Raw genomic sequence first — 57,671 nt, 5'->3', positions numbered from 1 at the left:
CGCTCTTTTTGCATGCGGACTAATAGTTCCTGGATGGGAATCGTCTCAATAGTACGAATAACAGGGTTGATGAAGTCATCTAATTCAAGTGTTTCATCTGTGATTTTGTCGATTAAACCATGAGCGAATAATTCTTTGGCATTAATAAAGCCTAAAATGTTGTCGCGATCTCCATCATATATCGGGTAACGCGTATATTTTTCTGAAGCAATATAGTGAATCATATTTGTGAATGTTTCATTTTTTTCAATACCGATAATTTCTGTACGTGGTACCATAATTTCACGTGCAATACGTTCATCAAATTCAAAGACGTTGTTTACGTATTTTAACTCAGTCTTATTGATTTCACCGCTTTTAAAGCTTTCAGAAAGCAGTAAACGTAATTCTTCTTCAGTATGTGATAGTTCATGCTCAGAAGCAGGTTTCATGCCGAAAAGACCAACTAGTACTCGAGCTGAGCCATTTAAGAACCAAATGAATGGATACATTAATTTATAGAACCACATAATTGGTTTTGCAAATAATAAAGTTATTGTTTCAGCCTTCTGAATAGCTGCCGTTTTTGGAGCTAATTCACCAACTACAACATGTAGGAACGTCGCAATCGCAAATGCGAAACCAATCGTGAAAATACTCATATATTTGTCTGAAACCCCAATCGTTTCAAATAGGGGATGCAGCATAAATTCAAATGTTTTTTCTCCGACCATCCCGATACCTAACGCGGTTACCGTAATACCTAGTTGGCAGGCAGACAAGTATTCATCTAAGTGGTCAACTACATGTTTTGCAGTGATTGCTTTCTTATTGCCCTCTGCAATAAGTTGGTCAAGTCGTGATGAACGTACTTTGACTATGGCAAATTCCGTCGCAACGAAAAAGCCAGTAAAAGCTAATAATATAATAAAGATTGATAAATTGAGTATGGTCAAATAGTCGTTCTGTTTTTACAAAAAAACAGAACGTCACCTCCTAATTAATAAGTAGTAGTAAAGATTGCATAAGCGCAATACTTTCTGTTGAAACATTTTTTTTAATCGATTGAATATTATGTTGATCTTGTTTGTCTAATTGAGCGAGTAGGGAAGCCACATCCTGCTCTAAGTTTTGCATTTTTAACCGAATCGTTTGCACATCGATTTCCTCATAAGTAGTGATTTTTAATTCATCTTGTATTTCTTCGAGTGATAAACCGTCTTTTTTCCGTTGTTCAATATATTGGAGACGCTCAATCATTGTAGGTTCGTAATAACGATAGTTGGATGCGGAACGTTCGGCTTCTAGCAAGCCGATATTCGTGTAATAATCAATGGTTCTTTTCGTAATGCCAGTTGTTTCTGCAAGTTCACCAATTTTTAATTTCTCTGTCCCAATATAAACACCTCCAAACCATCACGTGATACTTTGATTATAACGTGGTGGTTTTCTACAATACAAATAAAAAGTAGTGATATTTCAAATTTGTAAGATTGCACAAAAAATACACTATGCAATCAATACATAGTGTACGCTACATATTATGTTTCAATTGTGGTCACAGTATTACTGCTTTCGGCTCGTAGATGTGTTTTGAAATGTCCGATGAGCATAATTAGAAGGGCAGCAAAGACCATTACACCTGCAAATAGTAAAGCAGCCTTATAACTATCAAAATGTGCCGCTAGTTTGCCAGCGATGATTGGACCGATGATTTGTCCAAGCGCATAAAACGTTGTCAAAATAGATACGACGGCGTTGCTTTGAGTCGGGAAGAGCTGCCTTGCATAAGACGTTGTTAATGTCACGATTCCAACAAATGTTAACCCAAATAAAAATGACGAAAGTAAGACACTTGTTACGGTTTGGGAAAAGACAGGTAGTAAAATCCCGAAAACCTGCATGACATAGGCAACCGTTAAAATACGGACTGGAGAGAATTTTGATAACAATACGATCCATACCGGTGCAGATGGTACAGCAGCAAGTCCAACGACTACCCAACTGTATGATGAATATGCTTCAAGAGAAGGAATATTATGAATAATATCGACTAAAAAAGTCCCTGTTATGATATAACCAAGCCCCTCCAACCCATAAGAAGCGATAAGCCACGGCATAAAACCTGCTGTCATTTTTCCGCTAGATGTCTTAACTTGCTTGACACCGTCTTGAATCGTTAAATTGCGCCAAGTGACAAGTGTGACGCAAAAGAAGGCCAGTGAAAGCAATCCAAGACCAAGCCATGCCCCTTTCCATGTGTAAGCCAATTCTAAGTAGGGTACAAATAGACCTGAAATGGCAATGCCAAGCCCAATTCCGCTAAATAAATAGCCTGACCACTTCGTGAGCACTTCTTTTGCTAAATAATCCATAATGATACTTGAAGTTAACACGAAAATAAATCCACTCGTAATGCCAGCGATAAGTCGTAACAACAGCCAAAGCATGAACATTTCAGTTAAGCCCATCCAAATTACGGATGCAACGTTTAGTAATACATTAATAAGTAAAATCATTTTTTTGCGTCGGAACAAAAATCCCGCCCATAATGCCCCAATAAAATAGCCAACATAATTGCTTGACGCCAAATAACCTGCAGTTTCAAGTGAGAAACCCGCATCTTTTCGCATAAACGGTAAAATGGGTGTAAATGCGAAACGACTAATTCCCATTGCAAGGACTATTAATAGGATTCCCCCTAATAAAACCCCCGCGTGCTTTTTATTCATAGCAAGACCCCTTTGTGACAAAAATGTGAAGCTGTTATTCTAGTATATAATAGTTTGACTAGTAAAAATATTAAAAATATTTTTAATGCATAAAAATAGCTTTTCTAAACGGAAAACTCGTTAGAAAAGCTATCAGAATTATTTCTGTATATATGTTACGTATAAATGGTAAAGTGCATCTTCGCCCGTCATTTGTAAAATAACCTCACCATTGAAGGTGAGGTTTACTTCTGAACGTTCACTATTAATTTTGTCATCTTGAATAAAAATTGTTACTGTTACTTCTCCAGTCTCTGCTAATTGTTTTTTATAAGCGTCATCCCATTGTTGCTCTGCGAATAATGGGTCCATCCATGTACCATTCACAAGAAGCCTTGCTTCGTCTGTGTCATATTCCCAACGCGAGTCACGTAATATGGTTTTAAATAAGTCATTTATCGTGAAGGTTTCTTCGTTATACGTTACTGTCATAGCCCGTACAGAATGAACATCGCGGCTTAACGCACTCGCTGCAGAGTCTGCTGCTGCGTTAATGCCTGATGCAGCATCCTTAATTTCTGTGAGTCGATCACCACAGCCCGTCAAGAGTAAACTAAGGCAGATGATAAAAGCTACTTTTTTTATCGATTTCACAAATATCCCTCCTGTTGAACAAGTTGTTATTCTAATCTTAACGAAAAGATATACATGAAAAAAGGGTATGTGGATAGGAGATTGTGACGTTTTGGCAACGTCAAGGTTCATCCTTAAGAGACAAGTGTTGCTTTTACTTCATCTTTAGATGTGATTTCATTTTGAAAATCCATTATAAAGGAGTTGGCTTTATAAAGATTAATGACGAGGTTCTTGATAAATTAGGCGTGTATTTTGTGTATCATAAAGTATATGACAATTACGGAATTACGTTCGAAACCTTTGTAGATCGTTGGGTGAGAGGAATCATAGAAGTATAATAAAAAAAACTATCTATATCTAAAAAGTGACAATAGAAAGAGCCGTGTCCAATTGATTGAACACGGCTCTTTTTATTTGAAATAATTTGTAATATATTGATTTGCTTCTTGCCAGTTATAAACACGTATAACGTTATCCGGCACAGTTAGTCGGTTATAAGGTGTATCGAATAATACAACTGGTATTTTTAATTCTTCAGCGAGCATGACGGCATTATCATGCTTATCTTCAAAGAAAGCTTGAACACCATGTTTTTTAGCAACTGCTAGTTTGTCGTGGCTACCAATCAGCTCGATATGATCGTAATGAATTTCTTGCGACTTGAACCAATTCACGGTGATATCCGACACGTTTTCATTACGAGCAGAAATATAATAAAGTTCATAGTTGTTTTGCCAAGCATTTAAAATGGATTTGGCATCCCGTGCTACCTCTGATACTTCATACATAAATGATTCATTTTCCTTAAACCATGTTTGAAAAGCTGCGCGATCCACTGGATGTGGGAATGCGGATAAAAAATCATATTCACATACATCATCAAGTGTGATGTTGACATTATACTGTTTGTTAATATGCGGAATGAGTGTGGCTGGGCACGTTACTGTTCCGTCAATATCAATACCAAAACGAGGCTTTGTCATGCTTGCACCTCCTTAGGATTTTGTGTTTGCTGCTTCTTCTGCCTCACGTTTTTCTAACATTTCTGCAGCTAATTTGTCGATTTCTTTTTTCAATTCTTCTACCATTGTTGCTTCAGGTACTTTTCGGACTGTTTTTCCTTTCATGAATAACAGACCTTCGCCTCGCGCACCAGCAATCCCGATATCCGCTTCACGTGCTTCACCAGGACCATTTACTGCGCAACCAAGAACAGCTACTTTTAAAGGTACACTAAGTTTAGAAATATATTCTTCTACTTCATTTGCAATGGAGATTAAGTCAATTTCAATACGACCGCAAGTAGGGCAAGAGATAAGCGTTGCCATATTAGAAGCAAGGCCGAATGATTTTAACAATTCGCGAGCGACTTTGATTTCTTCAACTGGGTCAGCTGATAATGAAATACGTAGTGTATTACCGATCCCTTTGGATAAAATTGCACCAAGACCAGCAGCTGATTTTACAGTACCTGCAAATAGGGTACCTGATTCAGTAATCCCTAAGTGAAGAGGGTAGTCAAATGCTTTAGATGCTTTTTCATAGGCCTCAATGGCAAGGTTTACGTCAGAAGCTTTCATCGATACGATAATATCGTGGAAATCTAAATCTTCTAGAATTTTAATATGATGCAGTGCAGATTCTACCATGCCGTCAGCAGTAGGATAACCGTATTTTTCTAAAATGTGGCGCTCTAATGAACCAGCATTTACTCCAATACGGATTGGAATCCCTTTTGCTTTTGCAGCATTGACAACTGCTTCTACTTTTTCTTTACGCCCAATGTTACCTGGGTTAATACGTACTTTATCAATACCATTTTCAATTGCTTTTAAAGCTAATTTATAGTCAAAATGAATATCAGCTACTAATGGAATATGAATTTGTTTTTTTATGTCGGCAATTGCATCTGCTGCTCGCTCATCTGGTACTGCAACACGAACAAGCTGACAACCTGCTTCCTCTAAGCGAAGAATTTCGGCTACTGTTGCTTCGACATCATGTGTTTTGGTTGTACACATACTTTGAATGAATAATTCATTACTACCACCAATTGTTAAATTACCGACACGTACCGGACGTGTTTTTGTACGGTGACAAATTTCACTCATTAACTTTCTCTCCTTTTCGGGCCGCTATTTTTGGCCGTCACTGTCATTTATTTTAGCAGTGTAGGAAAATAAGAACAAGGAAGAAACGTTAACTTTTCATTTATGAAAAGAAAAAATGCCTTTTATATGGGTCCAGGCATTTGCGCCGCACGCTTACGATTGCATTAAAATCACAGATGAAAGTGGTGCGGCGTTTACTTTCATCTGAGACTTCTCTAGCGCTTGAGGCCAACACGATGGGGGAGATTTCGCAAGGATGGGACTCATGTGCAAAAGGGCAAATTCCTTTTCTTATTTACATGTATTTTCAAGCTCAAATGCTAGGGGAAGTTTAATATTTTCACCTGCAACAAGTTCCTGTAATTGTAAATGTGGATTTAATCGGTAAAAAAGCTGTAATCGTTCAGGAAAGGTCATTGGTACTTTTGCGGGCTGCATGGCAAATAAGCTATGAATGGTGTCACCTTGAATGACTTGAATATTAATGTAGGTAGGTTCACGCAGATCTTCACAAAGTTCTTCTGTTTCCTTTGGATAAAAGGCTGCAAGTGGCAATGTGCCCTCTGTTAAATCTATTTTCACAACCAAGGCAACAAGTACAATAATTAGCGTTACTAGAAATGCTCGCAAAAAATCCCCTCCTTTTCTACACTATATTGAGAAGAGAGGGGAATCATGCACATTATTTAGTTGTTGGTTGTTTTGGATATTTAGTAAAGGCGACGATTAATAGAGTTAGTGTTAAAAGTAATGAAAAAATAGAAGTTATTGTGCCACTTATTGGTAGATATGCTGCTAGAACACTTAGGATTGTTGCCCATGTCATAGCGAAGGTCGTCGTACGCCAAACATTGCGGTATTCTCCGCGGCGCTTCATGACCTTCAAAAAGAATAGACCTGCCAGTGCATAGAGTGCAATTTGTGCGAAAATAAGCATAGTCGTAAAGATAAAAAGCATTAGCAATGTCACGGGATATAGCAACCATTTAATTTCTTCTATGTATGTTGTTAGGCCACTCATGTCAAACGTATCAACATTAACACCAGCTGTAAATTGACCAAATGAAAAGACTGTGACCAGCGAAACTAATAAAAAAGTATATTGAATGACTTTACCGATTGGTAATAATCGATAGGCTGCTAACTTTTTGGGATGAATTAGGCTATCGATAAATAATTGTGAGTGTTTCATAATAAAGTATCTCCTCCAATCGTTATTCTATCATGTTCATGTGTGACATAAAAGAATGAGTATATAGTTGGAGGTGCTTGTATAAGATTGTTAATTCTATGTAAAGAAGTTTAATTTCTTCTTTACTTTTTGTAGTTTTTCTATTAATCATTAATGATAGATTAGTAGAAATATGGGAATTGGAGCGAATATAATTGGTGATAGATTGGCAAAGTATGCTATTTCAGTTTATTGGTGGATTGGGCGTGTTTTTATTTTCCATTAAATTAATGGGAGAAGGATTACAAAAATCTGCAGATGATAGATTAAGAGAATGGTTAAATCGTTTTACGACGAATCCACTAATGGGCGTGTTGGTTGGTATTGTGGTAACGATATTTATTCAGTCAAGCTCAGCAACGACAGTGATTACTGTTGGACTTGTTAGCGCTGGCTTTTTAACATTACGGCAAGCGATTGGTGTCATTATGGGGGCGAATATTGGCACAACCATCACAGCATTTATTATTGGTATTAATATTGGTGTGTATTTTTATCCATTATTAGCGATTGGTGCTGCACTTATCTTCTTTTTTAAAAAGCAAAGTTATCATCATTTCGGGCAAATTATTTTTGGTTTTGGGGGCCTATTTTTAGGACTTGAACTAATGGGGACAAGTATGCGATTCCTTCATGACTTACCGAGCTTTGCGGAGTTAACCTTACAAATAAGTGACCAACCAATTTTGGGAGTACTAGTCGGAACTGTTTTTACATTAATTGTGCAAAGCTCAACAGCAACTGTAGGCGTGTTACAAGGCTTATATGCAGAGCATTTAATGGAACTAGAAGGTGCACTACCGGTATTGTTTGGTGAAAACATAGGTACTACAATTACTGCCGTATTAGCCTCGTTGGGTGCTTCAATTTACGCAAAACGAGCTGCGGCTGCGCATGTATTATTTAATGTTATTGGCACAGTTATTTTTATAATCTTCTTAACGCCATTTATACACTATATTGGTTGGGTGAGCAAGATATTTCATTTGGAACCACGCATGCAAATTGCAGTCGCTCACGGTTCATTTAATATACTCAATACAATGATTCAATTGCCATTTATTGCAGTACTAGCGGCAATAGTGACAAAAATGATTCCTGGGACATCAGGAGATATTGACGTTACAGCAAAGCATTTAGACCCTTCATTTATTGATTCATCACCTGCTATTGCGCTTGGTCAGGCAAAAGAAGAAGTACTTCGGATGGGAGATTATGCACTGCGAGGTTTAGAGGAAACGTTCCAATATATGAAAACAGGTGAAGGGGAATATATTCCGACTGTCCTGCAATTCGAGGCTGTGTTGAATAATCTAGATAATCAAATAACAAACTACTTAGTAATGATATCTAATCAACCGTTATCAAGAGCAGATTCTGTACGCCACCATATGTTGCTAACAAATGTTCGCGATATTGAACGTATCGGTGATCATTTTGAAAATATTTTAGAGCTCTTGCAATACAAAGATCATCATGAGGTACATTTAAGTAAATCAGCAAGGCAGGATTTAATTGGTATGTTTAGTTTAGCAATTGAAGCGGTGCGTAAGAGTATCGCAGCACTTGATACTGCAAGTCTTAGCCTTGCGCAGGAAGTAACAGAGCTTGAAAGCTTGATTGATGATATGGAAGGGAAGCTGCGTCAAAAGCATATTGCACGCTTAAATACCAATGAATGTAATGGGGCAGCGGGGATTGTGTTTACGGATATTGTAAGTAATTTAGAGCGAATTGGTGATCATGCGGTGAATATTGCAGATTCTATTTTAGGCATTCGCCATTGATCGTGTTGAAACTTTCTCCGGTTTGGTACGTATAGTAGGCACTGTGTGTTAAAAGGAGAGAATATTTTATGGAAATAATCGGTTGGGTTTTAGTGATTGCTTGTTTCGTCGTGTCATTTGTAGGGTTAATCTATCCGATAATTCCAGGCGTGATTTTTTTAATTGGAGGATTTTTACTATACGGAGCGTTTTTCTCGTTTGCGGAGCTTAGCTGGTGGTTTTGGATCATTCAAATTTTATTTGTAGTGCTATTATTTGGCGCAGATACTGTCGCGAATGCATTCGGCATTAAAAAATTTGGTGGTTCAAATGCTGGCATGTGGGGAAGTACAATCGGTTTGTTAATTGGTCCTTTTGTGATTCCGTTTGCGGGGATACTCGTTGGTCCGTTTTTAGGTGCAGTTATCGCAGAGCTTGTAGTGGAACGTCGTAAGTTAGGAGAAGCTGTGAAAAGTGGGGTCGGTTCACTGGTCGGATTTTTAACGTCTACCGTGACAAAAGCGATTTTACAAATTGCTATGATTATTATTTTCTTTATTGCAATCTAAATAAAAGGTTTAGGTTTATTGATTAGGGGAATAATGGGTTAGGAATTACTTGTAAATTAGTTGTTTTTTACGCAATACTAACGTTTGTTACTATATTTATAGTTGATTGTAGTGGAGGCTGGACGCCCCCCAGAAAGCGCCCAGTCGGAACAGAAATCAACCTCAAGTTTTGATGATGAAACATCTAATTATTAATTTAGGTACTTAGTATTCTGATTGGTTTTTCAGTCAAAAGGCTGAAATCGAGGATTTGAGGTATTTTTCATTGAATGGTTTGACCAATTTTGATAATCTAAGGATGTATTAATATTTCTTTAATTTAGGGAGGAACACAATCATGGCTTACGAATTACCACAATTAACTTACGCTTATGACGCATTAGAACCACATATCGATGCAAAAACAATGGAGATTCACCACACTAAACACCACAATACTTATGTTGCTGGCTTAAACGCAGCAGTAGAAGGTACTGAATTTGCTGGCAAAGATCTTAACGAATTAATCGCTAACATCGATGCACTACCAGCTGACAAACAAACACCTGTACGTAATCACGGTGGCGGTCACTCAAACCACTCATTATTCTGGGAAGTAATCGCTCCAGGCGGTTCAAATACTCCAGTTGGCGAAGTAGCAAAAGCAATCGATGCTAAATTCGGTTCTTTTGATGCTTTCAAAGAAGAGTTTACAAAAGCTGCAACAACTCGTTTCGGTTCAGGTTGGGCTTGGTTAATCGTTGATGGCGACTCAGTTGCTGTAACTTCTACACCAAACCAAGACTCTCCAATCATGGAAGGTAAAACACCAATCCTAGGCTTAGACGTTTGGGAACATGCTTACTACCTAAACTACCAAAACCGCCGTCCAGACTACATTGGTGCATTCTGGAACGTAGTAAACTGGGATGTAGTAGAAGCTAAATTCCAAGCTGCTAAATAATTAATTTTAAAAGAAAATAAAATCATTTCTGTGTCACAAAACATAGAGGTGAAATTAAAAAGGGTGTCTCGATAATTTTCGAGACACCCTTTTTCTATGGTGACAAAGCTGCTGTAATTAAGGCTCTACACCAAAATCTATACTTTCTAACATAACGTGGAGTTGATTTCCGTTCCGGCTGGGCGCTTTCCAGGGGGCGTCCAGCCTCCACTCATATCAACCGGCAATCTAAAATTACTACACAATGAAATGATCCGTAATTAATCTATCATTTAATTGTTTCTTGTAATCTTACATAATCTCCAGAAATGTAGACGGCTTTGTCATGTAATTTATCTGAGGCGATTTTAAACCATCCATTTTCCTCGCCATATATTAATATAGGCAGGTCGAAGCGTTTATAGCTGTATAGTGGATTATTTTTAGTAGAAGGATCTAGGCGAACATTGAGATATGGATAATTGCCTGGATCGATTGTAAAGCCAATCTTGTAATTTTGTTTAGCGTCCTTAAAGAGTAACTTTTTATCAAGTGCATAGTAGTGACCTGCAGCTTTAGCACCCCAATTTGCATCTGCGGCATATTTAACATTCATGCCAACTGCTTTTGATCCGAGCACCGCGCCATATCCGTAAGTCTCAGTATCACCACTTGGTGCGATATATTTCGTGTTTACAATTTCAGCAAATGCAAAAAGACCTTCTTCAACAGTAGTATACACATTACCGACTACATCACCGGAGGTTTTACCGAGACCGAAGAAATTATTGTTTTTTTGCGCATCGTTGCTCATGCCATAGTTACTCTCGTTCATCGCAACGGCTAGTATTAAAATAGCATTGATTTGATATTGCTGCTCAAGTTTTTTTAAAGTATCACCTGTATTAAGAAGTTTGCTTTTTTTAGTAGCATCTACATAACTACTTGAGCCTTTTGCTTCACGAGTTTTCAACTCCTGTGCAATATATACATCAATTTCTTTTGCTGTGTAAGAAGTTTTTGTTCGCATCGGCAAAAATTGATAGTAATTATAAGCGTCACCTACATGCTTACCGTCTCCTGTAGTAAAGGTAATGCCATCTGTGCTGTAATATTTAGTACCTGCTTTCATAAATGCCGGGGCAACACCAATCACATTAACGCCCTCATCAAGATTATTATTATGAGAGTATATCTTAAACAGCAGTTCACCGTTCACTACTTCATAATAAGATCTCTTTATTTCTGTCTGTGCGGGTATTAGGGTAATATCATCTATTGATAATATGCCTGGGCGACCGCCAATTGAAACTGATACCTTGCTTCCGTCACTTTTAACATATTCAAGCTCTGTATTTTTAGCAAGAGGCATCTTATCTGTACGGGTAATTTCATAAGAGATTGGTTTATTTAATACAGCAATTCCTGTTGCCATCGCAATGACTTTATCTTTCTCTAAAACGACACCGTTGGCAGGCATCGCTTGAATAGCTTCACTTGCATTATCGAATTTTTGTGCAGTTACATATTGACCATTTTTAATAGTAGCTGTTTTAAAGGGTTGTGTGTCAACAACTTGTGTTGCTACATAATTTTTAAGACGGTAAATAAATGTGGCTGATTGCGCAATCGTAGCGTTATCTTGTGGACCAAACGTGTTGTTTTCTAAACCTTTAATAATGGACAGTGCAACACCTGTTGCAACAGCATCACGATAATCTTTAGCGATTTTTGCCGTATCAGTAAACGTTAGTTGTGTAGTTTTTTTCGGCACTTTCAAATAATCTAAAGTACGATTAATCATGACTGCCATTTGTTGACGGCTAATCAATTCGTTTGGCTTAAATTCATTGGTTGTTGTATAACCAGTGACGATGCCTGCTGCTGATGCGCTTTGAATGCCGGAAATATAGCGGTTGCTTGTAGGAACGTCTTTAAAAGTAGCACCTTTAGCATCAGGTAAATCGAACGTCTTAGCTAAGAAAAATGCAAATTCAGAACGTGTGACTTTTCGGTAAGGATTATATTTACCATCACTATCAGGTAATAATGCATTTTTTTCGCTTAGAAGATTTAGACCTGGACCATGAGTTGGGTCATCAAATGTTTGGGCATTACTTTTAGGTATACTGAAGGAACTCAGTACTAAGATAAAGAGGATACAGCTAAGTACATATTTTTTCATAAAACCAACCTTCCTTGAACTAGTATTATAGGGAATTAAATCCTAAATAAATAGTAAGCTAGTTAAAGAACAATGTCGAACAATATATCACATTATGAAATATACTTTGATAAAACAAGCAAATTTATGAAACTTATCTTAAATGTAGTCCGTCTATTAAATGATTGCTTCTTCATGCTTTTTGTATGCCGTGGTAATTACGGATCTTGAAAGGGTGTTTATTGTGCCTTTTAGTAGTAGTCTATGAATATATCTGGGAGTATTAGATTCTAATGCTTGCTAGTAAAAGACCGTGCTTTTCTGTAATGGCTTCGGGTGGTATACTTATTATCGTGTATTTGAGCAAACATGTATAAAGGAGGGGGATCTATATGCGCAAAACGCCAGGAAAGAGTCGTGCAGCAAGTGTCAAGGCGAAGCATCATTCGAATTTAACATTTCGTATGAATGTCCTTTTCTTTTCTATATTTATCATATTTTCAATGTTAATTTTTAGACTTGGTTATATGCAAATTGTAAAAGGCGAAGATTATGTGCGTATTTTAGAACGTACAGAGGAAGTACCGGTGAACACAAGTGTGCCAAGGGGGCGCATGTATGACCGTTATGGACGTATACTAGTTGACAATCAACCAGAAAATGCGATTACGTATACAAAAATGCAAACGACTAAAACAGATGAAATGTTAGAAATCGCAGTGAAATTAGCTGCATTAATCGAACAGCCAACAAATCGTGTGACACTTCGTGATAAACAAGACTTTTGGATTTTGAAAAATCATGATGCTGCTTATGAAAAGGTAACAGATAAAGAAAAGAAAAAAATTGAAACTGATGAAGATCTTACGCAAAGTCAAGCGAACGCAGCGATAGATAAACTTGTCCGTGAACGTATTACAGACGAAGAGTTAGCACAACTAACAGAAGCAGATTTAGAAGTGCTAGCCATTTACCGTGAAATGGCATCAGGCTACAATTTATCACCGCAGATTATTAAAAGTGAAAATGTAACGGATGACGAATTTGCACGCGTATCTGAACGTTTAACAGAATTACCAGGTGTAAATACGACAACGGATTGGAAGCGTGTGAAACTGTCATCATTATCAGTTTTAGGTCGTACAACACTGCCTGTTAAAGGGATTCCGAGGGAAAAGCTGGATTATTATTTAGCACGTGATTATTCACGAAATGACCGAGTAGGCGAAAGTTATATTGAAGCGCAATACGAAGAGCTATTGCAAGGTCAAAAATCAGTCGTTAAAAATATTACCAATAAAAAAGGGCAAGTTGTCGATACGATTACAACGTATGAGGGTGAGCCAGGTAAGGATTTAGTGCTAACGTTTGATAGTGAACTACTTGCAGAAACAGAGAAGATTGTCGAAGAAGAGTTACTCGCTTTAAAATCATTGGGTGGCTCGTACTTATTAGATCGTGCATTTTTAGTAATGATGGATCCAAATACTGGAGATATCTTGTCGATGGTAGGGAAGAAGATTGAGAAGGATCCTGATACTGGGAAAAATGTGATATTAGATTATGCTTATGGCACATTTACAACAGCCTATGAGGCGGGGTCTACGGTTAAAGCAGCAACTGTATTAACGGGTTATAACCAAGGGGTTATTTCGATGAATACTACTCTAGGAGATCAACCAATTAAATTAGCCGGTACGAATCCAAAGAGTTCGATTTTCAACAGAAATGGCTATATTTCAATGAATGATTTAATGGCGCTTGAACGTTCTTCCAATTCTTATATGTTTCAAATTGCGATGCTCATAAACGGTACGCCATATAGCTATAATATGCCATTGCGTTTAAAGGATAATACTTTCCCGACAATGCGTAATAATTATGCACAATTTGGCTTAGGGGTTAAAACAGGTATTGATTTACCAAATGAAGTTACTGGAGTGCTGGGTCCAACTGGTCCAACATATGGTGGTAAAACACTCGATTTAGCGATTGGGCAATACGATACGTATACACCATTGCAATTAGTGCAATATATTTCGACGGTAGCCAATGGTGGCTATCGAATCCAACCGCGTGTAGCCAAGGAAGTACGTGAACCATCAAAAGACGGAAAACAACTTGGTCCATTGGCAACAGAGATTGAACCAACTATTTTAAACCGAATTGATAACCCAACAGAAGAAATTGATCATGTAAAAAAAGGACTTCGTCGTGTATATATTGGTTCACAAGGATCTGCCGCGAGACAATTTAGGGATGCGCCGTACACAGCAGCTGGGAAAACCGGAACAGCTGAGGTAGTTTATTATGGACCGTTAAAAGAGAAGTGGAGAACGGAAGTATTAAACTTAACACATGCAGGCTTTGCACCATACGAAAATCCTGAAATTGCCTATGCTGTTGTTATTCCTTGGGCAACAACAAACTTTGTTACACCTTTACCTCATGCGAATAACATTGCTAGACGTTCACTCGATAAATATTTTGAGCTAAAGGCTAAATATGAAACGACAAACGTTTCTGAAAGTAATGTGGAACAGCCAATTCTACCAGCTATAACAGAAGATAAAATTGGTGAAGATGAACAGAAATAAGAAAAAACACTGACGTTCTAGTGGCCTAGTTGTTTTTCTACCTAATTAATGAAGTAATAAAAAGCGACTTTCTCAATTACAGAGAAAGTCGCTTTTTTTATGCAGAGAGTTGCTGTATAGCTAGTTCGAATTGCTGCTTTGGCTTTACGCCATAAAGTTCTAAATTATGGTAGAAATAAGACTGTATCATAAAATCGATAGCTTCCTGTAAGGAGAAGTCTCGATGATCCATGACAAGTGTTAAATATGTTTTAAAGTAGTCAGCGTTTTGCGAATGTGCATGTTTCGTGATAATGACAAACACCTCTTTTTTTATTTTCCAACACAATTGCTTATTATAGCATCGTTAGCCTAGGAAGCAATTAATTCAATTGTAAACGCATATTTACAATCATTTACAAAGCATTACATTCCTTTACGTCTCTTTTACGAATAGTTTATACGACTTCAACAATCAGTCTTTATAGTAAAGGTTGTAAGGCAAACAACTATAAAAAAAGTTAGTGACGGAGGCAAATGAGATGAAAAAGTGGAAGTACTTAACGATGACAGCGGTAATGGGTTCAGCATTAATGCTAGGAGCATGCGGTGGCGATAACTCAGCTCAAAGTGGTAACAATGCAGAATCGAATTCACCATCAAGTTCAGGACAAGAAGCCGAAGACAAAAAACTACAAGGGACTGTAGCTGGGGACGGTTCATCTACAGTAGCGCCAATTATTGAAGCGGTTGTAGAAGAGTATGCGGGTGCACAGCCGGATGTCAAAGTATCGGTAGGTGTTTCAGGAACTGGTGGTGGCTTTGAAAAATTCATCGCAGGGGAAACAGACTTTTCAAATGCATCTCGTTATATAAAAGATGAAGAGAAAGCTAAACTTGATGAGGCGGGCATTGCTTATACAGAACTAGCACTAGCTTACGATGGTTTATCAGTTGTCGTAAATCCAGAAAATGACTGGGCTAAAGATTTAACAGTAGAACAGTTAAAACAAATTTGGACAGAAGATGGTAAAACGAAAAAATGGTCGGATTTAGATCCATCTTGGCCAGCTGAAGAAATTATCTTCTATTCACCAGGTACTGATTCGGGTACGTACGATTACTTCGATGAAGTCGTATTGGATGGTGCTGATCTAGTAAGCGCTGCGACATTATCAGAAGATGATAATATGCTAGTACAAGGCGTAGCTGGCGATAAAAACGCAATCGGATTCTTTGGTTTCGCGTATTACCTTGAAAATAAAGATAAGTTAAATATTGTAAAAATTAATGGTATAGAACCAACGCATGACACGATTGAAGCGGGAGACTATTCACCACTTTCACGTCCGCTATTCACATATGTGAAAAATGACGCTATTAAAAATAACGAAGCGTCATATGATTTCATGAAATTCACACTTGAAAATGCTGGAGATATGGCAGAGGCAGTAGGCTATGTTCGTCTACCAGATGAAAAGTATGCTGAAGGTTTAAAAACGTTAGAAGGTCTAAAATAAGTAGTTATGCTTGAAGGGGGAGAGACTACTCTTTCCCTTACTTGCTTGGAAGGAGCATTCCCATGGTTTCTCAGAAGGAAAAGTCATCATCTGTGCAGCAATTAATTGCGAATTCACGCAATCACAAAACAAAGAAAATAGTGGAAAAAGCAATGCCAGCTCTATTATTTTCTGCAGCGCTCATTTCTATTTTGACGACATTTGGCATTGTTTTCACCCTTATTTTTGAAACGTTTGAATTTTTCAAGCGTGTTTCGATTACGGATTTCCTATTTGGTACACAGTGGCTACCGTTTTCAGGAAAGGAACCGTTGTTTGGGATTTTACCACTTATTGCGGGAACATTGAAGGTAACATTTATTGCTGTTTTAGTAGCAGTTCCGTTTGGTATAGGCTCGGCAATTTATTTAAGTGAGTATGCGAGTGAGAAAACAAGACGTACGATTAAACCAATATTAGAAGTGTTAGCCGGCGTACCGACGATTGTTTATGGTTTCTTCGCCCTAACATTTGTCACACCGATTTTACAAGAATTAATTCCAGGTCTTAAAATCTTCAATGCACTGAGTCCAGGGATTGTTGTAGGGGTTATGATTTTACCGATGATCACGTCATTATCTGAAGATGCGATGTCAAGTGTGCCGAATAGCATGCGTGAAGGCGCTTTAGCACTTGGGGCAACGAAATTTGAAGTTGCGATAAAAGTCGTTTTACCTGCTGCGTTGTCTGGTATTATTGCTTCAGTTGTCCTAGCTATTTCCCGGGCAATAGGAGAAACGATGATTGTTTCTCTAGCAGGGGGATCAACACCGAAGTTTGATCTAAATGTGACGGATTCAATTCAAACAATGACTGCATATATCGTACAAGTATCAACGGGTGACGCAGGATATGGCACAACAATCTATTACTCGATCTATTCAGTAGGATTCACATTATTCATTTTCACATTAGTGATGAATTTACTCGCTCACTATATTTCGAAACGCTTCCGGGAGGTATACTAGCATGCGCTATATCGATGAAACTGCTGTCATGAAGCGGATGACTAAACGAATTACATTCAATAAAGTTTGGAAAGTATTATTTTTCCTAGCAACGACTTTTGCACTTGTGACACTTGCCATTTTGCTATACCGTATTGTGACGCAAGGTGTTGGCTATTTAAATATAGACTTCTTAACAAATTTTGCTTCTCGCTTCGCAGATAAAGCCGGCATTAAGGCGGCGCTAATTGGTTCGCTCTGGCTAATGGGTGTTGTGGCGCCAGTTTCTATTATCCTTGGTGTAGGGACTGCGATTTATTTAGAGGAGTACGCAAAGAAAAATAAAATCAATGATTTTATCCGAATGAATATTTCAAACTTGGCAGGTGTACCTTCCATTGTATTCGGTCTACTTGGGTTAACGATTTTTGTTCGTATGATGGAACTTGGGAAAAGTATTTTAGCTGCAGGTTTTACGATGAGTTTGCTTATTTTGCCGGTAATTATTGTAGCCGCACAGGAAGCTATTCGAGCAGTGCCAAGTGAACAGCGCGAAGCTTCGTACGGGATGGGCGCAACAAAATGGCAAACGATTCTACGTGTTGTGTTACCAGCTGCTATTCCTGGGATTTTAACAGGAAGTATTTTGGCTTTATCCCGGGCAATTGGTGAAACAGCTCCACTTGTTGTGCTAGGAATTCCAGTTATTCTTCAATTTTTACCAGACGGCTTACTGAGTCAGTTTACGGCGCTACCAATGCAAATTTATGACTGGGCAAAACGTCCACAAGAAGCATTCCAATACGTAGCTGCGGCTGGTATTTTAGTACTCATGGCGGTGCTATTACTGATGAACTCAATTGCTATCTTTATTCGAAATAAATTCCAAAAACGTTATTGATGAGGTGACCAAATGGTACTGAAGGTTCAAGAAGAAAAAACATTTGTCAAAAAGATTCATACGGGTGCAAAGCCAGAAATGGAAGTGGCACGTAATATTGTGTATGATACGAAAAATTTAAATTTATGGTACGGCGATCACCACGGTTTGAAGGATGTTAATTTAAGTATTTATGAAAATGAAGTAACAGCAATTATTGGCCCTTCAGGTTGCGGGAAGTCTACGTATTTAAAAACGCTAAATCGTATGGTAGAACTTGTGCCGATTGTACGTACATCGGGTGAGATTTTATATCGTGAGCGCAATATTTTAGATAAAGGTTATACTGTTGAGGAGCTGCGTACAAGAGTAGGGATGGTATTTCAAAAACCAAATCCATTTCCAAAATCGATTTATGATAACATTGCCTACGGACCTCGTATTCATGGCATTAAAAACAAAAAAATATTGGATGAAATTGTTGAAAAGTCATTACGTGGTGCAGCCATTTGGGATGAAGTGAAAGATCGCTTAAACCAAAATGCATATGGTCTTTCTGGTGGTCAGCAACAACGTATTTGTATCGCACGTTGTCTAGCTGTAGAACCAGATGTTATTTTAATGGATGAACCAACATCTGCACTTGATCCGATTTCGACGTTAAAAGTAGAAGAACTTGTACAGGAATTAAAACAAGACTATTCGATTGTCATTGTGACTCATAATATGCAACAAGCAGCACGTATTTCAGATCGCACAGCCTTTTTCTTAAGCGGCGAAGTGATTGAATACGATAAAACGGACGTCATCTTCCAAACGCCGGCAGATCAACGTACCGAAGATTACATTTCGGGACGCTTCGGCTAAGGAGGAAGAATAGATGATTGTACGTGAACGTTTTGAACAAGAAATGCAAGAGGTGCAAAAGCAATTTGTAGAGATTGCTACTAGTAGTATTCATGCATTGAAAACTGCATTTACTGCACTACTAGAACAAGATTTAGAGAAATCTTTGAAAATTTTAGAAGATGATTTGATCATCAATCGTTTAGAAGAAGAGATTAATGATCGAGTAATTTTAATTATTGCGAAACAACAGCCAGTGGCGACAGATTTGCGTCGTCTCATGGTGCTTGTAAAAGCGGCATCGGATATGGAAAGAGTCGGAGATTATGCCGTGAATATTGCCAAAGAGACGATTCGCATTGGCAAAGACCCAATTGTTTTCCCAATGAACAATTTGCAAACAATGTGCAATAAGACAGTTGAAATGCTGGAGAACATACTGACAGCATTTACACAAGAAGATACAGTAAGAGCAAAGGAAATTGCTGAACTAGATGATTATGTAGATGATTTGTATGGGGCAACGGTTACCTTACTAATTCGAGCAGGTGCAGAAAATCCGTCACATATTCATCAAATTACACATTTGACTTTTATTTGCCGGTATTTAGAGCGCTCGGCGGATCATGCTACGAATATTGCTGAACATTTATTTTACCTGATTAAAGGTAAACACTATGAATTGAATAACTAAGAGATAAGAGAAGGGCAGATTAGAAGCCGTTCTCTTTTTTTTGTGTTGAGTAATTAAATAAATATTCTTGTTCCAAATTCCCGCTTGAACCTCCAGTTACGTTAGGAATTATAATGAAAATATATTCTAGGGAGGTATGTATATGAAAGAGAATATCAAGTATTCCATTGGGGAGTTTTCAGCAAAGACAGGGGTATCCATTCGCACTTTACATTACTATGATGAAATTGGTCTTTTACAACCGGAAAAGAACTTAACATCGGGCCACCGTATTTACAATCACCGAGATATTTCAACTTTACAGAAAATCATTAGTCTAAAGTTTCTTGGGTACAGTCTAGATAAAATCGCTAATTTGTTACATGAATCTAGATTTAGCATTGACTTAAATGAAACGTTAACGCTTCATTTGCAAGCATTGGAAAAGGAGAAAGAAATAATCGAACAGTCCGTGTTTGCTATTCAGAGAGTCATTAAATTACTGGAAGAAGAAGGGGAAGTGGATGGCAATATATTATTCAACCTCATCCATGGTATGCAAGCGGAAAAAATACAAAAAGAATGGATGGAGCGGCATAACCTAACAGATATAATAGAAGATTTATCAAAGAAAACGGAAGAAGAGAAACTTACCTTAGATCAAACTAATATTCAGTTGGCTAATGAAGTGAAAATATTGTATGGTAAACCTGTAAAGGAACCAGAGGTACAAGAAATGATTAGCAGGTATTTAGAGGCGACTTTTGAATTTCTTGGTGAGGACATGATGCATAAGCTCGCTGATGTTGATGTCGAAGAATTAGATCTTCAACAACTTGAGGATATGATACCTTCGCCATTCACGGAGGACGAGCAGGAATGGAATAGAGTTCTAATTTAGTTAGAAAACTTTCTTTGCTTAGCTAACGAGTGCATATTCACAACGAAAGTTAAATATAGGTAAAACATTTCAAAGCTTAAAGAAAAATTGAAAAAGGGAGACTTGTAATTGCGGGTTCTGTTTTCGAGAACAAAATTTTAAAAAAATACTATAAAAAGGGTATCAAATCGAAATGGGAACTGACCCCCGTATATAAGACAGAGATCAAAAAAGCATTTATCCAACAAGTTGTCGGTATTGTACCGGCGACTGGTTGTTTAGTTTCGCTTGTATTCGGATATCGTTATAATAATTTATATAGTCTTTGACAGTTTGTTCTACGATTGCCGTCGTAGTACTCCTCAAATTGTCTAAGTAGAACGTTTCAGACTTTAACGTAGAATGAAACGATTCGATAGGGGCATTATCAGCGGGCGTACCTTTACGGGACATGCTCATGGTAATGCCTTTTCCTTTAACTGCTTGTTGATAGCGGTAAGATGTATACACTGAACCTTGGTCACTATGCAGCGTACACCCTTCGGGCAAATTATTTAGTTGGAATAAAGTATTCAACACGAAATCAGTATCTTGGCAATCACCAATCGAATAGGCAATAATTTCGCCATTATATAAATCTTGAATACTTGAAAGATACAATTGTTTCTGACCAAATGGCAAGTAAGTAATATCAGTAACGAGCTTTTGTAAAGGTGCAGTTGCCTCAAAATTACGATTCAGTAAATTAGTTGCGATATAGTAGGGTTGTCCAGTTTGTTTACGTTTTTTCACTTTCACTTGACATTGCCAACCATATTTTTGCATGATGCGTTGTACGACTTTATGATTCACGCAGATATCTTGACGTAAGAGTGCAGTAATTTTCCGGTAACCATATCGAAATTTATGTGCACGGCAAAGTTCACCAATACGTCGCTCAATTGCCTGACGAGACCCTGCATCAGTAGATGCCTGCTTCCAACGATAGTAGGTAGATCGTGCAATCCCTAAGTGTGTACATACATCCTTAACACTCATTATTTCTTTTAGTGTCTCTACTAACTGTACAGCTACTTCTCCAACCACTTCCTCTCCAACTCTGCGTACTTTTTTAAAACCTCAATCTGTTGTTTTAAATAACGGTTTTCCACTTCTAATTTTGTTTGTTCATTCTCATATTCAGGACCTTTATTAAAGGTATATTGTTTACCTACAGGTTGCTCAAATCGATGTATTTCACCATTTTTATACCAACGCATCCATGTTTCTATTTGCGTTTTATTCCGTATATTTAATTCGAGTAACACCTGTTTCGTTGGCACACCAGCTAATCGCATTTCAATGGCCTTCATTTTCACTTCATATGGATAACTCACTCTTGTTCCCATAGAAAAAACACCTCCTAATTAAATTTTGGGTAATTAAACCCGAATTCAATCGAAGATGCTTTTTTATTTGTCTATACTTTTGGGGTCAGTCCCATGATGTGGATGTCCTTTTTTTATTGATATAAAGCGGCTTTTTAATAATTAACATACGAATTAGTATATCAAATCGCATTAATAAAGTTATATTATAGAAAGTTCTATAACGATGCGAATACATAATCTTTTTTTCGTTCGAATTAGTTAACGTGTTAATTATAATGGCAAGGAACTATAATCAACAAACGGTGCAGGATAGTTGAGGAATTAGATTAGACCTTTGAACGATTCCTAAATTCTGAAAAATTGATACTATTGAAAATAATATAACAAAAGGGGTGTCGTCGTTGATAATAGGTTTATATGAAGCGCATTTGCCAGTAAGTAACCTGAAAAAATCTATTGAATTTTATACAGATCTTGGTTTAGAGTTTGACCACATTGTTGAAGATAAATTAGCTTTTTTATGGATTGAAAAAGATAAAAGTTGGTTGGGATTATGGGAAACCGATAGAGTAGAAATTGAATACCATCCTTCAATCAGACATATAGCTTTTCAAGTCTCGTTGGAAGGATTAAAAAATTCAGTTAGTTGGCTTAAACATAAGGGATATGAACCAAGAGAAGCATTTGGTTTTGAGCCACTTGAACCCTTTGTAATGGCGCATAATGGTTATGCTCACGTCAAAATACATTTTAATGATCCAGATGGAAATAGTTTAGAGTTTATTTGTAAACTTGAAAATCCTCAGAAAATTACAAAACGTATGTACTTAAGTGAGTGGGAGCAATTAGTTATGGATAGCTAGAACGAAATTTATTTAACTAACGTAATATCAAACCAAGTTGTACAAAAAAGGTACTGCGAAAAATTGCAGTACCTTTTAGTATGCTAATTAATTGTCTTTTTAACCTGCGATTTTGCTTTTTGTACTTCAAAACAGAACCAGTTAGACTTGTAAGCCTTTTTCTACTATAAAATCTGTATACCCTGGTGTAGCTATGAAGTGAAAAATAAGCATAGTGCGCAACGTTATACAACACAATGGCGTTACATACTGTAATGTGTTTTTTGTTGTCAAAAGATAAAAACGGATATACTATAGAAAATATTCAAAGTAGTGTATAGTGGGGGTGCTGTTTCGTGGAGCATTTTGTAGAAAAATATGTCGAAAAATTGGACTGGACTTTAACAGCGGAGCATCGTGAACTCCTTCTTTTTTTATTTAATAACTTACATGTGGACGAGTTAGGTGAAGAAGAACAATGTTTGTTCATTGACTATTTTTTAAAAAGTGAATCGTTACAGAATATGGCGGTATCGGCAGTCGCATTATTTGAAATTATTCATGAAATTGAAGAAAATGTACCAGCGATTGAACTGGGAGAGCGTTTAGCGAATGGCGAAGAGCAACGAAATTATTATGAGCGTAAATGGTATGGTGCGAAGATAAATGAACTCAAGCATCAAACACAAAAAGAGGGCAATGTTTTTCATGTTCCATTTGCTAAATATAATGCAGTGCCAGGGCCAATAATTATTTGCTTAGAGCAGTCTGAAGGAATGGTGATGTATTCTGAAGCTTGTAAAAGTATGATTTTGCCGTTATTCGTTACTGCCCATCGTGAGCAGCGTGATTTATATATTGTTCCGTATAATACTCACCTTCTGGCGCATTATTATTTTGAAAATGGACATATGAATTTATCCGATTTTACAAATTTTATTGAGTGTGAGGGGGACGGTGAAGGTGAAGCAACGATTATACCTGTTTTACAGTTTGCCAAAGGACTATTACAAGAACATTCGTCGTGTTCAAATGCAGAAATCATTATTTTTACAAGCGGTGAACCGACTGATGGCCACTGTGTAGCAGAGCCAAGTGTAAACACATTGATCCAAGAAATGATGGATCAATACCATGCAGAGATTTCAGTCATTGCGATGTGTGAGAAAAAGTTTAATGAGCACTATTTTCAGTTTGCTAATAAAGTATATTTTGTGGAAGATACAGTGCTTTAGGAATTTCTTGCCCTTTTCGTAAATGAATGGGCAAGTATTTGACGAAGTTACATAATGAAGGAGTTTGTAATGGATTTTTCGAAATGGGAATGGTTACTACCGAATATTCAGACGCCGACATGGATGGAGGTCCTGGTTGTTATTGGGATTTGTCTTATTGGTTGGTTGTTTCAGCATTATCTATTAAAAAGAATTATTTCACGTTGTGTAGAGTTTTTAAAGCAGCGTTCACAACAATTTTATGCGATTGTACTTGCGCAGTTTAGTAAAGCAATTCGTTATGAGTTTATGACCGTTGTGGTTGTTATTAGTTTGACACTATTATTCAAACAGAACTTCTTTACGCATAAATCGACGGAGAGTTTCGTATTATCATTAATGGTGTTTTTTGCTTTTAAAGGTGTGTACGATGTATTGCATTACTATACTAAGCAACCCGTGTTACTAAGTATCGATGAAGAGCAGAATGTTCTCATGCCATTTTTCTTACGAATAGGGAAAGTAATTGTGATGATGTTGGCGATGTTTACCATTGCATCTCTTTGGAAATTTAACTTAAATGGCTTTTTAACCGGGATTGGTTTAACGGGTGTAGCGATTGCATTTGGTATACGTGATACGTTGGCACATGTCTTTGGTGGGATGTCTGTTGCACTAGATAAACCGTTTCAAATTGGTGATTGGGTAGCAACTGAAGATCAAAAAATCGAAGGGACGGTTGAAGATATTAATCTTCGCAGTACACTTATTCAAACCGGTGACAAGGGGCTAGTTTACGTGCCTAACTCATATTTAGTCAATCGTCCGCTGTATAATCTGAGTAAGCGTGAAAAACGTAAATGCGAGCAGTATCTGTTTGTGTCAGCAGACAATGAAGAAGCAAATTTACGTAGTGCATTAAGTGAAATACATGAACAAATTTATTTGCATGCACAAACTGAAAAAGATATTATTCATGTATTTATAGATGAAATTCATCCAACCTCTTATCGTGTCCTTATCCGATTTTTTGTGGCAACGAATGACACAGGTGATACGCTTAGCGTAAGACAAGATATATTATTTGCAATTCGTCAAATTTTTGAAGAACGGTATATTGTTTTTGATGAGCAACTAGGAGACTATTTGTTACGTAAAGAAAAATAATTTGAATTGTGAGACTTTTTCTTTTACAATAGAAAGTAATAATCAGCGTTGATGAAGAGTAGTAGCTATTTGGTTTTGTTATAGAGAACTAGCGGTTGGTGGAAGCTAGTACAAAGCAAGTAGTGAATGGACTTCGGAGCTCTAACCTTGAACCTAATAATAATTACGATAACGGCGTTAGGTAATTAAAGAGTAGGGGTTAGCGGTAAGCCCACGTTATAGGGCACAGTTGAGTGGGTCTTTTATAGACCAATGAAGGTGGCACCACGGCTTTTCCGTCCTTTTGTGATGGAAAGGCCTTTTTGTATTCATTCAGTAGGTGTACAAATGCCAACTGTATAGTGGAACTCAGGCTAAGAACGCCGCGTCCTACAGCGACGCCTGAGTATCCAAAATCCTATTGGCCCAAAGCCTCCGGCGGATGTCACAGATTTTGAATGGAACTAAAAGGGATGATAACCTAAGTCCGTCGCGTCCATGCGACAACGGTTAACTGACCTGCGTCAAGCCCGATTCAAAATCTGGGCGCATTGTTTATCTGCGCGAAAGCAAAGTGATGACGAAGCGTCAACGGCATATTTTTTATACCGAAAGCGTATTGGTAGGTACAATTACGCCGAGGTGTTATTGAAATGTATTTTTTAGTGTAGCAGAGCAGAGTGAAGGAGAGAAAGAGTATGACAGTTGAGCTTAGAAAATTTGCCATGAAGGCATTGCAAGGGGATATGATGACGCCAATTTCAGTCTATCAATCACTTGTAGGAAAACATAAAATGCTATTTGAATCATCTGCGAAGCATGAGGAAAGTGGGCGTTATTCATTTATCGCTGTGAATCCGATTGCAGAACTAGTCGGGGATAAGGATGGCTATACATTCACTAAAGATGACGATGTGGAGAAATCGAATGGCGATGTGCTCGCAAAGTTAAAGCAAGTGATGCCATTTCACGAGGTGGATTATCCATTTGCTTTCTTCGGTGGAGCAATTGGCTTCTTTGGATACGAAACAGCGTTTTATGCAGAGAAAATCGGAGAATATTTGCAAGATGATTTAGTAATGCCAGATGTTCATGTGTTTTTCTATGATACGTTTATCGTATTCGATCATTTAATGCAGGAAATTACGTTAGCTGCGATTGATTTATTTAGTGAAGGACGTTCCCTTGAAGAAATGGATGCTGTAATTGCTGATATGGAGACGCAGTTACATGCAGGTACAACTTTTGGGACAATGTATTTGGGAGAATTAGATTTTCGTCCGATGATTCCAAAAGAGGAATTTGTAGCGATGGTAGAACGTGCGAAAGCGCATATTGTGAAAGGAGATATTTTTCAAATTGTCTTATCACAAAGATTTTCATCACCATTTTCGGGTAATCCATTTGCCTTGTACCGTCAACTAAGAACGTCGAATCCATCACCTTATATGTTTTATATGGATTACGGAGCATATACGATTTTAGGGACATCGCCGGAAAGTTTAGTGAAGGTAAAAGACCGCCAAGTGACGACTAATCCGATTGCTGGTACGAAGCCACGTGGGAAGACACCAGAGCTAGATAGAACAATCGCAGAAGACCTGCTTAATGATGAAAAGGAAATTGCAGAGCATCGTATGCTTGTAGATCTTGGTCGCAATGATATTGGTCGTATTTCTAAGGTAGGTACGGTAAAGCTATTAAAATATATGAATATCGAACGTTATAAGCATGTCATGCATATCGTATCGGAAGTTACTGGGGATTTGCGCGATAATGTGCATGTGTTAGATGTACTTAGTGCATGTTTACCAGCTGGTACTGTTTCTGGTGCTCCGAAAATTCGTGCCATGCAGCTTATCAATGAGATGGAACCTGTGAAACGTGGTGTTTATGCGGGAGCGGTTGGTTATATTTCTTCTACAGGTGATATGGATTTAGCACTTGCTATTCGTACAATGATCGTCAAAGATGGTCGTGCTCATGTCCAGGCAGGTGCAGGTGTTGTGTATGATTCTGTACCAGTATCTGAATACGAGGAAACATTAAATAAAGCCCGTGCGCTACTGGAGGTAAAATAATGATTTTATTAATTGATAATTATGATTCATTCACATATAACTTATATCAGCAAGTGTGTATGCTTGGTAAGGATGTAAAAGTCGTACGTAACGATGAATTGACGATTGCAGAGATTGAGGCATTGCAGCCAGAGGCAGTTATTTTATCACCAGGGCCGGGAAATCCAGATGAAGCGGGTATCACAGTAGAGGTTGTGAAAGAACTTTATACAAAGTTTCCGATTTTGGGCATTTGCCTTGGTCATCAGTCGATTGGGCAAGCATTTGGCGGCAATATTATTCAGGCAAGAAATATAATGCACGGTAAACTTTCAAAATTAAATTATGAACGTATAGGTCTGTTTGCGCGATTTGAAAATGAAGTAGAAGTAATGCGCTATCATTCGCTCATTATTGAACCGAGCACATTACATGAAGATTTTATCGTAACAGCTACTTCAAGTGATGACGGTGAAATAATGGCAATTCAACATAAACACTATCCAGTAGTTGGTCTTCAATTTCATCCTGAATCTATCGGTACAAAAGAGGGTAGTCAAATGGTGTTAGCGTTTATTGAACAATTTCAAACTGCCTAAACAAAATCCCCTAACTGTGAAAAGTTAGGGGATTAATTATATTATTTTTTTCCTGTAATAAGCTTTGCAATTTCTTCATTAGACATGGAAGAATTTACTTCATATGCGCCAATTTGAAGACTACGTGAGTATTTAGCGTTGGCAAGCAATAGTTCCATCTCCACACTATTTGAAATAATGCCACCGTCTTCAAGTTTTTGAGCTACGATATAAGGCGTGACACCACTATAAATTTGAAGTGTCATAGTTTTAGTATCTGCCGATTTAGCCGTTTCTTTTGTTTGTTCTTGAACGTCAGCTTTTTCGTCAATTGGTGCTTTATCAGCAGGTGCTGACTCTGGTACAGACTTTTCTAGTTTTAATGAAGCAATTTCCTGATTTGCAGCATCTAGCTTTTTTTGTAATTGCGTAATTTCTTTATCTGAAGATGACGCCACTGTTGATAAGCCGATGTTGAGTTCGAATCTGTCTGCCAGTGCAAGGATCGCACCTACTAAGAAAATTGCGATGCCAAATGCTCGAATAGAAGAGTTGTTCATCGTTAACGCCCTCCACTAGCAATGACTTCTCTAACTTGTTCTTCTGTTAAGTTAGAGCGTAAGCTAATATCAGAAATTGATAATCCTTGTTTATTTAGCTCAAGTACTTGACTAACGATAATTTGGTGAATCGGTTTGGCGTTATTTGTCGTTTTTACAGGTTTAATAGTTGATTGGCCTGTAGCTTGTTGAACTGCTTGCATGACTTGTTGAACTTTTTGATTTTGAACCTTTGGTGATTTTACTTGAAATTCTGGCTCTAGTAATAGCTCCTCTTCAACTACCTTTAGACGACGCTTTAAATTATTTGTTTCTTGGAAAATAGAGATGGATAGCTCTTCGACATCTTGCTCAATTTTTTTCGTTGTACTTTTCATAAAGAATGAAAAGAGTATTAGAATGATACCTAAGATCATAAGTATGATGGATAAATCCATTTTATTCACCTCATTAGAATATGTAATTACCCGTAATTTTAACACATGCAAACTTAATATGAAATGTAGGTAGCTTTTTTTTCGATTTATGTTATAATGGTTAAGTCGTATAAATCATGCTCAAATTTTTATTCTTGATATAGAGTGGGAGGGTTAATGATGCGCGTAAACATTACTTTAGCTTGCACAGATTGCGGCGAACGTAACTACATTTCTAAAAAGAACAAGCGTAACAATCCAGAGCGTCTTGAACTGAAAAAATATTGCTCTCGTGAGAAGAAATACACTACTCACCGTGAAACAAAGTAATCGCTCATTTAGCCAAAACCACGTGTGGTTTTGGCTTTTTACTTTCTAAATGGAGGCACGTCGTATGCAAAAAACAAATCTTCGTAACGAGGTGCGAGAGTCACTCGCTAACATGACAGCTACTATATACCGTGACCAATCTTTTGCAGTGGCAAAAAAAGTGTTGCAAGAAACTTCTATTAAAGAAGCGAAAATCATTGGACTGACGATTTCCAACCAACCAGAAGTAGATACGGTTCATTTAATTGAAGCATTATGGCAACTTGGAAAAACAGTTGCAGTACCGAAGTGTGATCCTAAGACACGTCAAATGGCGTTTTATGCAATTGACTCTTTTGCGCAGCTAGAAACGGTCTATATGCATTTGCGTGAGCCAATTATTAATAGTTGTGAATTTGTTGACGCAAGTGAGATAGATGTGATGCTCGTTCCAGGAGTTGTTTTTGACAAACGTGGTTACCGAATAGGATATGGCGGTGGATATTATGATCGCTATATATTAAAATATAGCGGTAAGCTTCTATCACTTATTTTTGATGAGCAATTACGCGAAGAAGTGCCTACAGAAGCGCATGATTGTCCGGTGGACGTCCTACTCACACCGACGAAGCGTATCGATTGCTTGGCGCAAAGAGGGGAGTATTTAATAAATGGATAAGATGATGGATATTTACGATTTATTGAAAACGTATGGAACATATATATATACTTTGGATCGTTTCGGTGATTTAGCTTTAATGGAAGATGAAATTCGTGAATTATATAAAGCGAATGTTCTTGATATTAAAGATTACCAAATGGCGCTATTAATTCTTCGACAAGAAGCGACAAGATTGCAAGTTGAACAGAATAAATAAATTGTCTCTTAACTATAAATAAAGAGTATATGTATGAAGTTAGCGTTATTTGAATATCATAAAAACAGTGGTTTCCCACTGTTTTTATATTTTTTATGAAACCTTTTTTTGAAAGAAACGTATATATTAAAGAAATGTACTAACAAGCATATTGGTAAATAATGAAACATAAAATATATCTATTGCGTATCTTTAAAAAATGATTTAAGATATATTTTGTTTCTATTAAGTAGTTTGTTGTTAGTGTGGAAATTTACTCAAAAGAAATAGGAGAGGATGTTAGGAATGAAGTCAATTAAGTGGCCTAAACATTCATTTATGATACTAGCAATTGTAGCGACTTGGATAAAAACGGTCATTGTATATCATACAAGTTTTGACATGAAATTAGAGAATGCTATGCAGCATTTTATTCTTTTTATAAACCCTCTAAGCTTCTTATTGTTTGTGTATGGTTTATCATTATTCTTTAAATCACCGAAAGTAAGAAATAGATATATAATTTCTATTAGTGTGATTTTGTCAATCGTTTTATATGGTAATGTTGCTTTCTATCGTTTCTATGACGACTTTATTACATTACCGGTATTATTCCAAACAAGTAACTTTGGTGATTTAGGATCATCAGCTGCATCAATTATTAACGTTTGGGATTTATTATATTTTGCTGATGTGGTTATTTTAGTAATCGCTAATAAATATTTACCAATCATGAAGCAAGCGATAAAAGTCAATGTACAATTCCGTCGTGCGTTCTTTGTATTAGCTGTAGCTGTTTCATTCTTAAACTTAGGTTTAGCAGAGACAGAACGACCACAATTATTAACTCGTAGTTTTGACCGTGAATTACTAGTAAAAAATATTGGTACGTATAACTACCATTTATATGATATTTATATTCAATCAAAATCTTCTGCACAACGCGCATTAGCCGATGGCAGTGAATTAGTAGAAGTGAATAACTATATTCGTTCGAACCAAGCTGCTGTGAACGAAGATTTATTTGGGAAGTATAAAGACCGCAACGTAATTGCTGTGTCTTTAGAGTCTTTACAAAACTTTGTCATTAACAATCAAATGGACGGACATGACATTACACCGTTCTTAAACTCATTAACAAAAGACCCAGATACGTATTACTTCAGTAATTTCTATCACCAAACAGGTCTTGGAAAAACATCTGACTCAGAGTTTATCGTAGAAAACTCATTATTCGGTCTTGGCCGAGGTGCAGTATTCTTCACACATGGTGGGAACACATACAACTCAATGGCTGAACGACTTGGTGAGAATGGTTACTTTACAAATGTCATGCACCCGAACAATAAATCGTTCTGGAACCGTGACGTAATGTATCAATCATTAAAAATTGATAAGTTTTATGATGTAGATTCTTATGAAATTGAAGAAGGGCAAGCTGTAAACTGGGGAATGAAAGATACTCCATTCTTTGAGCAATCAGCAGCGCACATGGCAAAAATGCCACAGCCATTCTATTCACGTTTAATTTCTTTAACGAACCATTATCCATTCACTTTAGATGAAGACGACAAAATGATTCCTGAATACACATCAAACTCAGGTACATTAAATCGTTATTTCCAAACAGTTCGTTATATGGATGAATCTGTGAAGAATTTCTTCCAAGCGTTAAAAGACCAAGGTGTCTATGAAAATTCTATTATCGTAATGTACGGTGACCACTATGGTATTTCTGAAAACCATAATAAAGCTATGGCGCAGTACTTAGGAAAAGAAGAGATTACACCTTATGATAATGCAATGTTACAAGAAGTACCTTTATTCATCCATATTCCTGGCTCTGGTGAAGGTAAAGAAATGACAGAAGTATCTGGTCAAGTGGATATTCGTCCAACAGTTTTACATTTACTAGGTATTGAAACATCAAAAGATATGCAATTAGGTGCAGATTTATTCTCTCCTGAGCATGAAGACTTCGTAATCTTCCGTGACGGACGCTTCGTTACTGATAAATATGTTTATGCTGGTGAAGCTTGCTACGATAAAGCAACTGGTGAACAAATTGATGGCGAGCCATGTAAGCAGTATGCAGACCGTGCAACAATGGAATTAGAAAACTCTGATGCCATCATTAATGGTGACTTACTGCGATTCTATGATGAGAAGACTGGTAACTTAAAGCAAGATGCAGTGAAATAATAAAAAAAGGGGTATCTCAAATTTATGAGGTACCCCTTTATTAATGTTATTTGGAGACAGAAAAAGAGCAATCTCATTACTGAGATTGCTCTTTTTCTGTCTAAATCTTAGTGAGTCACTGGGTATCCACTGTTAATAACTGTCATGATCGTGAACCAACCAAATACAGCAGCACTTAATAAGTTGAAAACAACGCTTAAAAGGTTCTTTTCTTTAATTGCTTGGAATGTACCAACGACAGCTAAGATCGCTACTAGACCAAAAATAACCATTAATAAGTTCATTAAAAAGACACTCCTTTCGACATCAGAAAATGAATGTCGTAAACAATATTCCTACTTTATTGTAAACGTTCTCCAACTGTTTGTCGAGGACAAAAATGGATGAAACTATGAACTTTTATCGTCAAATTGTGGCAATGAATGTATAATAGGTAATTGAGGTGATTAGATGATGAATGTACGAAGCTACTCACTTGGTCCAGTTCAAACGAATTGTTATATCGTATCGAATAAAGAGAAAGAATGTTTGATATTTGATCCAGGTGAAGAAGCAGGACGTATTATTAAGGCGGTAAGAAGTAATGGACTTAAGCCCTTAGCAATTTTTTTAACGCATGCACATTTCGACCATATTGGTGCGGTTGATGCTGTGAGAGAGGCGTTTGACATTCCAGTATGGATTCACGAAAAAGAAGTATCTTGGCTAGGAGATCCATCAAAGAATGGGTCTAGTAAATACGCAGCGCTACCAGATTATGTTGTAGCAAAACCAGCCGAAGAAAATATTATTAAAGCTGAGCAAGTATTTGAAATCAGTAATTTTGTTTTTAAGGCAATTTTCACACCAGGACATTCTCCTGGAAGTATTTCTTATATTTTTGAAGCAGATGGTTTCGCAATTGTCGGAGATACATTATTCGAGCAGGGAGTTGGGCGTACAGACTTACTTGGTGGCTCGACAAAAGTATTGTTAGCTTCGATTCACGATAAGTTGTTAACGCTACCTGAGGATACAATTGTTTACCCAGGTCACGGCAATTACACGACAATTGGCGCGGAGATGGAAACAAACCCATTTTTAAATGGATTTTAAAGCTCTTGGATACTATTGAAGTAAATTAATAAAAGAACTTTTTACTATGGAATTGGATTCTAGTATAGGGCTGTTGACGATTAAGGGCATAGCAAAGTTAAAATCAATGCATAGAAAAAAGCGTGTCTCAAATACTTTTGAGACACGCTTTAATTGTGTATTAATGACCTCCGCCAGGTACGTGAATGAATGTTGTATAGTACGTGAAGCCTGCGAAGAATACCGTTAAATACGCTCCGAAAATGTACATGTACATACGTTCTGAAAGGTTTAAGAAGCCTAATAATAAGAATAAACCTGTATTACCTACGAATAATAGCGATACCTCGTTCATACCACCAAGGTAGAACATAACTGCAAATATACCTGTCCAGAATGCCATAACTTTATACATATTATCCATGAAGATTTCCCCTCCTTCTGCCCACGACACAATAATCTCCTATTCATTATAAATGATATGAAAGGTATCTGTAAACTGGAACTTCTGCTTCTTTGTGACAAACAAATGGAAATTTGATTAACTTTCGTTTTCTGTCACGTTAATTTCATATTTACATAAATCACAATCATGGACCATGCTTGAAATTTGCACAAATTCATTATTCGAGAACAGTGCATCTAATTGTCCTTTTAGGTAGGACTCGTGTAAAGTACACACAATTTCAGAATGTGCGTTTAATTGCGCTTGGAAGGGACAGTTGAAAATTGAGAATATAACTTTCTTGCCCTGTGCAGTTTGATGCACTTGAGGAATATACCCTATTAAGGCTGCATTTTCAGTTAAGAGTTGAAGCTTTTGTTCAAAGCTAATTAAACTATTTAATTTTAATTCGGCAGTTAAATAACCTTTCATTTGTTGGTAGCCATCTTGGTAACTAATACCTTGGCATTTCACAATGGCAGTAGGGCCAAATTCTTGAATAAGTTGGATTGTCCATTTTAGTAAGCGGTCTTCATCGCGTCTTGGAAAGCTAAGTGATACACCTTTGTCTACGGCTTTATAAACACGACCTGGTCTACCACCTTTACCAGTTTTGGCAAAATCAGAAGAAATAATATTAATTTCTGTCAATTTCGTCAAATGTAAGCGTGCGACGTTTGGATGAATGCCAAATTCATCTGCTATATTTTGAACTGTCACAGTTTTTTTCTCTTTAAGAATGTATTCATAGATAGTGTAACGAGTTTCATCAGCTAATGTACTCGTAATTTTTAATGGATGGATCATACGCTTCACCTCAATCTCTTTTTTTAAAAACATCTAGGCTCTACTTCAAATAATACTTCTATAAACTATAAGTGCAGATTACGGTAAGAGCCCATATTTTAATGGAAAAATATAATGATAATTCTATTATATTGTATTATTGAACAAGTTACAGTTGTTTTCAACGAAAATGTTGCAATTTTTCTAGATAATGCTCATTTTTCAACATTGAATTTAGCAGATATCCACATTATAGCTTTAAAATCCATATTTGGTAGGTAAATTTTCTAGTAAATATTTATTTTGTGAAAAGGTCTTTTCTCATTTTAAGTTTCTCACTATACTATGGATAACGAATAGGGCGGTCATATTCGAACGAACCTGAAAAGAGGTGCATCAATGCAAAACTTTGAATCAGTTGTCGAGCAGAAATGCGAACAACTACTTTTAAAGGCCTATCATTTCGGTGCTTCTGATTTATTGTTAGTTCCTGAAGATGGGATGTATTTAATCTATTTTCGAAAGTACGACAAGTTACTACAAGCTGGTGAACTCCCCTATGATTTAGCAGAAAGGGTAATCTCTTATTATAAATTTTTATCTGCATTAGATATTAGTGAACGCAGAAAACCACAGAGCGGGTCTTTTCAAAAAACACTTGATCAAGAGCGATTCGCTTTCCGTGTTTCCACATTGCCTTCCGCATATTTAAAAGAAAGCTTAATTATTAGGCTTCTTCTACAAAATCATACTTTCCCACTTACTTCCTTAAGTTATTCAAAACAATCAGCAGAAAAACTACTAGAACTTGTTGAGCGAAAACAAGGTATTTTTCTATTTAGTGGTGCGACTGGCTCTGGTAAGACAACCTCTTTATATTCTCTTATTCATCATTGCTCTACAAATTTACATCGTCATGTTATTTCTTTAGAAGATCCAGTTGAAAATACGCAAGCACATGTACTTCAAATACAAGTTAATGAGCGAGCGGGTGTTACCTATTCCACGGGATTGAGGGCTATATTACGGCATTCGCCAGATGTCATCATGATCGGAGAAATCAGAGATAAAGAAACGGCGAAAATTGCGATTGAGGCTGCGTTAACGGGTCATTTGGTGTTATCAACCGTGCATGCAAAAGATTCAGTTAATGCTCTGTACCGTTTGGTGGATTTAGGTATATCGATTGAAGAACTTAGACAAACAGTAGTCGGAATTGCTGGTCAAGTGTTGATCCAAACCAATCAAGATGAGCGCCGTGCACTATATGAAATACTGAGTGATGATTATCTAAGCGATGCGATTGCGTCGGTTATGTGTAAAGAGCCTTATATATTACCTAAAAAGCTCACTATTATAGGACAAAAAGAACAAATAGAGGTACGGTCAGATGAACGTAAACTCGCTTACTGATAAATTAAAAAACTATTATATTAATAGCACAAAGCGAAAAGTTAAAGAAGAAGCGGAGTTTTTTAGCCGTCTGAGTACGCTTATGCATGAAGGCTATCTATTTGCTGATTCAATCTCAATATTATTACCGCATCATGTAGAAGCTTATGAAGATGTACAACGATTAGTCGATGACAAGCTTCGACAAGGGGCTGGTGTGACGGGCGTACTTGAAACATTGCAGTTATCAAGTCCTTATTTAGTAGCGATTACAATTGCAGAAAAGAATGGTCATATGATTGAAGCACTTCAAGGTGTAGCAAAGCAGATGGCTCAAGCAGAAATAACTAAAAAGAAATTGCAAAAATTACTTGTCTATCCAGTGGCACTTCTTGTATTTTTACTTTTGCTATTTTTATTATTTAGGACATTTTTCTTGCCGAATATTGAAGAGATGGTAATTAGCCGCGGCTCTGGAAGTGAGGAATCAAGTTTAGCGCTATCAAATGTACTATTACATGTTCCAGATGCACTTGTCATGACGGGAATCGTGACGGCCGGCATATTCGTTTTCTTTAATTTTTTTGTCAAAAAAAGGCATGTAGCAAAGCAATTAGCTATTTTCTTAAAAATACCGCTACTTCGTAGGTATATAAAATTATCAATGACCAAAGATTTTGCAAGGCATTTAGGAAGTCTATTACAAAGCGGTTTTTCATTACAAGCAAGCTTACAAATATTAGAGGAACAACAATTACAGCCGTTTGTGCAGTATTTTTCAACTCTCGTTAAGGAGAGGGTTATTTACGGAGACACTTTAGCGCAAGCGACAACATGGATGTCCGTTTGGCAAAAAGATTTCCCTATCTTTGTCGAACATGGTGAGAGAAGTGGCTATTTAGGTAAAGAGCTCATGTTGTACAGCGAGCTATTAGAAGAAAAACAAGAGCAATTTTTGCAAAAAATGATTGCACTTGTTCAACCAACGTTTTTTATCATAATTGCATTATGTATCGTAGCTGCGTACTTAAGTTTGCTTTTGCCGATTTATAACATGATTGATTTAGTATAAGGGAGCGGAAACATGAAGAGAATAAAACAAGAAAAGGGTTTTACATTAATTGAAATGTTAATAGTCTTACTTATTATTTCAATACTAATCTTAATTACGATTCCTAATATATCTAAACACTTTGCGACCATTGATAAGAAGGGGTGCGATGCTTATGTGTCTATGGTACAAGGCCAGGTAGAAGCGTATCGCGTAGACTTAATGACTTATCCAACGCTACAAGATTTAGTGGACAAAGGGTATCTAAAAGAAAATGAAACGACATGTCCGAACAAAGAAGAAATTGAGATTACAAACGAAGGAGAAGTAAAATTAGTGAATCCTCCTCAGCCAGTATCAGCGGCAAGGACAGGTGATCGTTACGGATGAAACGAATAAAAAATGAACAAGGCTTTACACTAATAGAAATGTTACTCGTGCTATTTATCGTTATGTGTTTAACGGGTATTGTAACGAAAATCTCAATGAAAGTCGCTGAGGCGAAAGAAATTGAGAGATTCTTTACACAACTACAATTAGATATTCAATATATACAGATGTATACGATGCAGCAGCGGGCATATGTCTCGATGAAATTTGAAGCACCAACTAATCGCTATATCGTAAAAAAAGACATGTATACGATAGATTATGAAAGACCTTTCCCTAAAAAAGTAGAATTTCTGTCTGGGAGAAGTACATTTGTCACAATTATGTACAATGAAAAAGGCAATGTGAGTAGGGCAGGGACACTTTACTTCGAAACTCCCGATGGTATAAAGAAAGTTATTATTACTTTAGGGGTAGGACGGGTGCGTGTAGAATGAATGAAAATGGATATTCCCTTGTTGAAACGATTTTAGCTGTCGTCATTATTATGTTGATCTGTGGCACTCTATTACCTATTAGCTATACGATGAAGACAAATTTATATCATAAAAAGCTTGAAGTATTTGCTGCAGAAACGGCATATGAGGGATTGAAAATGAGTAACTATCAAGGTATAAGTGAAGGTGCGAAAATGATTGAGGGGGTTTCTTTTAATTGGGTTTTTGATGGGCAACAAATTTGTGTCTCTTATCAAAATTCTAAGGAAAGTCGTACAACGTGTATTAATGCTACGGGTAAAGTACTATGAATGAGAAGGGCTATACGCTATTAGAGGCATTGTTTCAGTTAGTTGTTTTTGTGATATTTTCGCATATTTTCATCCTCATTATGCTATGGTTTACAGAGATGAAGTCTACGGTATTAGTTAACGAACATACGAAGTGGGAACTTTTCGTTTACGATATGAACATGTATTTTGTCGATGTCACATCATTTGAGGTCAATGAAACAAATTCGAAAATTACTTTTCGGACGCCAGAAGGTTTGTATTCAATGGAACAATACCAAAATATTATTAGAAAACAAGTAGCGAATCTTGGGCATGAGCCTTTGTTAATCGGGATAAAAAGTGGTCGATTTTACTATGAAAACGGAGAACTTAAAATTGCTGTCGAATTTTTGAATGGCATCTCAAAGGAGCGGACCTATTATGTTCCGATTATGGAAAAATGAATTAGGGGCTATTTTTCCGCTCGCAATTGCTTTATTATTTTTTGTAACTACTTTTGTCCTGACGTATTGTATGTCATATGACATACAGTTTCGAACTTATGATGCGCTTGAAACTGTCAATGTTCGTGCTACAGTAAATTTATTAGGACAAATTATGTCTGACAGTGTAGAATCGTAGTTATAAGAAGGTGATTCGAATGCGAAAAATATATTTAGTTGGTTTTATGGGATGTGGAAAAAGTGCTCTTGGGAGGCGCTTGAGCTACTTATTGAAGCTTCCTTACTATGATATGGATCATGAAATTGTAAGACAACAGGGAATGACAATTCCGGAGATTTTCGAAAAATACGGAGAAACGCGTTTTCGAGAAATTGAAACGGAGTTTTTAGAAAACTTTCGAGATGAAGCTTGTATTATCTCCACAGGTGGTGGAGTAGCAATTAAAGAAGAGAATCGGAAAATTATGAGACGTAGTGGACTTGTTTTCTTTTTAGATGCATCATTCGCTGATATTTACAAACGAATTCAACATGATCTTAATCGGCCGATTGTTCAAAGTTCGACAAAAGAAGAATTAGAAGAGCTGTATCATTACAGAAGAAAGTTTTATCGTGAGGCAGGACATATACAAGTACTGACAGAAGGTAGAACAATCCGACAAATTCTAGAGTATTTAGTATTCCAAGTAAAAAGACTTAAAGGCGAACAATGATATCTGTATATCTAAATAACGTTCGTGTATAGAGAAGGTTTAAAAAAAGATTGCCTTTTCATTATGTTCAATGTTAGGATATAGACTAATAAGGACGTTTCACTTTGAGTACATTGAATACTAAATAGAACCAAGATTTTTCTTGGGCGGATGATTGTGCGGGGAGAGCGCGTGTAGACGCCACCGAAGGAGCAAGTAGCGAAGGGCTATGAATCTCTCAGGTAAAAGGACTCGTACAAGACGCAACTCTGGAGAGTGCTGTGTTACAACAGCCACCAAAGGGGAAAGCCTGCTTATTGGCATATGGATTAACATGTGCGAGTGAGTGCGGTGTAACTTTCAGGTGCAAGGACAGAGAATCCTCAAAAGGGGTTCGTCTGTCTTTTTTTATGCCTAAATACAGACGAACCGCTAAAAGTTGAAATGAAATCCAAAAAATTTAGGGGGAAATAATGATGACGAATGAATTAAAACGTACACCTCTATTCAATGAATACGCAAAATACGGTGGCAAGACGATTGATTTCGGTGGTTGGGAATTACCTGTTCAATTCTCTTCGATTAAAGAAGAGCACGACGCGGTTCGTAACCGTGCTGGATTATTTGATGTATCACATATGGGTGAAATATTCGTAACAGGTCCTGAGGCACTTGAATTCCTTCAAAATTTACTGTCGAATGACATTTCGAAAATTGCCATAGGTCAAGCGCAATATAATGCGATGTGTTACGAAGATGGTGGCGTTGTGGATGATTTATTAACGTATAAATTAGCTGATAATCACTATCTACTATGTGTCAATGCAGCAAATATTGAGAAGGATTATGATTGGATGATGGAAAATCAAAATCAATTTGATGTGACAATTGATAACCAATCAGATGCATACGCTCAAATTGCATTGCAAGGTCCTCTTGCAGAAGAAGTTTTACAATCTTTAACAGCAACTGATTTAAGTGCTATTAAATATTTCCGCTTCCAAGAGGGTGTAGAAATTGCAGGATACAAAGCATTAGTATCTCGTAGTGGCTATACAGGTGAAGATGGTTTTGAACTTTACGGAGCACCTTCTGATATCAAAGCACTTTGGGGCGAAATTTTAGAAGCAGGTAAAGACAAAGGCGTTGTAGCAGCAGGTCTTGGTTGCCGCGATACACTTCGCTTTGAGGCGGGTCTGCCACTTTATGGTCAAGAGTTATCGGCAACAATCTCACCTCTTGAAGCCGGTATTGGTTTTGCAGTGAAGTTAAATAAAGATGATTTCTTAGGTCACGATGCACTTGTGGCTCAAAAAGAAAATGGACTATCTCGTAAGCTAATCGGTATTGAAATGATTGATAAAGGGATTCCACGACACGGTTATAAAGTGTTGAAAGATGGCCAGGTGATTGGTGAAGTCACAACAGGAACACAGTTACCTTCGACAAAACGTAACGTCGGTAATGCCTTAATTGACAGTCAATTCGCAACTGTTGGAACAGAACTAGAAATTGAGATTCGTGGAAAGCACTTAAAAGTAGTAACAGTAGCAACACCGTTTTATAAACGTTCAAAATAAAATTTGAAAAGAGGGACCTACACTTATGAAACATCGTTATTTACCAATGACGGAGCAAGATCAAAAAGAAATGTTAGACGTAGTTGGTGTATCGTCAGTCGATGAGTTATTTGAAGATATTCCAGAAAAAGTACGTTTCCAAGGCCTTTACAACATTAAAAAAGCAAAGTCTGAATCAGCGCTTTTAAAAGAATTAACAGCACTTGCAGCAAAAAATAAAGACACAAATGCAAACGTATCATTCCTTGGTGCAGGGGTTTACAACCACTACAAACCAGTTATTGTAGATCACGTTATTTCTCGTTCAGAGTTTTACACAGCGTATACACCCTACCAACCGGAAATCTCTCAAGGTGAATTACAAGCTATCTTTGAGTTCCAAACAATGATTGCAGAACTTACGGGAATGGATCTTGCAAACTCATCTATGTACGATGGTGGTACAGCTTTAGCAGAAGCAGGTATGCTTGCTGCTGGTCATACACGCCGCAAAAAAATTCTTGTATCAGAAACGGTTCACCCAGAGTACCGTGATGTTGTTACTACATACGCTTACGGTCAATCAATTGAAATCGTAACTATTCCACATAAAGACGGTGTAACAGATGTTGAAGCCCTAAAAGATTTAATCGATGATAATACAGCAGCTGTCATTGCACAATATCCAAACTTCTTTGGTCAAGTTGAAGACTTACAAGTGATTGGTGATATCGCACACGAAGCGAAAAGCTTATTTGTAGTATCTTCAAACCCACTTGCATTAGGGATTTTAACACCTCCTGGAAAATTAGGTGCTGATATTTGTGTTGGGGATGCACAAGTCTTCGGTATCGCTGAAGCATTCGGTGGTCCACACTGTGGATTCTTCGCAGTAACAACTAAATTAATGCGTAAAGTTCCTGGTCGTCTTGTTGGGGAAACTGTAGATGGTGAAGGTCGTCGTGGCTATGTACTAACATTACAAGCGCGCGAACAACATATCCGTCGTGATAAAGCGACTTCGAATATTTGTTCAAACCAAGCACTACTTGCACTAGCAGCTTCAGTTGCGATGACTGCTCTTGGAAAGCAAGGTGTTCGTGAAATGGCAACACAAAATATCGCGAAAACACGCTATGCAAAAAATGCTTTTGAAGCAGCTGGCTTCACAGTAGCATTCCAAGGCGCACACTTTAACGAAATCGTTGTAAAAACAGATAAATGTGTGAAAGAAATTAACAAAGGGTTAATCGAGAAGGGCATTATTGGTGGTTATCCATTAGGCCAAACTTATGAATCACTAAAAAATCACGTGTTAATCGCAGTAACTGAATTACGCACGAAGGAAGAAATTGATGCACTTGTTGCGGAAATGGGGGCTCTCAATGCATAACGAAAATCAATCACTCATTTTTGAAATTACAAAAGAAGGTCGCGTAGGCTACAACTTAGAAGCAATTGATGTGCCAGAGGTAGATCTTGCTGAATTACTTCCTACTAATTTAATCCGTGAAGAAGCGGCAGAACTACCTGAAGTGTCTGAACTTGATATTATGCGTCACTATACAGCACTTTCACGTCGCAACCACGGTGTAGACTCAGGCTTCTACCCACTAGGTTCTTGTACGATGAAGTACAATCCAAAAATAAATGAATCTGTTGCTCGTTTTTCTGGCTTTGCCAATGTTCACCCATTACAAGATGAGTCAACTGCACAAGGCGCAATGGAACTTCTTTATAACCTACAAACTTCTTTAGTAGAAATTACTGGGATGGATGAAGTGACATTACAACCGGCAGCAGGTGCTCACGGTGAATGGACTGCATTAATGATGATTCGTGCTTTCCACGAGGCAAACGGTGAAGGGCATCGTAACAAAGTAATCGTACCTGACTCAGCGCATGGTACAAACCCAGCTTCTGCAACGGTAGCAGGCTTTGAAACAATCACGGTAAAATCTGATGAGAATGGTCTTGTAGACTTAGAAGATTTACGTCGTGTTGTTGGTGAAGACACAGCTGCGCTTATGCTAACAAATCCAAATACACTTGGTTTATTTGAAGAAAACATTCTTGAAATGGCTGAAATGATCCATGCTGTTGGTGGTAAAGTTTACTATGATGGCGCAAACTTAAATGCCGTAATGAGTAAAGCACGTCCTGGCGACATGGGCTTTGACTGCGTTCACTTAAACTTACACAAAACATTTACAGGTCCACACGGTGGCGGTGGTCCAGGTTCAGGTCCAGTTGGGGTTAAAGCTGACTTAATTCCGTTCTTACCAAAACCAGTACTTGTGAAAACAGAAGAGGGTACATTCCACTTCGATTACAACCGCCCACAATCGATTGGTCGTGTAAAACCTTTCTACGGTAACTTTGGTATTAACGTACGTGCATACACATACATCCGTACAATGGGTCCAGACGGCTTAAAAGCAGTTACAGAATACGCTGTATTAAACGCAAACTACATGATGCGTCGCTTAGAGCCATTCTTCGATCTACCATATAACCGTCATTGTAAGCACGAATTCGTATTATCAGGTCGTCGCCAAAAGAAATTGGGCGTGCGTACTTTAGATATCGCCAAACGCCTGTTAGACTTTGGCTACCATCCACCAACAACGTACTTCCCATTAAACGTGGAAGAAGCGTTAATGATTGAGCCAACTGAAACGGAATCAAAAGAAACGTTAGATGCTTTCTGCGACATCATGATCCAAATCGCGAAAGAAACAGAAGAAAATCCATCTATCGTACAAGAAGCGCCGCATACAACAGTCGTAACTCGTTTAGACGAAACACGCGCTGCACGTACTCCTGTGCTTCGTTATCAAAAAGCATAATCAACAAATAAAAAACCGTCTGATGAGTATGAGAATACTTGTCAGGCGGTTTTTGATCAATTCAGAAAAATAAAGTAGTAATTTTTAGTAGAAGATAACTATTTAATTTAAAATTGATACACACTTTAATTAGATGTTATCCCCGACCTTTGTATTACTTGTTGATTGTAGTGAAGGGTGGACGAGTGAAATGGGCTCACCAGTCTCCTAGAAAGTGCCCAGATGGAACGAAAATCAACCTCTAGTTATGGTGATGAGCCAAAATAATTACATTAGTGTTATAAACTTTTTGTACGCAAAGAAGATGGTCTTCTCTAAAAGTAATAGGATTTATGGTCTATATTGAAAGTATAATCAACTCAATAAAGAACTATTTTAGAAAAAATAATCATTATTAACCATTTTTATTGAAATTTGATACTATTTCATCATTTTAAAATTGGGTTTTATGGAATATCAAATATCTTAAGACCTAATGGAATAAACTCTGTGTTCCACTTTTTTATTAATAAACAATCATTGTAATTGTATTTCTCTCTAAAGAATCAAAAAAGTATAATTGTGTTGAATTTATCTATTCTATATAAAAGCGAAATGTAAATATTGACAATAAGATGGGATATTGTATAGTTACGTTGTGAGACATAATGTTATCAATATAGTAAGATATTTTCTTGAGATTTTTAGGATGATTTTAGTTTCGTACATATGTATGTAGCTTTATTACATATTAGATTCAATGAAATAAAAGATCTTTGTGATTTTGCACCCATAACTTCCATTTTGTTACTGATTAGTTTGTAAGTGGTTTTTGTGATGCTGGATTTAGTTATTTATTTTACTATTTACAAATGATTATGCTTGTTTAAATTTCTTTATCAAGGAGACTTGAAGGTGAACTATTTTATATTATCTCAGGATGAGCTGGAGATGACTGATCGCCAATTTCCAGTATTACATAAGTATGAAAATGACTATAACGATTTTATCGAAAAGTCAATTCGGCTACTATCTGATTCGTTTACAAAATTAGTCGGAATATTTGAGCTACGCTTACCGTTTAAATCGGTTGTGCTAATAGATTTACCCAAATTAAGTAGATTGCTATATTGGCCCACTATTCCACCAAAAGCAGCTGGCCTTTCAGCTCAAACCGAATATCATCTGGACGGTGCGCTGAAAAACCTTGTAATTAATAAAGCATTGGCTGCTCCTTATAGCATTTTTAAAATTGACGGTATAAAAGAGGATTATGACATTGTAAATATTGAATACGCAGAAAGTATAATGCGTCGTGCATTTCGAGTTATTCGATTGTTGAAAGTTCAAAACGAAGGAGAAATATGGAAGTTTATCGTTGGTAGACATAGTAAAAAAGGCTCGTTTCCATAACTTGGAGTTGATTTTCGTTCCGATTGGACGTTTTTAGGGGCGTCCGATGACCTGCTCCATTCCAATCTATAATCAAATGTCATCCCCGACTTTTGGTGATGAGCTTAAAAAATCAAAGGGAGAGAAATAAATATGAAGAAAAGATGGATATCGGTAATGTTCGCAGCATTAGTACTTGCAGGCTGTGGGTCAGAGAAAGCCGAAGAAAATGAGAAAAAAGAGAACAAAGCTGGACAGGAATTAAACCAAAAACAATCGACTTTAAAAGAAAATGAGCTTAACCAGTCAGTTGTAAACATTGACGGTGAAGATATTCCAGTAATTGACCAAAGTGTAATGGAGGGGAAAATTACTTTAAGAATGCCAAAGTTATTTTCTATCATGTCACCTGAATTAGCAGCTATTAAGTATCCTTCAGAACAAAGACCGACTGTTATCTATACAGATGAATCGACAACCATCAATCTGGCTTTCAACTTGACAACCAATGCTCTATCAGACAAAGAAGTCGCAGAGTTTCAAAAAGCCATGATCGCTTCTCTTGAGCAGGCTCAACCATCAGCAGAGTGGCTGGACACAGATGTAATCGAAATAAATGATAAAAAGATTGGCATTCTTGAGGTGATTACACCCGCTGCTGATGGGAATATTTTTAATTTTATGTTCTTTGCTTCTCTAGATGGACAAGCCTTAATCGGTACATTCAATTGTATGGAGGACGATATAGAGACTTGGCGTCCAGTAGCGAGGGCCATGGTAGAAACACTTCAATTTGCTGATAATTGAGGTGGATAGCTATTGTCGTATCCATAATTGGCTATCATAATTTGTAGGTACTTCCATTTAACCTAATTAGCATTCAGGACACTAACAAAGAAGATAAATGAGCACGCTACATTATACTTCACTGGCATTGTCCCTGAGGAAGTTTGGGACAAATACCTCCCTATGATTGAGGTCAATTCGGCAAATGATTTATTGAATTGTAGGCACTGCCAGTCTTTTTTTAGAAAATAATAAACAACCTTATTGCACAGCCAGCTCACGGTATATTACCGGGTGCTGGCTGTTTAATTTGGTTTGGATTTTGTGTATTCGATCCAATATTAGAAAATGCTTCTGGTGATGCTGCTAAGCTTTTAATCGAAGAAAATATAGTGAAATTAGAAAAAGATAAAGTATGTAAGGAAAAAGAATAAAGAAATGCATTTAATAGGGTGTCAAAAAATAGAAGCTCTGTACAAACAAATGTATCTTTAAAAAATCTAAATAATACATGATCGATTACGAGTCGTCTCAATTTTGAGACGGCTCTCTTTATATGCGCTTAGCATGGACGTGATCTATGGGGTGTAGGTTCTATGCTAATCGATACTTTAGAAATGTCTATTTCATCACCTAGAAACCAAGGTAAGGTGATGCTTAGCAAAAGTTTTTAATAAAGGCTCTTTTCTTAAAGAGTGTTGTAAAACGAATGAGGGCCCCATATTTAAAAGAGTGTGTTATATTTTGGATTTCAGGAAAAGGCGAATAAAATAGTATAATTAAGCGTAATTTACTTATTTCGTAAGAGGTGCTTGGCTTGTTTAAAAAGAAAATAATGGTTGGACATTCGGTAGATACTTTACTGGGAATTACCGAACACTTAAAGAATAGTAACGTTCCGTTTGATATAGGAATCAAAAATATTTTAAAGAGTTCGTCTGAAAGATTCCGCTCGAAGAATAACGATGAAGTTTACGAAGTGTTTTATACAGTCAAAGTTAGCAAGAAATATATGGAACAAGTAGAAGCTATCGTTACACAGTATGTAACCGAAGATGTAAAGCATTTATATAAAGTGTCGAAAAAGAAAAGTAGAAAATTAGAAAAGAAGGAAAGCCGACCTTATTCAATTTTTTCTTTTATTAACGTTATAGCGATGGTAGCCATCAATGAAGGTAAGAGTGGTGGCCCGGTCATCGTTTCCTATATTGCTTGTGCGGTCCTATTGATGTCTGGGATATTTATGGCGGCAAAATATTACATAGAGATGCAAGGAGAATCGGGCATTTTGAGACTACTCAGTAACATGTTGATTATTGCCGGTATTGGTATGATGTTTTATACCGTTTCTTCTTTTATATCTGTACTTCGATTATAATTATTTCTTTTAAATAGAGAGTTTGTTACAGCGTCTTAAATAAGGCTTTTTGGTCTGCTCTCTCTAATTCACTTACATCGATTTTTTCAAGGGAGCAACAATCAAATCATAGACCTTAACAATAAAATGTATAAAATTCGTTGTTAGTTATGAAAAAATCCTTCCATAATGGGACAAGGTTTAAACTGTAGACAAGCTCAAAAGCCTAATCTACAGTTTTTTGAATTTAATGAAGTTAAAGTGAATCATATCGAGTGAAAAATAACTCTTTTTATGTAGATTATGTGAAACAAATAAAGTTACACGGAATGTTACCGATATAACTCTATAGAAGGATAGAGGAGGACTGAATAAATATTGAATAAAAAATTACTTTTCACAGTAGCGGCTATCCCAGTGGCCTTTGTTGTACCGGCAGTTGCAGTTGCAGGAGCAGAGGAAGTAGCAACTATCAAAATTACAGGACAACCGGTTGTAAACGAAACACTAGAAGCATCCATTGAAGACATAGGAAAACAGATAATCAAGGGGTATCAGTGGTACTATCTTGAAACAGCGAAAACTGGTGATGATACAGGCACTCCAACTAAAAAACCAATTTCAGGTGCAACAACTAAGTCATTTATAGTGCCGCCCGATGCAGCAGGTAAAACTGTGATGGTGGAAGCGACAGCAGAGGGAGGCACCGTATTTAAAAGTGATACACGTATCATTAATCAATTAAAATTAGCGATTACGGAACCTAAGCTTGACGGTTATTCGACTTCAAACTTTGTAGCACCAGGTGAAATAATAAAAGTAGGCGGAGCGAATGTAACAGATACTGCTGGTGCTAAGCTGAAAAATGATCAAATTACATATAGCTATCAGTGGTTTTATCAAGAAGGTGAGGCACTTACAGCCATTGATGGTGCAAAAGGTGCGACTTACACAATTCCTTCAAATGCATTGGACAAAAAGATGATTAATATTGCCGTTAAGGTAACAGCGAAGGTAGGAGCAGCTTTAGTTGTATCAGATATTTCGAATATGCTGACGGTGTCTAATGAGCCCTCAAATACACTGATTACTGCGATTGAAGCGTTACGTATAAACGACAGTAAATATAATGTAACAACTTTTGAAGCATTTAAAGAGACTGTAACGGCAGTAGATAGTCAATATCAAGCCTTAACGGCTCCAGCAAAGGCAAATGTAAAAAATTATGATGTTCTTAAGCGAGCACTTACTGATGTAGAGGCTGTAAGTGCATTGAGTAACAAAGTGAATGAAGTGGACAAAGTTGCTGACAAAGATATGGCGAAGTATCTAAAAGACATTGAAGAGGCCTATGATAAGTTTGATTTATTACAACGCAGCTTAGATGTAGGGGATGAGTTATTTAATAGTATTAAAGGTATTTTGAAAGCCCCTACTGATGTTGCAGATATTGCAGAAGTTAGAAAAATAAATCAAGCAATTACTGCATTATTAAAATATGATAATTTCTTAGTTAAGTACGAAGCTCATAACATTGCGGCATTAAAAGCGTCAATTGAAGCGATTGAGAAGGATATTGCAAACGTATCCAAGAACTACCAATCTACTGTGCAAGATCGGATATTAAATGAAGCGAAGCAAGATATTAAAAAAATTGAACAATTTATTAAACTCTTTGATAAATTAGGAACAAGTAATACACCAAACAAGCAAGTAACAGCTGCTAAATCAATACGTACTGCGTATGAAAAACTAACATACAAGCAACAAAAGCTAGTTCCAGAAGAGTATAATACTAAATTATTAGAAGCTGAAAATGCTGAAGAGAGTCAAATTGAACGTTTAAATAATGAAATTGAGAGTTATCTTGATGACTATAGCTATCCAATTAATCCGTCAGAACAAACATGGCAAGATCATGTGAAAAATGTGAACCGTATTATCGCAGAGTATAAAAGTTTAACTAAAACTTCAGCGGCAAAAATTATTGGCTATGAAGGCATTACGCAATTGCAAAAAGATTTAAAGACTGCAGACAAAATCATTAAGCAAATAAAGGCTTACGATGATCTGTTAAAAGTGACTGGCGTGAAAGAAAGTAAACTACAATCAAGCTATAACAATGCTTTAAAGGCTTATAATAAGCTGACGAGTTTGCAGCAATCTCTTGTCTATAATGAAGATTTGTTATTAAATAATCCGCCGAAAGTGACGGTTGATGATAAAGGTAAAGAGCCAGCCGACAAAGCAGCGGCAGAAGCACTCAAAGCTGATATTGCAAAGTTCGCGGACCTAACAAAGTATTCGTTCACAGAATTAGAAACAGCAGTAAATACAGCAACAACAGCTTATAAAAATCTTTCATCTGCTGCACGTAAACACGTAACGAACTATCATTTATTAACCGCTGCAAGTAAAGATGTTAAGGCTGTAATATCGTTCCACAAAAAAGTGCAGGCTGCTCGTGAAGAGATGGATGTTGCGAAGCAAGCGAAAAAAATTGAGTCTGTAGAAAAGGCTTATGCAAAATTGCCTGCAAATCAGCAGCATTTAGCAAAAGAACAATATCAATCACTACTAGATAATCGTCCTGGAGACAACAATGCACCGGATATTACATCGTTAAATAATAGTATTGGAAAAATCGTATCAAATGATCTATATACAGTGACTGTAGATGAAATTAAAACTCTTTCTACTCAATATAAAAATCTTAGTACTAGTGATAAAAAACTTGTAACAAATTACTCTATTTTAAAAACAGCTGAAACAGATGTGAAAAAAGTAGAGTCATTTATGAATCAGTATAATAAATCGTTTGGTAGTAACCCGACAACAGTTATTAAAGCCTTCGCTAAGCTTACGGCAAAGCAAATGAGCCTAGTGAGTGAAGAGGTGCGCCAAAAGATTATCGAAGCGGAAAAAGGACAACAAGGGTCAAATGAAACGGCATTTGGTTTAGTGGAATCTATCGATACACTTCTTCAAGGTGGTGTATACACAGTCGACTTGCAAGCCAAAGTGACAAGTATACGAGAAGCATATGACAAGCTGAGCTCATCTGAAAAAAGCGTCGTGAAAAACTATTCGAAGTTAACACAAGCTGAGGCAGATTTAAAAAAGGTAGCGGAAGTACATGCTCTATATGAAGCGATTCCCGCTGAAAATGGCGATACTGCCCGTAAAGCTTGGCAAACTGCCTTTGCGAAACTTTCTAAAAAATTAGAGATTCTTTATACGGATATGTATAAAGATGATAAATAAAAAAAGCTAGCACCTTGTGTAGGTGCTAGTTATAGACTGTAGATAAACTCATTTTGAATGGGCTTATCTACAGTTTTTTAATTCTTTCTTTTCACTTTATAAAGTATAAACAGCATGATAAACCAGACAGGCGTTAGTAGCAATGCTGTACGTGTTGCTTCAGAAAAGAACATAATGATTAATAAAAACACAAAGAAACCTAATACTACATAGTTAATAAATGGTGTGAGTGGTGCTTTGAAAATAGATGCTTCATGTAATGCTCGGTTTTTACGTTTGTAAATGATATGAGAGATTAGGATAATGCTCCAAACCCATATGAAACAGATAGCACTAATCGTTGTTACTACACTAAAGGCATTTTCCGGCATCAGTTTACTTAATATTGCACCGATCGACACGACAATTGTAGACACAACCAGTGCGTTTCTTGGTACGCTGTTTTTATTTAATTTTGCAAATGATGAGGAAGCTTGTTTATTGCTTCCAAGGCTATATAACATACGGCTTGTTGAAAATAAGCCACTGTTCCCTGCAGAGGCAGCAGATGTTAGTACGACAAAGTTAATGATCCCTGCTGCAATTGGAATACCTGCTAATGTAAATACCTGTACGAATGGACTACTTTCAGCGGACATTCCATTCCAAGGGTTAATGCATAAGATAACGAATAATGCGCCTACGTAAAACAGTAAAATACGTAGTGGAATTTTGTTGATGGCAGATGGAATGTTTTTTTGTGGATTTGCTGTTTCGGCAGCAGAAACGCCCACTAACTCCACGCCGACAAATGCGAATACAACCATCTGGAAGGCCATTAAAAAGCCCGTGACGCCGTTCGGGAATAATCCCCCATGTGCCCATAGATTTTCAACCGACACGGTACCTGAGCTTGTTTGGAACCCTAAAACGAGCATAATAACACCAATGACAATCAGTGCAATAATCGTAATGATTTTTATCAGCGCAAACCAAAATTCAAGTTCGCCAAAGAGCTTTACCGTTAATAAATTTAATAGTAATAATAGTACTAGGCATCCTATCGCTGGTACCCATTGCGGGATATCAAACCAATAATTTGTATAGACACCTACAGCAATAATATCTGCCATAGCAGTCATGATCCAACAGAACCAGTATGTCCAACCAGTGACATAACCTGCCCATGGCCCAATATATTCAGTTGCAAAATCAGTGAATGATGTGTAGCCTGCATTTGATAATAGTAATTCCCCAAGTGCACGCATAACGAAAAATAATGCAGTCCCGACAATTAAATAGGCGAGGATGATGGAAGGTCCTGCTAAAGCTATTGCTTTACCTGAGCCTAAAAATAAGCCTGTGCCGATCGTACCACCGATGGCAATTAATTGAACATGGCGATTTTTTAATTCTCGCTTTAACTGTTGTTGCTCCAAGTTGACCCCTCCAAGATGATATAAACATTGAAAATAATACATGCAACAAATAAAAAAGAGACTAGTAGCTACACTAGTCTCTTAAAACGTCAGAATAACAAATACCATATGCATACCATAAATATTAGTTTATTGAAGAAATATTTATTGGTAAACATTCAATTGGTATACTTTCTTTCATGAAAGTCTGTCTTTATTACTCATCTGTCCTTTTGCCTGAGATAGTGAACCCTTCGGCGACGCGTTACGCGCTCTCTCCAGAAATTGCTCCTGCTATAGTTTAATCCATAGCATTCATTGCTTATTTTAGTTGATTTCAATCCTATCAACACAAATTTGTATTATAGTAAGATACTACTTATCCTAACAGTGATCTCAATGTAATTCAAGATGTAATTATTGACTCCGTTCTAAAAAAAGGAAAATAAAGTGATTGGATAATACATCTTTACGAAAATGAGCGAAATCAGACTTAATTTTTTTCATAATATTTGGTGAAAATAGTTAAAAAGCTTATGTTAAGGAGCAGCGATAGTCAGAAACTTAATGTGTATCATTTGATTTGTATAAAACAAGATAGGGAGCTATAAGTAGAAGTAGCTTAATATGAGGGTGGATTCTAGGTTAGTTGATTGTAATTTGTTGTTATACACTTTTGTCCAATTCATGAACAAAAACTTGGTGAGGTAGAAATAATGAGCTAATTATTAGACAATAACATTTATATAGAAGAAACTCATATTTTTTCATAAAAAGAGCTAGCATCTAACGATGATGCCAGCTCTTTTTATGTTATTTTTTTGTTTTTACTTTACCAGTCCAAGTGCGGAATCCGCCATCAAGTTGGTAAATTTGGTTGTAGCCACGTTTTTTTAGAAATAATGCAGCACGAGCGCTACGGCCTGTATTTTGACAGTATAGATATACTGGTAAATCTGGGCGGATTTCTTTATGGCGTTGACGTAGTGCAGTAGAAGGAATATTACGAGCTCCAAGGATGTGGCCAGCGTCGAATTCCTTTTGTTCGCGCACATCGATTAATTGAGCTTTGCGATAACCTTCAATAAATTGTTCTTGTGTTAAATTGGTTACAGCTTTTTTTAGACGCATCGCATTAAAACCGATATATGCTATCAAAACCAGTAAAATAACACCAATTGTAATAAGTATTTGCAAAATGTTCTTACCCCTTTCTATCTTCTTAACTATTATAAAAGATGCGGTGGCGATAGTCCAATGAGTTTGATAAAATTAACTACATTATGGATTGAAATGACACATATAAGTGTAGGAGATGACGATATGACAACATGGTATTTTTTAAATTCAGGGAAATGTAGTCCTTCTTTTAATATGGCTTTAGATGAGGCACTGTTGGATTGGCACAGTGAAGGGCTGATTCCTCCAGTCATTCGTTTTTATGAATGGGAGCCAGCAACAGTATCAATTGGTTATTTTCAACGGGCCGAAAAAGATATTAACATAGAGGCAGTTCGGGCGCAAGGGCTTGGTTTTGTACGTCGTCCAACAGGAGGGAGAGCCGTTTTACACGAGCATGAGCTTACTTATAGTATTATTGTAACGGAAAGCTATCCAAATATGCCTGAAACAGTTACAGAGGCTTATCGTGTACTAAGTGAGGGTATTTTACAGGGCTTTCAAAACTTAGGGATGGATGCCTATTTTAGTGTGCCAGCTACGGAAGAACAACTGGCAGACTTGAAAAAGCCGAAAAGTGCAGTGTGCTTTGATGCACCAAGCTGGTATGAACTTGTCGTGGAAGGGAAAAAAGTTGCGGGAAGTGCGCAAACGCGTCAAAAAGGTGTTATTTTGCAGCATGGTGCGATTTTACTAGATTTAGATGAAGAAAAATTGTTGTCAGTATTTAACTTTGACAGTGAAGAGGCTAAGGAACGTATGCGTAAGAAGTTACCAGAGAAGGCGGTATCCATAAATAGTCTTGTTAAGGAACCAGTTTCAATCGAACAATGTGTTGAAGCCTTTCGAGATGGTTTTGCAAAAACATTGCAAATTGAGTTAAAACCATTTACACTTTCTGAGGGGCAATTAAAATATGTACAAGCACTTGAAGAAAAAAAATATGCCAACGATGATTGGAACTTTAGAAAGTAAAAAAATCAGTTTTTAAATTTTTTTTCAGCGTTCAAACCTTGTCAGGACAAGTAGTTAACAAAGTGGCATGAATTGCAAGAGTTGAATTAAAAAACTATATATAGTATCTTTTAAGTTAAGTAATACACAATATGTAGTGTTTAAACGCACATGATATTGTGTATTTATTATTGTAAGGTATAGAATAAGGGAGGCTAAATGATGGTAATCACTAATCATCAACCCGAAGTAAACAAACAAATTGAACAATTAAACAAGGACATTGAACAATTCCCACAAGTCCATCCGGTAACACCAGACATGTACATAACACATAAAGGTGTATCGAGACTTGTCATGATTGATCGCTATTCTTTTAAGGATACGGAAAAGAAAACGCTAAAAGCTGGTGACTTTGTCGTATTAACAGTGAAAGCAGATCCGAAGTTCCCTGCACGTGGTTTAGGGACAATCCAAAAGATTGATATGTCTGCAAAAACAGCAGATATTTTAATTGAGGAAGATTATCGTAGCGTATTAGATGATCCTATAGAGCAAGAAACGGGTGTGATTACGCGCTCAATAGATGTGCTAGAAAAGCCTCTTGAAATTTTTTATGAACAAATTGCTAAACGAAATGCAACAGGTCTTGCTGCTGTAGAAAAAACAGCTGAGAAACGTCAAGAATGGTTTGAAAAGTTTTATGAGCAATTAGTATCACTAAAATTTATTCCAGCTGGCCGCGTTATTTACGGAGCGGGCTCTGAAACAGATGTAACATTCTTTAACTGTTACGTTATGCCATTTGTAGCGGATTCACGTGAAGGCATTAGTGATCACCGTAAGCAAGTGATGGAAATTATGAGCCGTGGTGGCGGTGTTGGGACAAACGGTTCTACACTTCGTCCACGTAACACATTAGCTCGTGGTGTGAATGGTAAATCATCCGGTTCTGTATCATGGCTTGATGATATTGCTAAGCTGACTCATCTTGTGGAACAAGGTGGTTCAAGACGTGGTGCACAAATGATTATGCTAGCAGATTGGCATCCAGATATCGTGGAATTCATTATTTCAAAAATGCAAAATCCACGTATTTTACGATACTTAATCGAAAATACTACAGATGAATCGATTATTCGATTAGCAAAAGAGAAATTAAACTTTAAGCCTTTATCACAGCAAGATGAAGCAATGTATCAAGGTATTGTGAACTATAAATCAATTCCAGGATACGGTGGATTTGATGAGGCAATTATCCGTGAGGCAGAAAATAAATTACGTGACGGTGGTACTTACACGGTTCACAATCCAGAGTTTTTAACTGGAGCAAATATTTCTGTTACATTAACAAAAGACTTTATGGAAGCTGTTGAAAAGGACGAAGATTACGAACTTCGTTTCCCAGCAGTTGAAGAATATACAAAAGCAGAAATGGCCGTTTACAATACTGAATGGCATAAGGTTGGAGACGTTCGTGAGTGGGAGAAGATGGGCTATAAAGTACGCACATACCGCACGATAAAAGCAAAAGAGTTGTGGAATTTAATCAATATCTGTGCAACATATTCGGCAGAGCCTGGTATTTTCTTCATCGATAACGCGAACGAAATGACTAACGCAAAAGCGTATGGACAACAAGTTGTAGCGACAAACCCATGTGGGGAACAACCACTTGCACCATATTCTGTGTGTAACTTAGCAGCTGTGAACTTAGCGCAGTTTGCGAATAAAGAAAATCAAACAGTTGATTATGAAGCATTACGTGAGACAGTACGCGTTGGTGTACGTATGCAGGATAACGTAATTGATGCAACGCCATACTTCCTAGAAGAAAACCGTGTACAAGCTCTTGGTGAGCGTCGTGTTGGTTTAGGTGTAATGGGCTTAGCTGATTTACTGATTTATTGTGAAAAAGAGTACGGTTCTGAAGCTGGCAATGAACTAGTTGATGAAATCTTTAAGACAATTGCTGAAACAGCGTATGAGGCATCGACTGAGCTTGCCAAAGAGCGTGGAAGCTTCCCGTTCTTAGTAGGTGCAACAGATGAAGAAACAGCTCGTCTACGTAAAGCATTTACAGAAACAGGCTTCATGCAAAAAATGCCTGCACATGTAAAAGAGCAAATTTTAGCAACGGGTATTCGGAACTCACATCTACTAACAGTAGCGCCAACAGGTTCTACGGGAACAATGGTAGGTGTAGCAACAGGGCTTGAGCCATACTTCTCATTCACATATTACCGTTCAGGTCGCTTAGGTAAATTTATCGAAGTGAAAGCTGAAATCGTTCAAGAATATTTAGATCGTCATCCAGAAGCAAAAGCAGACGAGCTACCAGAATGGTTCGTGACAGCGATGGCGTTAAAACCTGAAGCGCATGCAGATGTACAATGTATTATTCAAAAATGGATTGATTCTTCTATTTCGAAAACAGTAAATGCACCAAAAGGTTATACTGTTGGACAAGTAGAAAAAGTTTACGAGCGTCTATATAAAGGTGGCGCTAAAGGTGGTACGGTCTACGTTGATGGAAGCCGTGATTCACAAGTGTTAACACTAAAAGCCGAAGAAAATGATATGGATCAACTGTCATTTGGCGAAGATTTAGTGGAAGAACAAACAGAGCGTCCAGTCGTATTAGTCGATACGATTCAAGCGCTTGAATCTACATCCGTAATTGGTTCAGATGTCGGAAATACATGCCCAGTATGTCGTAAAGGAACAGTCGAAGAAATGGGTGGCTGTAACACATGTACAAACTGTGGTGCACAGCTAAAATGTGGACTATAAAATGATTAAAAAGTGTCTATTGTAGATTTGAAATAAAGACGCGATGAAACACCCCTTAGATTATATTAATCTAAAGGGGTGTTTTTATGTCAAAACGAACAAGAACATCTAAGGTGGAAAAATGGATTAAAGAAGGTCGTGGTTCTGGAATCGGCTCAGACTACAAACCTTGGTTAAACATTCAAGATGTTTCTTCATTTGGGCCCTCTACACGTTTAAAAGGGATTAAAACAAGAAGGCAGCATGAGTTTTTATCCGATTTGAAACGGAACTACTTTTATTTAACTGAATATTCTGGTTTTGTTATCGATATTCGAGAGCAATATCCTTTATTACCGTTGGAAGAAACAATTGTCATCGCAGATGAATTAGGTATTAAACATCCTACAAACCCTAAGACTCAAGAGCCGATTGTGATGACAACGGATTTTTTATTAACAGTAGATAAAGGTGAAGGGTTAGTAGAGCTTGCGCGTACTATCAAAATGAAAAATGAACTTTTAAAAGTACGGGGTATCTAAAAATTTGAAATTGAAAGGGTGTATTGGGAACGGAGAGGTATTGATTGGGGCATTGGAAAATTTGCCTTTGTTGACTATTAGAGCAAATGCTTTAAAAAATAATAAACATCCATATGATCACTTAAATCGAAATAGCTTTATTTCGAACCCTAATCGCACCTTCCTCTAAAGAGAAACAAATAGAGGCTGAAGACGAAACAATTACAACAAGTGAAGATGATTTTGAATTAAGCAAAGAGCAAGTTTGACTTAATGGATTACATCTTAATCGTGTCTTTAAGTAATAAAATTCGTGAAGATGAAAAGCTAAGTATCGTGAATTCACTAGTCGAACAATTGCCAAATGAAATACGTGATGCTGTGCAGATTCGCGTGTATCATCTTTCTGACTTAGACACGTACATGTTAAAAAAACCACAAGAAGTCAACTAATATTTTGATAGAGATTAGTTTCGATTAATTATATCTTCAGTAATACTAATCTCACTTATCACATGAAAAGGTTTTAGACAGCAATAGTTGTTATTGCTGTCTTTTTATGGTGCGCCCGGCATGCACATGAACTATAGGGTGTAAGTCCCGAACCCCGAAGACAGAAGTAGAGGTTAGCCAAGAGCAAGGGTGTCCGTGGTGA

56 protein-coding genes, 1 pseudogene, 2 riboswitches and 1 other annotated feature (1 of these 60 running past the window's edge) are annotated in these 57,671 nt (G+C 37.1%); of the genes and pseudogenes, 39 read left to right on the top strand and 18 right to left on the bottom strand.

Features of this window, described 5'->3' with window-relative positions:
* The 8 genes from ACIQZG_RS18340 to ACIQZG_RS18305 all read right to left on the bottom strand — a co-directional run.
* Positions 1 to 935: the 5' portion of a hemolysin family protein gene (locus tag ACIQZG_RS18340; RefSeq protein ID WP_402756911.1), read on the bottom strand. The gene continues 394 nt to the left of window position 1, outside the view; 935 of the gene's 1,329 nt are visible here — the first part of the coding sequence; the start codon lies at positions 933 to 935; its stop codon lies beyond the left edge, outside the window.
* A 40-nt stretch (positions 936 to 975) separates the two neighbouring features.
* Positions 976 to 1,314 carry a MerR family transcriptional regulator gene (locus ACIQZG_RS18335; protein ID WP_402756913.1) on the bottom strand — a complete coding sequence of 113 codons (339 nt, stop codon included), beginning with the start codon at positions 1,312 to 1,314 and terminating at the stop codon, positions 976 to 978.
* A 206-nt stretch (positions 1,315 to 1,520) separates the two neighbouring features.
* Positions 1,521 to 2,711 carry a YbfB/YjiJ family MFS transporter gene (locus ACIQZG_RS18330; protein ID WP_402756910.1) on the bottom strand — a complete coding sequence of 397 codons (1,191 nt, stop codon included), beginning with the start codon at positions 2,709 to 2,711 and terminating at the stop codon, positions 1,521 to 1,523.
* Between the two features lie 138 nt (positions 2,712 to 2,849).
* Positions 2,850 to 3,344 (bottom strand): hypothetical protein, encoded by a 495-nt coding sequence (locus tag ACIQZG_RS18325; protein ID WP_402756909.1) that lies wholly within the window; start codon positions 3,342 to 3,344, stop codon positions 2,850 to 2,852.
* 392 nt (positions 3,345 to 3,736) lie between these two features.
* A complete protein-coding gene (locus ACIQZG_RS18320) occupies positions 3,737 to 4,309 on the bottom strand; it encodes a 5' nucleotidase, NT5C type (RefSeq protein ID WP_402756908.1) in 573 nt (190 codons plus the stop codon).
* Between the two features lie 12 nt (positions 4,310 to 4,321).
* Positions 4,322 to 5,437 carry a flavodoxin-dependent (E)-4-hydroxy-3-methylbut-2-enyl-diphosphate synthase gene (gene ispG, locus ACIQZG_RS18315; RefSeq protein ID WP_402756907.1) on the bottom strand — a complete coding sequence of 372 codons (1,116 nt, stop codon included), beginning with the start codon at positions 5,435 to 5,437 and terminating at the stop codon, positions 4,322 to 4,324.
* Positions 5,438 to 5,728: 291 nt separating this feature from the next.
* The gene (locus tag ACIQZG_RS18310; protein ID WP_402756906.1) at positions 5,729 to 6,067 is read right to left on the bottom strand and encodes a hypothetical protein; all 339 of its coding nucleotides are present in this window, start codon (positions 6,065 to 6,067) and stop codon (positions 5,729 to 5,731) included.
* A 52-nt stretch (positions 6,068 to 6,119) separates the two neighbouring features.
* Positions 6,120 to 6,629 (bottom strand): DUF1189 family protein, encoded by a 510-nt coding sequence (locus ACIQZG_RS18305; RefSeq protein WP_402756905.1) that lies wholly within the window; start codon positions 6,627 to 6,629, stop codon positions 6,120 to 6,122.
* A gap of 194 nt (positions 6,630 to 6,823) precedes the next feature.
* On the opposite strand from ACIQZG_RS18305, the gene ACIQZG_RS18300 reads away from it, so the two are divergent.
* From ACIQZG_RS18300 to ACIQZG_RS18290, 3 genes are all read left to right on the top strand, one after another.
* Positions 6,824 to 8,455: a Na/Pi cotransporter family protein gene (locus ACIQZG_RS18300; RefSeq protein ID WP_402756904.1), complete on the top strand. Its 1,632-nt coding sequence runs from the start codon at positions 6,824 to 6,826 to the stop codon at positions 8,453 to 8,455.
* A gap of 68 nt (positions 8,456 to 8,523) precedes the next feature.
* The gene (locus ACIQZG_RS18295; protein ID WP_402756903.1) at positions 8,524 to 9,003 is read left to right on the top strand and encodes a DUF456 domain-containing protein; all 480 of its coding nucleotides are present in this window, start codon (positions 8,524 to 8,526) and stop codon (positions 9,001 to 9,003) included.
* A 337-nt stretch (positions 9,004 to 9,340) separates the two neighbouring features.
* Positions 9,341 to 9,946: a superoxide dismutase gene (locus ACIQZG_RS18290; protein WP_402756902.1), complete on the top strand. Its 606-nt coding sequence runs from the start codon at positions 9,341 to 9,343 to the stop codon at positions 9,944 to 9,946.
* Positions 9,947 to 10,214: 268 nt separating this feature from the next.
* On the opposite strand, the gene ACIQZG_RS18285 is transcribed toward ACIQZG_RS18290, so the two are convergent.
* A complete protein-coding gene (locus ACIQZG_RS18285) occupies positions 10,215 to 12,110 on the bottom strand; it encodes an S-layer homology domain-containing protein (protein WP_402756901.1) in 1,896 nt (631 codons plus the stop codon).
* Between the two features lie 371 nt (positions 12,111 to 12,481).
* On the opposite strand from ACIQZG_RS18285, the gene ACIQZG_RS18280 reads away from it, so the two are divergent.
* A complete protein-coding gene (locus ACIQZG_RS18280; RefSeq protein ID WP_402756900.1) occupies positions 12,482 to 14,686 on the top strand; it encodes a peptidoglycan D,D-transpeptidase FtsI family protein in 2,205 nt (734 codons plus the stop codon).
* 97 nt (positions 14,687 to 14,783) lie between these two features.
* Here the strand turns inward: ACIQZG_RS18280 and ACIQZG_RS18275 are convergent, their stop codons facing one another.
* Positions 14,784 to 14,990, bottom strand: a complete 207-nt coding sequence (locus tag ACIQZG_RS18275) for a hypothetical protein (RefSeq protein WP_402756899.1) — start codon at positions 14,988 to 14,990, stop codon at positions 14,784 to 14,786.
* A 217-nt stretch (positions 14,991 to 15,207) separates the two neighbouring features.
* Between ACIQZG_RS18275 and ACIQZG_RS18270 the strand changes: the two genes are divergently transcribed.
* From ACIQZG_RS18270 to ACIQZG_RS18245, 6 genes are all read left to right on the top strand, one after another.
* Entirely contained in the window at positions 15,208 to 16,185 is a 978-nt protein-coding gene (locus ACIQZG_RS18270) for a PstS family phosphate ABC transporter substrate-binding protein (protein WP_402756898.1), read from the top strand.
* Between the two features lie 62 nt (positions 16,186 to 16,247).
* Positions 16,248 to 17,192: a phosphate ABC transporter permease subunit PstC gene (pstC, locus tag ACIQZG_RS18265; protein ID WP_402756897.1), complete on the top strand. Its 945-nt coding sequence runs from the start codon at positions 16,248 to 16,250 to the stop codon at positions 17,190 to 17,192.
* 1 nt (position 17,193) lies between these two features.
* Positions 17,194 to 18,072, top strand: coding sequence for a phosphate ABC transporter permease PstA (gene pstA / locus ACIQZG_RS18260; RefSeq protein ID WP_402756896.1), 879 nt, complete (start codon positions 17,194 to 17,196; stop codon positions 18,070 to 18,072).
* A 12-nt stretch (positions 18,073 to 18,084) separates the two neighbouring features.
* Positions 18,085 to 18,918, top strand: a complete 834-nt coding sequence (gene pstB / locus ACIQZG_RS18255; protein WP_402756895.1) for a phosphate ABC transporter ATP-binding protein PstB — start codon at positions 18,085 to 18,087, stop codon at positions 18,916 to 18,918.
* Positions 18,919 to 18,931: 13 nt separating this feature from the next.
* Entirely contained in the window at positions 18,932 to 19,591 is a 660-nt protein-coding gene (phoU, locus tag ACIQZG_RS18250; protein ID WP_402756894.1) for a phosphate signaling complex protein PhoU, read from the top strand.
* Positions 19,592 to 19,733: 142 nt separating this feature from the next.
* On the top strand, positions 19,734 to 20,471 hold the full coding sequence (locus tag ACIQZG_RS18245; RefSeq protein ID WP_402756893.1) for a MerR family transcriptional regulator: 738 nt from the start codon (positions 19,734 to 19,736) through the stop codon (positions 20,469 to 20,471).
* Between the two features lie 216 nt (positions 20,472 to 20,687).
* Here the strand turns inward: ACIQZG_RS18245 and ACIQZG_RS18240 are convergent.
* A protein-coding gene (locus tag ACIQZG_RS18240) for an IS3 family transposase (RefSeq protein WP_402756892.1) occupies positions 20,688 to 21,838 on the bottom strand; the annotation gives its coding sequence in 2 pieces (ribosomal slippage) (positions 20,688 to 21,565 and positions 21,565 to 21,838; 1,152 coding nt in all).
* A 383-nt stretch (positions 21,839 to 22,221) separates the two neighbouring features.
* On the opposite strand from ACIQZG_RS18240, the gene ACIQZG_RS18235 reads away from it, so the two are divergent.
* The 5 genes from ACIQZG_RS18235 to ACIQZG_RS18215 all read left to right on the top strand — a co-directional run bounded on the left by ACIQZG_RS18235 (position 22,222) and on the right by ACIQZG_RS18215 (position 27,681).
* Positions 22,222 to 22,683, top strand: coding sequence for a VOC family protein (locus ACIQZG_RS18235; protein WP_402756891.1), 462 nt, complete (start codon positions 22,222 to 22,224; stop codon positions 22,681 to 22,683).
* 335 nt (positions 22,684 to 23,018) lie between these two features.
* Positions 23,019 to 23,897: a hypothetical protein gene (locus ACIQZG_RS18230; protein WP_402756890.1), complete on the top strand. Its 879-nt coding sequence runs from the start codon at positions 23,019 to 23,021 to the stop codon at positions 23,895 to 23,897.
* Positions 23,898 to 23,966: 69 nt separating this feature from the next.
* A complete protein-coding gene (locus ACIQZG_RS18225; RefSeq protein ID WP_402756889.1) occupies positions 23,967 to 25,043 on the top strand; it encodes a mechanosensitive ion channel family protein in 1,077 nt (358 codons plus the stop codon).
* Between the two features lie 39 nt (positions 25,044 to 25,082).
* Positions 25,083 to 25,329, top strand: a binding site (T-box leader).
* Positions 25,330 to 25,720: 391 nt separating this feature from the next.
* Positions 25,721 to 27,103 (top strand): anthranilate synthase component I, encoded by a 1,383-nt coding sequence (gene trpE, locus ACIQZG_RS18220; protein WP_402756888.1) that lies wholly within the window; start codon positions 25,721 to 25,723, stop codon positions 27,101 to 27,103.
* Positions 27,103 to 27,681, top strand: coding sequence for an anthranilate synthase component II (locus ACIQZG_RS18215; protein ID WP_402756887.1), 579 nt, complete (start codon positions 27,103 to 27,105; stop codon positions 27,679 to 27,681). Before trpE ends, ACIQZG_RS18215 begins: the two co-directional genes overlap by 1 nt.
* Before the next feature lie 41 nt (positions 27,682 to 27,722).
* On the opposite strand, the gene ACIQZG_RS18210 is transcribed toward ACIQZG_RS18215, so the two are convergent.
* Together ACIQZG_RS18210 and ACIQZG_RS18205 are read right to left on the bottom strand one after the other, a co-directional pair.
* Positions 27,723 to 28,220: a hypothetical protein gene (locus ACIQZG_RS18210; protein WP_402756886.1), complete on the bottom strand. Its 498-nt coding sequence runs from the start codon at positions 28,218 to 28,220 to the stop codon at positions 27,723 to 27,725.
* A gap of 2 nt (positions 28,221 to 28,222) precedes the next feature.
* Positions 28,223 to 28,657, bottom strand: coding sequence for a hypothetical protein (locus tag ACIQZG_RS18205; RefSeq protein WP_402756885.1), 435 nt, complete (start codon positions 28,655 to 28,657; stop codon positions 28,223 to 28,225).
* A 159-nt stretch (positions 28,658 to 28,816) separates the two neighbouring features.
* Here ACIQZG_RS18205 and rpmG point away from each other — a divergent pair, with 159 nt between their 5' ends.
* From rpmG to ACIQZG_RS18185, 4 genes are all read left to right on the top strand, one after another.
* Positions 28,817 to 28,966, top strand: coding sequence for a 50S ribosomal protein L33 (gene rpmG / locus ACIQZG_RS18200; protein WP_053582877.1), 150 nt, complete (start codon positions 28,817 to 28,819; stop codon positions 28,964 to 28,966).
* Between the two features lie 64 nt (positions 28,967 to 29,030).
* Complete coding sequence (locus ACIQZG_RS18195; RefSeq protein ID WP_402756884.1) at positions 29,031 to 29,624, top strand: 5-formyltetrahydrofolate cyclo-ligase; 594 nt, start codon at positions 29,031 to 29,033, stop codon at positions 29,622 to 29,624.
* On the top strand, positions 29,617 to 29,823 hold the full coding sequence (locus ACIQZG_RS18190) for a YqgQ family protein (protein ID WP_402756883.1): 207 nt from the start codon (positions 29,617 to 29,619) through the stop codon (positions 29,821 to 29,823). The genes ACIQZG_RS18195 and ACIQZG_RS18190 overlap by 8 nt, the downstream gene beginning before the upstream one ends.
* Positions 29,824 to 30,108: 285 nt before the next feature.
* The gene (locus ACIQZG_RS18185) at positions 30,109 to 32,004 is read left to right on the top strand and encodes an LTA synthase family protein (RefSeq protein ID WP_402756882.1); all 1,896 of its coding nucleotides are present in this window, start codon (positions 30,109 to 30,111) and stop codon (positions 32,002 to 32,004) included.
* A 107-nt stretch (positions 32,005 to 32,111) separates the two neighbouring features.
* Here ACIQZG_RS18185 and ACIQZG_RS18180 read toward each other — a convergent pair whose 3' ends face one another.
* Positions 32,112 to 32,288 carry a DUF2759 domain-containing protein gene (locus tag ACIQZG_RS18180; RefSeq protein ID WP_402756881.1) on the bottom strand — a complete coding sequence of 59 codons (177 nt, stop codon included), beginning with the start codon at positions 32,286 to 32,288 and terminating at the stop codon, positions 32,112 to 32,114.
* Between the two features lie 166 nt (positions 32,289 to 32,454).
* Between ACIQZG_RS18180 and ACIQZG_RS18175 the strand changes: the two genes are divergently transcribed.
* Positions 32,455 to 33,099, top strand: coding sequence for an MBL fold metallo-hydrolase (locus ACIQZG_RS18175; protein ID WP_402756880.1), 645 nt, complete (start codon positions 32,455 to 32,457; stop codon positions 33,097 to 33,099).
* Between the two features lie 160 nt (positions 33,100 to 33,259).
* On the opposite strand, the gene ACIQZG_RS18170 is transcribed toward ACIQZG_RS18175, so the two are convergent.
* Complete coding sequence (locus ACIQZG_RS18170; protein WP_024361272.1) at positions 33,260 to 33,502, bottom strand: DUF2626 family protein; 243 nt, start codon at positions 33,500 to 33,502, stop codon at positions 33,260 to 33,262.
* Between the two features lie 117 nt (positions 33,503 to 33,619).
* On the bottom strand, positions 33,620 to 34,363 hold the full coding sequence (locus tag ACIQZG_RS18165; RefSeq protein ID WP_402756879.1) for a helix-turn-helix transcriptional regulator: 744 nt from the start codon (positions 34,361 to 34,363) through the stop codon (positions 33,620 to 33,622).
* Between the two features lie 345 nt (positions 34,364 to 34,708).
* Between ACIQZG_RS18165 and comGA the strand changes: the two genes are divergently transcribed.
* The 15 genes from comGA to ACIQZG_RS18090 all read left to right on the top strand — a co-directional run bounded on the left by comGA (position 34,709) and on the right by ACIQZG_RS18090 (position 50,193).
* Positions 34,709 to 35,722, top strand: coding sequence for a competence type IV pilus ATPase ComGA (gene comGA / locus ACIQZG_RS18160; protein ID WP_402756878.1), 1,014 nt, complete (start codon positions 34,709 to 34,711; stop codon positions 35,720 to 35,722).
* Positions 35,700 to 36,773, top strand: a complete 1,074-nt coding sequence (gene comGB, locus ACIQZG_RS18155; RefSeq protein ID WP_402756877.1) for a competence type IV pilus assembly protein ComGB — start codon at positions 35,700 to 35,702, stop codon at positions 36,771 to 36,773. The genes comGA and comGB overlap by 23 nt, the downstream gene beginning before the upstream one ends.
* 12 nt (positions 36,774 to 36,785) lie before the next feature.
* Positions 36,786 to 37,142, top strand: a complete 357-nt coding sequence (gene comGC / locus ACIQZG_RS18150) for a competence type IV pilus major pilin ComGC (RefSeq protein ID WP_402756876.1) — start codon at positions 36,786 to 36,788, stop codon at positions 37,140 to 37,142.
* Complete coding sequence (gene comGD / locus ACIQZG_RS18145; RefSeq protein WP_402756875.1) at positions 37,139 to 37,579, top strand: competence type IV pilus minor pilin ComGD; 441 nt, start codon at positions 37,139 to 37,141, stop codon at positions 37,577 to 37,579. The genes comGC and comGD overlap by 4 nt, the downstream gene beginning before the upstream one ends.
* Positions 37,576 to 37,890, top strand: coding sequence for a hypothetical protein (locus tag ACIQZG_RS18140; RefSeq protein WP_402756874.1), 315 nt, complete (start codon positions 37,576 to 37,578; stop codon positions 37,888 to 37,890). The genes comGD and ACIQZG_RS18140 overlap by 4 nt, the downstream gene beginning before the upstream one ends.
* Positions 37,887 to 38,315 (top strand): competence type IV pilus minor pilin ComGF, encoded by a 429-nt coding sequence (comGF, locus tag ACIQZG_RS18135; RefSeq protein ID WP_402756873.1) that lies wholly within the window; start codon positions 37,887 to 37,889, stop codon positions 38,313 to 38,315. Before ACIQZG_RS18140 ends, comGF begins: the two co-directional genes overlap by 4 nt.
* Positions 38,293 to 38,493, top strand: coding sequence for a hypothetical protein (locus ACIQZG_RS18130; RefSeq protein ID WP_402756872.1), 201 nt, complete (start codon positions 38,293 to 38,295; stop codon positions 38,491 to 38,493). Before comGF ends, ACIQZG_RS18130 begins: the two co-directional genes overlap by 23 nt.
* Before the next feature lie 19 nt (positions 38,494 to 38,512).
* Complete coding sequence (locus ACIQZG_RS18125) at positions 38,513 to 39,028, top strand: shikimate kinase (protein WP_402756871.1); 516 nt, start codon at positions 38,513 to 38,515, stop codon at positions 39,026 to 39,028.
* Between the two features lie 150 nt (positions 39,029 to 39,178).
* Positions 39,179 to 39,271, top strand: a riboswitch (glycine riboswitch).
* 212 nt (positions 39,272 to 39,483) lie between these two features.
* Positions 39,484 to 40,587: a glycine cleavage system aminomethyltransferase GcvT gene (gcvT, locus tag ACIQZG_RS18120; protein WP_402756870.1), complete on the top strand. Its 1,104-nt coding sequence runs from the start codon at positions 39,484 to 39,486 to the stop codon at positions 40,585 to 40,587.
* A gap of 25 nt (positions 40,588 to 40,612) precedes the next feature.
* Positions 40,613 to 41,959, top strand: coding sequence for an aminomethyl-transferring glycine dehydrogenase subunit GcvPA (gene gcvPA, locus ACIQZG_RS18115; RefSeq protein WP_402756869.1), 1,347 nt, complete (start codon positions 40,613 to 40,615; stop codon positions 41,957 to 41,959).
* Positions 41,952 to 43,415 (top strand): aminomethyl-transferring glycine dehydrogenase subunit GcvPB, encoded by a 1,464-nt coding sequence (gene gcvPB, locus ACIQZG_RS18110; protein WP_402756868.1) that lies wholly within the window; start codon positions 41,952 to 41,954, stop codon positions 43,413 to 43,415. Before gcvPA ends, gcvPB begins: the two co-directional genes overlap by 8 nt.
* An 894-nt stretch (positions 43,416 to 44,309) precedes the next feature.
* The gene (locus tag ACIQZG_RS18105; protein ID WP_402756867.1) at positions 44,310 to 44,807 is read left to right on the top strand and encodes a serine protease; all 498 of its coding nucleotides are present in this window, start codon (positions 44,310 to 44,312) and stop codon (positions 44,805 to 44,807) included.
* 132 nt (positions 44,808 to 44,939) lie between these two features.
* Complete coding sequence (locus tag ACIQZG_RS18100) at positions 44,940 to 45,593, top strand: hypothetical protein (protein ID WP_402756866.1); 654 nt, start codon at positions 44,940 to 44,942, stop codon at positions 45,591 to 45,593.
* Between the two features lie 814 nt (positions 45,594 to 46,407).
* The gene (locus tag ACIQZG_RS18095) at positions 46,408 to 46,950 is read left to right on the top strand and encodes a hypothetical protein (RefSeq protein WP_402756865.1); all 543 of its coding nucleotides are present in this window, start codon (positions 46,408 to 46,410) and stop codon (positions 46,948 to 46,950) included.
* A 357-nt stretch (positions 46,951 to 47,307) separates the two neighbouring features.
* Entirely contained in the window at positions 47,308 to 50,193 is a 2,886-nt protein-coding gene (locus ACIQZG_RS18090; protein WP_402756864.1) for a hypothetical protein, read from the top strand.
* Positions 50,194 to 50,270: 77 nt separating this feature from the next.
* Here ACIQZG_RS18090 and ACIQZG_RS18085 read toward each other — a convergent pair whose 3' ends face one another.
* Both ACIQZG_RS18085 and ACIQZG_RS18080 read right to left on the bottom strand, forming a co-directional pair.
* On the bottom strand, positions 50,271 to 51,611 hold the full coding sequence (locus ACIQZG_RS18085) for an amino acid permease (RefSeq protein WP_402756863.1): 1,341 nt from the start codon (positions 51,609 to 51,611) through the stop codon (positions 50,271 to 50,273).
* A 194-nt stretch (positions 51,612 to 51,805) separates the two neighbouring features.
* Positions 51,806 to 51,882: riboswitch (glycine riboswitch) on the bottom strand.
* Between the two features lie 521 nt (positions 51,883 to 52,403).
* Positions 52,404 to 52,787, bottom strand: a complete 384-nt coding sequence (locus tag ACIQZG_RS18080) for a rhodanese-like domain-containing protein (RefSeq protein WP_402756862.1) — start codon at positions 52,785 to 52,787, stop codon at positions 52,404 to 52,406.
* 126 nt (positions 52,788 to 52,913) lie between these two features.
* Here ACIQZG_RS18080 and ACIQZG_RS18075 point away from each other — a divergent pair, with 126 nt between their 5' ends.
* From ACIQZG_RS18075 to ACIQZG_RS18060, 4 genes and pseudogenes are all read left to right on the top strand, one after another.
* Positions 52,914 to 53,744, top strand: coding sequence for a lipoate--protein ligase family protein (locus ACIQZG_RS18075; RefSeq protein WP_402756861.1), 831 nt, complete (start codon positions 52,914 to 52,916; stop codon positions 53,742 to 53,744).
* A 201-nt stretch (positions 53,745 to 53,945) separates the two neighbouring features.
* Entirely contained in the window at positions 53,946 to 56,516 is a 2,571-nt protein-coding gene (locus ACIQZG_RS18070; RefSeq protein WP_402756860.1) for a vitamin B12-dependent ribonucleotide reductase, read from the top strand.
* 86 nt (positions 56,517 to 56,602) lie between these two features.
* Positions 56,603 to 57,034: pseudogene (locus tag ACIQZG_RS18065) on the top strand (TnsA endonuclease N-terminal domain-containing protein); the annotation flags it as partial.
* A gap of 255 nt (positions 57,035 to 57,289) precedes the next feature.
* The gene (locus ACIQZG_RS18060) at positions 57,290 to 57,469 is read left to right on the top strand and encodes a hypothetical protein (RefSeq protein ID WP_402756859.1); all 180 of its coding nucleotides are present in this window, start codon (positions 57,290 to 57,292) and stop codon (positions 57,467 to 57,469) included.
* The last annotated feature ends 202 nt before the right edge of the window (positions 57,470 to 57,671 follow it).

Source organism: Lysinibacillus sp. NPDC096418 (assembly GCF_044762775.1).
GTDB lineage: Bacteria > Bacillota > Bacilli > Bacillales_A > Planococcaceae > Lysinibacillus.
The sequence above is the reverse complement of the archived record's forward strand: the minus strand, read 5'-3'. Positions and strand labels throughout refer to the sequence as shown.

Excerpts from the sequence above, each read along its gene's own strand:
- ACIQZG_RS18185 (WP_402756882.1), top strand. The coding sequence starts at position 30,109 with ATGAAGTCAATTAAGTGGCCTAAACATTCATTTATGATACTAGCAATT.
- comGF (WP_402756873.1), top strand. The coding sequence starts at position 37,887 with ATGAATGAGAAGGGCTATACGCTATTAGAGGCATTGTTTCAGTTAGTT.
- ACIQZG_RS18100 (WP_402756866.1), top strand. The coding sequence starts at position 44,940 with ATGAAGAAAAGATGGATATCGGTAATGTTCGCAGCATTAGTACTTGCA.
- ACIQZG_RS18175 (WP_402756880.1), top strand. The coding sequence starts at position 32,455 with ATGATGAATGTACGAAGCTACTCACTTGGTCCAGTTCAAACGAATTGT.
- ACIQZG_RS18130 (WP_402756872.1), top strand. The coding sequence starts at position 38,293 with ATGTTCCGATTATGGAAAAATGAATTAGGGGCTATTTTTCCGCTCGCA.
- rpmG (WP_053582877.1), top strand. The coding sequence starts at position 28,817 with ATGCGCGTAAACATTACTTTAGCTTGCACAGATTGCGGCGAACGTAAC.
- ACIQZG_RS18285 (WP_402756901.1), bottom strand. The coding sequence starts at position 12,110 with ATGAAAAAATATGTACTTAGCTGTATCCTCTTTATCTTAGTACTGAGT.
- ACIQZG_RS18075 (WP_402756861.1), top strand. The coding sequence starts at position 52,914 with ATGACAACATGGTATTTTTTAAATTCAGGGAAATGTAGTCCTTCTTTT.
- comGC (WP_402756876.1), top strand. The coding sequence starts at position 36,786 with ATGAAGAGAATAAAACAAGAAAAGGGTTTTACATTAATTGAAATGTTA.
- pstA (WP_402756896.1), top strand. The coding sequence starts at position 17,194 with ATGCGCTATATCGATGAAACTGCTGTCATGAAGCGGATGACTAAACGA.
- ACIQZG_RS18270 (WP_402756898.1), top strand. The coding sequence starts at position 15,208 with ATGAAAAAGTGGAAGTACTTAACGATGACAGCGGTAATGGGTTCAGCA.
- trpE (WP_402756888.1), top strand. The coding sequence starts at position 25,721 with ATGACAGTTGAGCTTAGAAAATTTGCCATGAAGGCATTGCAAGGGGAT.
- ACIQZG_RS18245 (WP_402756893.1), top strand. The coding sequence starts at position 19,734 with ATGAAAGAGAATATCAAGTATTCCATTGGGGAGTTTTCAGCAAAGACA.
- ACIQZG_RS18165 (WP_402756879.1), bottom strand. The coding sequence starts at position 34,363 with ATGTTTTTAAAAAAAGAGATTGAGGTGAAGCGTATGATCCATCCATTA.
- ACIQZG_RS18060 (WP_402756859.1), top strand. The coding sequence starts at position 57,290 with ATGGATTACATCTTAATCGTGTCTTTAAGTAATAAAATTCGTGAAGAT.
- ACIQZG_RS18190 (WP_402756883.1), top strand. The coding sequence starts at position 29,617 with ATGGATAAGATGATGGATATTTACGATTTATTGAAAACGTATGGAACA.
- gcvPB (WP_402756868.1), top strand. The coding sequence starts at position 41,952 with ATGCATAACGAAAATCAATCACTCATTTTTGAAATTACAAAAGAAGGT.
- gcvPA (WP_402756869.1), top strand. The coding sequence starts at position 40,613 with ATGAAACATCGTTATTTACCAATGACGGAGCAAGATCAAAAAGAAATG.
- ACIQZG_RS18330 (WP_402756910.1), bottom strand. The coding sequence starts at position 2,711 with ATGAATAAAAAGCACGCGGGGGTTTTATTAGGGGGAATCCTATTAATA.
- ACIQZG_RS18180 (WP_402756881.1), bottom strand. The coding sequence starts at position 32,288 with ATGAACTTATTAATGGTTATTTTTGGTCTAGTAGCGATCTTAGCTGTC.
- ACIQZG_RS18170 (WP_024361272.1), bottom strand. The coding sequence starts at position 33,502 with ATGGATAATATGTATAAAGTTATGGCATTCTGGACAGGTATATTTGCA.
- ACIQZG_RS18215 (WP_402756887.1), top strand. The coding sequence starts at position 27,103 with ATGATTTTATTAATTGATAATTATGATTCATTCACATATAACTTATAT.
- ACIQZG_RS18140 (WP_402756874.1), top strand. The coding sequence starts at position 37,576 with ATGAATGAAAATGGATATTCCCTTGTTGAAACGATTTTAGCTGTCGTC.
- ACIQZG_RS18125 (WP_402756871.1), top strand. The coding sequence starts at position 38,513 with ATGCGAAAAATATATTTAGTTGGTTTTATGGGATGTGGAAAAAGTGCT.
- ACIQZG_RS18290 (WP_402756902.1), top strand. The coding sequence starts at position 9,341 with ATGGCTTACGAATTACCACAATTAACTTACGCTTATGACGCATTAGAA.
- ACIQZG_RS18095 (WP_402756865.1), top strand. The coding sequence starts at position 46,408 with ATGGTTGGACATTCGGTAGATACTTTACTGGGAATTACCGAACACTTA.
- ACIQZG_RS18195 (WP_402756884.1), top strand. The coding sequence starts at position 29,031 with ATGCAAAAAACAAATCTTCGTAACGAGGTGCGAGAGTCACTCGCTAAC.
- ACIQZG_RS18210 (WP_402756886.1), bottom strand. The coding sequence starts at position 28,220 with ATGAACAACTCTTCTATTCGAGCATTTGGCATCGCAATTTTCTTAGTA.
- comGD (WP_402756875.1), top strand. The coding sequence starts at position 37,139 with ATGAAACGAATAAAAAATGAACAAGGCTTTACACTAATAGAAATGTTA.
- gcvT (WP_402756870.1), top strand. The coding sequence starts at position 39,484 with ATGACGAATGAATTAAAACGTACACCTCTATTCAATGAATACGCAAAA.
- ACIQZG_RS18320 (WP_402756908.1), bottom strand. The coding sequence starts at position 4,309 with ATGACAAAGCCTCGTTTTGGTATTGATATTGACGGAACAGTAACGTGC.
- ACIQZG_RS18070 (WP_402756860.1), top strand. The coding sequence starts at position 53,946 with ATGGTAATCACTAATCATCAACCCGAAGTAAACAAACAAATTGAACAA.
- comGB (WP_402756877.1), top strand. The coding sequence starts at position 35,700 with ATGAACGTAAACTCGCTTACTGATAAATTAAAAAACTATTATATTAAT.
- pstB (WP_402756895.1), top strand. The coding sequence starts at position 18,085 with ATGGTACTGAAGGTTCAAGAAGAAAAAACATTTGTCAAAAAGATTCAT.
- comGA (WP_402756878.1), top strand. The coding sequence starts at position 34,709 with ATGCAAAACTTTGAATCAGTTGTCGAGCAGAAATGCGAACAACTACTT.
- pstC (WP_402756897.1), top strand. The coding sequence starts at position 16,248 with ATGGTTTCTCAGAAGGAAAAGTCATCATCTGTGCAGCAATTAATTGCG.
- ACIQZG_RS18295 (WP_402756903.1), top strand. The coding sequence starts at position 8,524 with ATGGAAATAATCGGTTGGGTTTTAGTGATTGCTTGTTTCGTCGTGTCA.
- ACIQZG_RS18205 (WP_402756885.1), bottom strand. The coding sequence starts at position 28,657 with ATGGATTTATCCATCATACTTATGATCTTAGGTATCATTCTAATACTC.
- ispG (WP_402756907.1), bottom strand. The coding sequence starts at position 5,437 with ATGAGTGAAATTTGTCACCGTACAAAAACACGTCCGGTACGTGTCGGT.
- phoU (WP_402756894.1), top strand. The coding sequence starts at position 18,932 with ATGATTGTACGTGAACGTTTTGAACAAGAAATGCAAGAGGTGCAAAAG.
- ACIQZG_RS18280 (WP_402756900.1), top strand. The coding sequence starts at position 12,482 with ATGCGCAAAACGCCAGGAAAGAGTCGTGCAGCAAGTGTCAAGGCGAAG.
- ACIQZG_RS18225 (WP_402756889.1), top strand. The coding sequence starts at position 23,967 with ATGGATTTTTCGAAATGGGAATGGTTACTACCGAATATTCAGACGCCG.
- ACIQZG_RS18305 (WP_402756905.1), bottom strand. The coding sequence starts at position 6,629 with ATGAAACACTCACAATTATTTATCGATAGCCTAATTCATCCCAAAAAG.